We start from the raw sequence: 57346 nt of genomic DNA on the forward strand, positions 1-57346 counted from the left end.
GGAGACAGACATGGATATCTGGAACATTTTCGACACCGAATGGGTGCCGGTCGGCGACTGGGTGGAAATGGCGCTGCAATGGGTCGTGACCCATTTCCGCTTTATCTTTCAGGCGATCAAAGTGCCCTTCGACATCGTGCTCACCGCGCTCGAAGACGGGCTCACCGGCGCGCCTGATCTGCTCATCCTCGCGCTGATCGTGCTCATCTCCTGGCAGGCCGGCGGGCGCAAGCTCGGGCTCATCGCCGCCGCCTGCATGACTGCCATCGGCCTGATGGGCGCGTGGGAGGCCAGCATGACCACGCTCTCCATCGTGCTGACCTGTGTCGTCTTCTGCGCCCTCATCGGCATTCCGCTCGGCATATGGGCGGCCCGCAACGACCGCTTCTGGTTCGTGCTGCAACCGCTGCTCGACCTGATGCAGACGATCCCCTCCTTCGTCTATCTCGTGCCCATCGTGATGCTGTTCTCCATCGGCAATGTCTCGGGCGTCATCGTCACCTTCATCTATGCCCTGCCGCCCGTGGTCCGACTGACCAATCTCGGCATCCGGCAGGTGCGCGAAGACATGGTCGAAGCCGCCCGCGCCTTTGGCGCCACACGGCGGCAAACCCTGATCAAGGTCGAACTGCCCCTCGCCATGCCGACCATCATGGCTGGCGTGAACCAGACCATCATGATGGCCCTCTCCATGGTGGTCGTTTCCTCGATGATCTCTGTCACCGGCCTGGGTCAGATGGTGCTGCGCGGCATTGGCCGCCTCGACATGGGGATCGCCACCGTCGGCGGGCTCGGCATCGTCTTCCTCGCCATCGTCATCGACCGCGTGTCGCAAAGCTTTGGCATCTCCTCGCGCGACCGCGGCCATCTCAGATGGTATCAGACCGGCCCCGCGGGGCTCTTCTACTCTCTCTTCACGAAAGGCGGCAACAAGTGACCGATCGGCCCAATATCCTCTTCTTCCAAGTCGACCAACTGACCGCCTCTGCGCTCCGGGCCTATGGCGACAACATCTGTCACGCGCCCAATATCGACGCTCTGGCGGACAAGGGCGTGGTCTTTGAAAACGCCTATTGCAACTTCCCGCTCTGCGCCCCCTCGCGGTTTTCCATGGCCACCGGTCAGCTCGCTTCGCATGTCGGCGCCTATGACAATGCCGCCGAGTTTTCGGCCGAAATTCCCACCTACGCGCATTTCCTCCGCGCCGCAGGCTATCAAACGGCGCTCTCTGGCAAGATGCATTTCATCGGCCCGGATCAGTTCCACGGCTTTGAAAAACGCCTGACCGCAGACCTCTACCCCGGCGATTTCGCCTGGGTGCCGAACTGGGGCAACGAAGGCAAACGCGACACCAACGATCCCCGCGCAGTGCGTATCGCCGGCATCTGCGAACGCTCGGTTCAGATCGACTATGACGAAGAGGTCACCTTCAAAGCGGTCCAGCATATCTATGACATGGCCCGCAACGACGACGACCGCCCGTTCTTCCTGCAGGTCTCCTACACGCACCCGCATGAACCCTATCTCTGCCGCAAGGAATTCTGGGATCTCTACGAGGACTGCGACATCCCCCTGCCGCGCGTCCCCGCCCTGCCCGAAGAAGAGCACGACCCCCACGCCGTGCGCCTGCTCAAGGATTTCGGCATGCTCGGCATCCAGTTCAGCGACGATGACGTGCGCCGCGCCATCCGCGCCTATTACGGCTCGATCAGCTATATCGACAGCCTCATGGCGCGGGTACTAGATGCGCTCCGCGCCACTGGGGCCGAAGACAAGACGCTCATCGTCTTCACCTCGGACCATGGCGAAATGCTGGGCGAGCGCGGCATGTGGTTCAAGAAACATTTCTACGAAAAATCGCTGCGCGTGCCGCTGATCATCTCGGCGCCCTGGATGTCACCGCAACGGGTGCGCGAACTGACCTCGCTCGTCGATCTCGTGCCGACCTTCAACGCGATTGCCGAGGCCCCCGCCGAGGCCGAGCCGCTCGAAGGCACCGATCTTCTCTCGCTGATCGATCGCGGCAACCCCGCGCCGACACGCGCCGTCTATGCCGAATACCTCGCCGAGGGCACCCCGGTCCCGATCTTCATGATCCGTCGCGGCGCGTATAAATACATCGCCTCTTCCGAAGACGGCGAGATGCTCTTTAACCTCGAGACCGACCCAGAGGAGCGCAGCAACCTTGCCGGCGCGCCCGATCTGGCCGAGACCCTCGCCCGCTTCCGCGACGAGCTTCGCCAAAAATGGAATGAAGAGACCCTGATCCGCGACATCAAGCTAAGCCAGCAACGTCGCATCCTGGTCCGCGCCGCCATGAACCAAGGCACCAAACGCCTCTGGAACCATGATGAGGACGAAAACAGCAAGGTCATCTGGTATCGCGGCGAACAGGGCTACAATGAATGGGCTTTCGACTATATCTAAGCCCTTAACTCCGGCCCCGACGCACCCCTTGGGGCCGGACATCACAGGACAGCGCCCGCGCCCGGGCACGCCCTCACTGCGCCAGAACAGCCGTCACCGAAAAAACATTCGACGGCGGCAGCACCAGATCGAGCCCGAGCTTGCAGCAGACCGCCAGCACGATCATCGCCAGCAGGATGCGCAGCTGCTCGGCCCGCAGCAAGAGACCGATCCGCGCCCCGATCTGCGCCCCGATCACGCCGCCCACGATCAACAAAACGGCGAGGACGCTGTCCACCGATTGGCTGCTATAGGCGTGCATCATCGTCGTATAGGCCGACACGAACAGGATCTGGAACAGCGAGGTCCCGACCACCACCTTGGTCGGCATCCCGAGCACATAGATCATCGCCGGCACCACGGCAAAACCGCCCCCGACCCCCATGATCGCCGACAGCACGCCGACGAAAAACCCGACCAGCAGCGGCGGAATGACCGAAATATAGAGCCCCGAGGCGCGAAACCGCACCCGAAACGGCATCGCATGCACCCAATCCCGCCGCGTCCGCTTGCGCCGTGTCTGCGGCCCCTGCTTTTGCGCCTTGCGCAGCGCGCTGAGACTCTCGATGAACATGAGCGCCCCGATGAGCCCCAGGAAAACCACATAAAACAGGTTCACCAAGAGATCGACCTGCCCCAGAGACCGCAGCAGGTTGAAGATGTAAATCCCCACGGTCGAGCCCAGAAGCCCGCCAATCATCAAGGCCAGCCCCATGGGAATATCCACCGTCCGCCGCCGCAGATGCGCGAGAATGGCGGAAAAAGACGCGGCCACGATCTGATTGGCCGAGGTCGCCACCGCCACCGCCGGCGGGATGCCGATGAAAAACAAAAGCGGCGTGATCAAAAACCCGCCGCCCACACCAAAGATCCCCGACAACAACCCGACCATCAATCCGATCGACAACAAAAGCGGCCCGTTGACGGACACTTCAGCGATCGGAAGATAGATTTGCATGGCACTCGCCTATGTCTGATCGTGATCAACGCGCAAACGCGCGTGCCCGTCTCTTGTCACGAAACGTCCACGCTGACCACCCTTGCGGCCCTGCATGACCACAGGATGGACCGGCACGCGATCACACCCCGTAATACTCCCGATACCAGGCCACAAAGCGCGCCATGCCGTCGCGGATATCGGTCTGGGGGCGGTAGCCGGTGAGCGCTTTCAACAGCTCGGCATCGGCATAGGTGGCATAGACGTCGCCGGTCTGCATCGGCATGTAGTTGCGCACCGCCTTGCGCCCGGCGGCGGCCTCGATGGCCTCGATGAAATCCATCAGCCGCACCTTGTCGGAATTGCCGATATTGACCACACGGTAGGGCGCGGCGGGCGACAGGCTATCGCCTGCGACGCGGGTCTCCTCGCCGCCCGGCACCGCATCGATCAGCCCGCGAATGCCGCGCACCAGATCGGTCACATAGGTGAAATCGCGCCACATATCGCCATTGTTGTAAATGTCGATCGTGCTGCCATCGAGAATGCCCTTGGTGAACTTGTAAGGCGCCATATCGGGCCGCCCCCAGGGGCCATAGACGGTAAAGAACCGGAACATCGTGGTCGGCAGATCATAGAGATGGGCATAGGAATGGCCCATCGCCTCATTGGCCTTCTTGCTCGCGGCATAGATGGTGAGCGGCGTGTCGGCCTTGTGGGTCTCGGCAAAGGGCATCTCTTCATTGGCGCCATAGACCGACGAGGTCGAGGCCATCAGCAGATGATCCACCTTATGCCGCCGCGCCGCCTCCATCACGTTGAACGTGCCGACGACATTGCTCTCGATATAGGCGCGCGGGTTCTCGAGGCTATAGCGCACCCCCGCCTGCGCCGCGAGATGCACGATCACATCGGGGGCAAACTCATCCACCACCGCGTCAAACCGCGCCTGATCTTCGAGCATGCCTTCGCAGGCGCTGAAAGCCTTGTTCTGGTTGAGGATCGCATGCCGCCGCTCCTTGAGCGTCACGTCATAATAATCCGTCATCCCGTCATAGCCCTGAACGACGAACCCCTCGTCGAGCAACAGCTGCGCCAGATGAAACCCGATGAACCCCGCCGTACCGGTGATCAAGACCTTGCGCTGCGCCATGCCATACCTCTCTTACCACAACTGCCGGGGCTGCGGCCCCATACCTCTGACATCCCCCAAGCCCCGCTCTGATGCAAGGGGAGGCCCACGCAAAAGGCCGCAGGATCTCTCCCACGGCCTCTCAATCGCTGCCTGACGGCGCTTATTTCTTCAGGTTGGTCCAGATCTGGTCATAGACCTTCTGGGTTTCCTCGTCACAGACCTCGATGAACGCGCCTTTGCCGGCCTCGGCGGGCGGGTTGCTCTCGGGCTGGGTCGAGAGTTCGGGATCGAGGAACTCCTTGGTGCCCACCACGCCCGAGCTGTAGCGCGCATAGTTGGTCACCGCCGCGATATTCTCGGGCTCGAGCAGGAAGTCCATGAACTTGAGCGCATTGTCGCGGTTCGGCGCATCCTTCAAGAGCACGACATTGTCCATCCAGACCACATAGCCCTCTTTCGGGAAGGCATATTCCACATTGGCCCCTTCCTGACGCGCCTTGGCACCGAACCCGTCATAGATCTGGCCCACCGCCGCATCGCCGGACACCAGCACCTCTTTCGCCGTGTCACTGTTGAACGACGCCCAGTGCTGCTTGGCCTCTTGCAGCATCGCGTTCAGCGCCTTGAGCTGCTCGCGATCCGTCGAACATTGCGGAATGCCCATATGCAGCGACGCCATGGCGATCACTTCGCCCTGACTGTCGAGCATGTTGATCTTGCCCGAGAGCTCCGCCGGCGGGTTGAACAGGATATCGGTGGTGTTGATATCGCCCTTATAGACGTCGCGGTTCACCATGAAGCTGGTGGACCCCCACTGATAGGGGATCGAATGCTGACGACCGGGGTCAAAGCTCGGATCGGCCCATTCTTCCTGAATGTTGCCCTTATTGGCGAGCTCGCCCTCGGCGATGGTGTCGAGCATCCCCTCACCGGCCATGATCTTGACCATGTAATCGCCCGGCACCGCCACGTCATAGGTGCCAATCGCCCCGGCCTTGAGCGACGCCAAAAGCGCCTCGTTGCTGTCGAACGTGTCCATCACCACTTCGATGCCGGTCTCTTCGGTGAACTTCTCCAGAAGCTCGGCCGGCATATATTCGAACCAGTGATAGACGACGACCTTGCCTTCGGCCTGCGCCGCCTGCGCCCCAAGCGCCAGCGCCATGGCCGCCGCCGCGGTGAATTGTGTCAGATGTTTCATGTCTTACTCCCTGTTTTATACGTTGGTTCAGGTCTTCTTGTCGCTCTTGCTGACGAAATAGGAAATCGTGACCATCAGGATCGACAGCGCCAGAAGCATGGTGGAAATCGCCATGATATTCGGCTTGATCCCCTGTTTCACCGATCCGAAAATCGCCGTCGGCAGGGTCTCGATCCCGGCCCCTTTGACGAAATTGGTGATGATGAAATCGTCGAGGCTGATGATGAAGGCCAGAAGATAGCCCGAGATGATCCCCGGCACCATCATCGGCAAAAGGATGCGGGTGAAGGCCTGCCGCTTGGTCGCATAGAGATCGAGCGCCGCCTGCTCATAGCTGTCCTCGATCCCCTGCATCCGCGCCGCGATGGGCATATAGGCAAAGGGGATGCAGAACGCGATATGCGCCAGCAGGATCGAACTATAGCCCCGGGTGAACCCGATCGAGTTGAAAAAGATGAGCGTCGCCACCGCCGTCACGATCTCGGGCACCATGAGCGGCATCGAGATGAGGCCAAAGCTCACCGTGCGCAGCCGGAACCGCCCGCCACGCACCATGGCGGTCGCCGCCAGCGTGGCGATGGTGGTCGACACCGTCGCGGCAATGATGGCGATGGTGAAACTGTTCCACGCCGCAAGCTTGAACTTCTCCGCCTCCGGCCCGGTGAACACATCCGCGTACCAGCGCAGGCTCACCCCTTCCCAATTGGTGATCGAATTGCTGTCGTTGAGCGAATAGATTGTCACCACCAGAAGCGGCGCGTAGAGCACCACGAGGCACAGGATCGTCACCGGCAGGAACCCCGGCACATGTTTGATGTCGAAACGCCGCCCCATCACGCGCCCCCCTTCTCGGCCCGGGCCTGCTGACGGGCAAAGACGATCAGAATGATCAGCACCATGCTGAGCAGGATCATCGACGCCGCCGCCCCAAAGGGCCAGTTGCCCGCATTGCCCTTGAACTGTTCCTCAATGAGCGACCCGATCATGAAATTCTTGGCCCCGCCCAGAAGATCCGGCGCAAGGAAACTGCCCAGCGACGGCACAAAGACAAGGATACAGCCCGCGATCACCCCCGGCTTGACCGCCGGCAACAGGATGCGCCGCAGCGTGACCCATTTGCCCGCATAGAGATCCGACGCCGCCTCGCTCAGCGCGAAATTATAGCGCTCGACGCTGGCATAGATCGGCAGCACCATGAACGGCAGGTAGCTGTAGAAGAGGCCAAGCTGCACCGCGAAATTCGTGTTCACGATATGCAGCGGGCTGTCGATCAGCCCGGTCCAGAGCAGGAAATCATTCAATGGCCCCTGATCGCGCAGCACAAACTTCATCGACACCGTCCGGATGAGCAGGTTCACCCAATAGGGGATGGTGATGAGAAACACCCACATCGGCCGTACCTTCTCGGGCCGCGTGGCGATGAAATAGGCGGTCGGAAAGCCGATCACGAGGCTGAGGATCGTCGCCGCCCCCGCCTGCCAGATCGAGCGCCAGAAGATCGTGATATAGGTCCATTCGATGCTCGGCGGCTCGTCGCCAAACAGGCCCCGATTAAAGAAGAACTGATCATAGGCGTCGAGGCTGAATTCCCAGATCACCCCGCCGCGGAATTCCTTCGTCAGGAAGGAATAGACGAGCATCATCAGAACCGGGATCAGGATGAGAAAGATCAACACCACCCAGGACGGCAGCAGCAGCCAATGCCGCGCCTCGCGATAGGTGTCGGTGCGGGCGCTGCCGCCGCTGGCCGCTCCCCCCGCCATCAATCCGCCAGGAGGCGCGCGGCCCCCTGCTCCATGTTGATATGGGCGATCTGGCCGGGCTCGAACACCCGTTTGTTGCCGCGCTCCGAATTGGAACTGCGCACCGAAATCTGCACGCCGCCATCCAGATCGAGAAGCGTCTGAATATCGGTGCCCACGAACATATTGGCCCGCACCCGACCAGCGAGGCTCTCGGGCCCTTCCGCCCCTTCCGAGAGATAGAGCCGCTCGGGCCGCACCGACATATGCACCTTGGCGCCTTTGCCGACACCCTCGACCGCATCCACGCTGAGCTGATGCCCCCCGCCGAGATGCACCTGCGCCCGGCCCGCCTCCACCGCGTCGACCTCAACCTCGAGAAGGTTGGTCTCGCCGATGAAATCCGCCACGAACATATTGCTTGGCCGCTCGTAGATATCGCGCGCATCGCCCAGTTGCTGCAGCTCGCCCGCCGACATGACCGCGATCCGGTCCGACATGGTGAGCGCCTCTTCCTGGTCATGGGTCACGAAAATAAAGGTGATTCCCGTCTCGCGCTGCAATTCCTTGAGCTCGAACCGCATCGCCTGCCGCAGCTTGAGATCGAGCGCCGACAGCGGCTCATCCAGCAACAGAACCTTGGGGCTCGGGGCCAGCGCCCGCGCCAGCGCCACCCGCTGCTGCTGCCCGCCCGACAATTGCGAGGGCTTGCGGCTGGAAAACTGCGACAGCTGCACCAGTTCGAGCATCTCGCCCGCCCGCTTGCGCGCCGCCGCCTTGCTCTCGCCCTTCATCTCGAGGCCAAAGGCCACATTGTCGAGAATCGTCATCATCGGAAACAGCGCGTAGTTCTGAAACACCGTGTTGATCGGTCGCCGGTTCGGCGGCAGCTTCTCGATCTCGTCGCCAAAGAGGAAAATCTCGCCCTCGGTCACATCCTCGAACCCGGCGATCATCCGCAAAAGCGTGGTCTTGCCACAGCCCGACGGCCCCAGCAGCGTGAAAAACTCGTTGTCGCGGATCGACAGCGAGATCGTTTTGAGCGCGGTGAAATCGCCATAGCGCTTCACGGCATTTCGTATGTCAATCGCGTTGATCCGGTCGTCTGTCACTTGCATCCCTTTCCTGCGGCCCGCCTTCTGGCCACCTCTGCCACGCCCCGGCGCCCTGCCCAAGCAAAGCGCCATCGCACCGGAAAACACTAAGTCCGGTTTCGTCACATGCGAAGAACGCGTTACCTTACTGGTCCTTAGGCAGAGGCTAATCAGTCAGCCCGCTGGCCAAAGCTGAACCTTTGCGAGCGAGGCTGAAGAGCTGTGATGCAAATTTGTGCAGAGGGCCTGAATTTTGGGACAAGCCCGCCCCGGGACCGTGGCCGACTAGGCTTTCGACAGATCGAACGCGACATTGCCCAGCCCGGAAATCTCCGCCCGAACCTGCGTGCTCGCGTCAAACATCTCGATCCCGGTGAGCGTGCCGGTGATCACCATCTGTCCCGGCTGCAACCCGCTGGCATGGTCGCCCACGCCCTCGATCGCCATCTCGAGCGAGGTCAGCGCCGACCCATTGGGCAGCGCCACCTCGCCCTGCACCAATGGCTCCCCATTGGCGACAAGCGACACCTCGACCGAGTGGACATCATCCCCCGCCCAATCCGTCACCTCACTGCCGATCACCAGCCCATACCCGGCCTGCATATCCGCCAGCTTGTGCAGCGGATGGCCCAGCGGCTCGGCAATCCGGGAGGTCACCAGCTCCATCACCACATAGGGCGTGAAATACTCCGCAACCCGGCTCCGCTCATAGCCCGCCAGCTCCCGGTTCAGGCGAAACCCGATCTCCAGCTCGACACCGATAGAGCCTTTGAACGGCACCGCCGCCCCCGCCGCATAGGTATAGACCTCGGGGATCGGCGCGATGATCGGCCGCCCGGGCTCATAGCGCCCGACCTTGAACCCGGACACCGCCCCAAGCTCCTCTTGCACAAGACGCTGCACCTGCAACGCCGCCTCATAGCTGAACGCCTCGGACGCCTGAAACGTCACGGGCAGGCCAGTTTGCCGCGCCGTCATCAAAGACTGCGCCAGCGCTCGGATCTCATCGGGTCGGGTCATATATGGTCCATCAAATTGAGTTCAGCCGCCCCACCGGGCGGCCCCTATGGTCACAACATCAGACAGCGCTGCCCTCACGGGGCCTTGGCGTCCTCCGCCTCTTCATTGTCATCGAGCCATTGCCGCACGGTCTCGAGCTTGTTCTCCAGATGCTTCTTGAGAATAGCCGAGAGCCTCGCCCCATCGCGCCGCTCGAGAAAGGTCATGATCTGCTCATGCTCCTCGGTCGCCTGGGTCCAGCGGTCCATAGTCATATTCGCCACATAGCGCGCCCGCCTGACCCGCGCCGCCAGCGAATTATACTGCGCCGTCAACGTCTTGTTCCGCGCCGCGCTGAGGATCGCCTCATGGATCTGCTGGTTCACCGCGAAATAGCCCTCAAGGTCCCGCTGCTCGAAATACTTGAGCATCTCACGATGCAGCCGCCGCACATTGCCGATCTCCGCATCCGAAATATGCTTGCACGCAAGCTCCCCCGACAGCGCCTCCAAGGCCCCCATCACCGGGAACACATCGTCGATATCCTCCTTGGTGATCTTGCTGACCCAGGCCCCACGGTTGGGCTCGAGATTCACCAGCCCGTCAATCGCCAACACCTTGAGCGCCTCGCGCAGCGGCGTGCGCGACACGCTATAGAGCGCACAGAGCTCCTTTTCCGGCACCCGCGTCCCGGGCAGCAGATCACCGACCACGATCAATTCCCGGATCGCCTCGGTGAGCTCTTCATGCAGCGACCGCCGCCGAAAAACCTCACCCTTGCCATCGCTCAGGGAACTCGTCTGATCTTCCGGGGTCATCGCCACCTCCGCCCACTTGATAATGCGTTCAAAACTCATTTTGCATTCACTATAAACCGGGACTCCCCTTCAATCAAGAACACTATAACCCTGTAAATAAGGGCAATTCTTGTCAGTTGACAGATGGCGACTCAAAATGCATTCATTATTCAAACACGAGATTCTAAGACCTGACGGCCCGAACAGCGGCACCGTCGAAACCGGAGGAGAACACAATGCACAAGGCAGGGCGCCATTTTCTACAGATCCCGGGGCCAAGCCCCGTGCCAGGCCGCGTGCTGCGCGCCATCTCGAAACAGACGATGGACCATCGCGGCCCGGATTTCGCCGAGGTCGGCCTCACGGCCATCGCGGGGATGAAGACCATCTTCAAGACCAAGCAGCGCGTTTTCATCTACCCCTCGTCGGGGACCGGCGCCTGGGAGGCCGCGCTGGTCAACACGCTCGCCGAGGGCGACAAGGTCGTGATGTATGAAACCGGCCATTTCGCCACCCAGTGGAAGAAAATGGCCTCGAAACTTGGCATCGATGCCGAGTTCATCGAAGGCGACTGGCGCAGCGGCGCCGATGCCGACCGGATCGAGACCCGCCTGCGCCAAGACACCGGCCACGAGATCAAGGCCGTCTGCGTCGTCCATAACGAAACCTCCACCGGTTCGGTCTCGCCGATTGCCGAAGTGCGCCGCGCCATCGATGCCGCCGGTCACCCGGCGCTTTTGATGGTCGACACGATCTCGGGCCTCGCCTCGATCGACTTTCAGTTTGACGCTTGGGGCGTCGATGTCGCGGTCTCCGGCTCGCAAAAGGGGCTGATGCTGCCCCCCGGCCTGTCCTTCAACGCCGTCAGCGACAAGGCGTTTGAGTTGTCCAAGACCGGCGGCATGCGCCGCTCCTATTGGGACTGGCAGGACATGGATGCCATCAACGGCTCGGGCTACTTCCCCTACACCCCCGGCACCAACATGCTCTACGGGCTGAACGAAGCCATCGCCATGCTGCACGAGGAAGGGCTCGACAATGTCTTCGCCCGCCACCAGCGCCATGGTGCCGCCACCCGCAGCGCCGTGCGTCACTGGGGGCTCGAAGTGCTCTGCCGCCAACAGGGACAGGAAAGCGGCGTGCTCACCGCCGTGCTCATGCCCGAAGGCCATAGCGCCGACGCCTTCCGCGCCACCACCTTGCAGCATTACGACATTTCGCTCGGCAACGGGCTGTCGAAAGTGGCGGATCGCGTGTTCCGCATCGGTCACTTGGGCGATTTCAACGATCTGACCCTCGCCGGCACCTTGACCGGGGTCGAGCTCGGCCTGCGCAAATCCGGTGTGCCGCATACCGAAGGCGGGGTTGCCGCCGCCATGGCCGTTCTGGAGACGACCCAGTTCGACACGGTCGCGGCCGAATAATTTCGCCCCAAGGGCGAGATCGCATTCCGGCCACTGACATTTGGCCGGGCTTCATCGGCCACCGCAGAGGAGAGCGGTGGTCGCGCATTCAAACAGGGAGGAAGACATGACAATAATGAATTTCAAGGCACTCGGCGGGGCGACCATGGCGCTCGCTCTGTCGATCACCACGGCCATCGCCGGGGATTACCCGGACCGCACCGTTGAGATCATCCACCAATACGGCCCCGGCGGCGGCACCGATCGCTTTATCCGTGCCATCGGCGAACCGATGCAAGAGGCGACCGGCCAAAGCGTCGTGCCGATCTCGATCAAGGGCGGCGGCGGTGTTCCCGCCTATGTGTCCTTCCTGCAGCGCCCGGCCAATGGCTATACCCTGGTCTCGCTGAGCCCCGATGACGTGATCAACCACGCTCTGGGCCGCATCGACCTCTCGTCGGTCTACCCGCTGGTCCGCATCCAATATGACCAAGGCATGCTGCTGACCTCCAAGGACAGCCCGCTCAAATCGCTCGACGACATTCTCGCCGCCGCCAAGGAAAACCCCGGCGGGCTCAAGGTCGGCGTCACCGGCTCGGCAGGGTTCGACGATGCGCTCGTCGGCCAGTTCAACGCAGAGGCCGGGATCGAGCTGGAAACCGTGCCTTTCGGTGCTGCCGAAATGGTCTCCAACACGCTCGGTGGTCACATCGACCTGATGTATGAGGAATACGGTCCCACCTGTGGCCTCATCGAATCCGGTGATCTGGTGCCGCTCGTGCTCTTCTCGGATGAACGCCTGCCGGAACTGCCCGAGGTGCCCACCGCCAAGGAAAACGGCTATGACGTGACCCTTGGCCGCTGGCGCGGCTTTGGCATCCGCCCGGACACCGACCCAGAGATCATCGCCAAGCTGATCGAACTCTTCCAAGCCGCTTATGAAGACCCCGGCTACAAAGAGGTCGAAACCCAGAGCGCGCTGCAATACCGCTCTGAATTCCTCGGCCCGGATGAATTCAAAGCCTTCATGGATAGCGAGACCGAAGCCTTCTCGAAGATCATGAAAGATCTTGGCTACTGAGCACGCGCGATGCGGTCCGCCCATCGGCGGGCCGCAGACCAATCGGGGAGGGAAAAATGATAAGTAAACTATCGGAAATCATTGTATTTCTAGGACTGACACTGGCATCCATCGCGCTCTGGTTCAACGCCGACGCCCTGCCAACGTCGAAACGCTACGCCCAGGTGGATTCGGATCTCTGGCCCAAGATCGTCTTTGGCGCGCTGGCCATCTGCTGCGCCATCCAGATGATCAAGGCCGTGTCCAAGGCGCTCAAGGCGCAGGCCGAAACCGAGGCCACCGGCACGGGCAAGGCCCAAGGCTACTACCTGCGGCTCGGCCTGATCTCGGCGCTGGTTCTGGGCTATTTCTTCGCCCTGAATCAAATCGGCTTTCTCTTTGCCACCGTGATCTTTCTCTGGGCCGCGGCCTGGGTCCTGCCCTACCGCAACCTCCTGGCCAAGCTGCTCTTCGCGCCGCTCTTCACCGTGATGCTCGCCCTCTTCTTCAGCTACGCCCTCTCCCTGCCTCTGCCCCGTGGCGAAGGGATTTTCTACGACCTCAGCCAATCGCTCTTCTGAGCCGCAGCCCCGGAGACCTAAAATGCTAGACGCGTTCGCTTCCGCCGCCGGGTATATGCTCGGCAACCCCATGTGCTTTGTCCTGATTGTCTTCAGTGTCGCCTGGGGCATCATGTTCGGCTCGATCCCCGGCCTCACCGGCATCGTCGGGGTCGCCCTTCTGATCCCCTTCACCTTCGCCTTTGACCCGATCGAGGGCATGCTGCTGCTCGGCGGCGTCTATGTCGGCTCGACCTTCGGCGGCTCGATATCCGCCATCCTCTTCAACACCCCCGGCTCTCCCGAAGCGGCCTGTACCTCGCTCGACGGCTATCCGATGGCGAAACGCGGCGAAGCGGGCAAAGCCCTCGGCATCGCCCTTGCCGCCTCGGCGGTCGGCGGCATCTTCGGCACCTTGGTGCTGATGTTCGCGGCCCCGCCCCTCGCCCGGCTGGCGCTCGAGTTTGGCCCGGCGGAGTACTTCGCCCTCGCCGTGCTCGGCATTACCGCCATCGCCTCCATCGGCGGCGGCTCACTGGTCAAAGGCCTGATCGCCGGGCTGCTCGGCCTCGCCGTCGCCACCGTTGGCCTCGACCCGCTGACCGGGATCGCGCGCTTCAACTTTGGCAACCCGATGCTCCTCACCGGGGTGAGCTTCATCGGCGCCATCATCGGCATCTTCGCCCTCGCTGAAGTGATCCAACGCTTTGCCGACGGCCCGACCGAAGCCAACGCCATGACCGAGGTCTCAACCAAGCTCCCGAGCCTCGCCGAATTCCTCGCGACCAAGGCCACCTTGCTGCGCTCGTCGGTCATCGGCACGATCATCGGCGCCCTGCCCGGCGTTGGCGCCACCACCGCCGCCTTCATCAGCTATTCCGAAGCCTTCCGCTGGTCCAAACACCCCGAGCTCTTCGGCAAAGGCTCGGCCGAAGGCATCGCCGCGCCCGAATCCGGCAACAACTCGGCGGTGGGCGGCTCGATGATCCCGCTGCTCGCCCTCGGCATCCCCGGCTCGGCCACCACCGCCGTGATGATCGGCGGGCTGACGATCCATGGCATCGTGCCCGGCCCGATGCTGATGCAGAACAACTCCGACCTCGTCTATTCGGTGTTCATCGGCATGATGCTCGCCAATATCCTGATGCTGGTCTTCGGCCTGCGCGCCGCCCGCGTCTTTGCCCTCGTGCTGCGCGCGCCCTACCCGCTCGTCGGCCCGGCCATCGTCGTGCTCTGCATGACCGGCGTCTTCGCGCTCAACAACAACGTCTTCGATGTGGTGATCATGCTCACCTTCGGCGCCGTCGGCTTCTTCCTCAAGAGCTTCGGCCTGCCGGTGGCGAGCTTCATCATCGGGCTGGTGCTCGGCCCGATCGCCGAAGTGAGCCTGCGTCAGGGCCTGATCCTCGCGGATTACGACCTGATGACCTTGGTGAGCCGCCCCATCGCCGGCACGCTTCTCGCCCTGTCGGCCCTGTCGCTGGCCTATGGTCTCTGGGGGCAGTTCCGCGCCCGCAACGCCACGCCCAAGCCGGTGACCGAGGCAGAGGCCAAGGCCCAGACCGACCCGGCCTAAGCCCCGGCACCCCCCCCTCTTAGCAAGGCACCCCAAGGGCCCACCCGCCCGGTGCCTTGCCCAGATGATCGAGAAAGACCCATCCGATGAACGCTCCAAATCTGAACCGCACCCCGCCCGCCGCACAGGCCGTCAACCGCGCCCAGGCCTTCGAGGCCGCCCTGACCAAATCCCTCGAAGGCGAGGTCGATTTCGGCCTGTTCACGCGCGGTCGCTACGCGACGGACGCCTCCATCTATCAGATCATCCCGCGGGGCGTCGCCTTCCCCAAAACCGTGGCCGACATCGAGGCGGCGCTGACCATCGCCGCCGACCATGACGTGCCGGTGATCGCCCGGGGCGGCGGCACATCGCAAAACGGCCAGCCCATCGGGCACGGTCTCATCCTCGACATGTCGCGCCATTTCAACGCGGTGCAGGACTACGACCCCGAGGCGCGGCGGATCACTGTACGTCCCGGTATGGTTCTCAACACGATGAACGACCGGCTGCGCCAGGACGGTCTCTTCTTCCCGGTCGAACCCTCGACCGCCTCACGCTGCACCATCGGCGGCATGTGCGGCAACAACTCCTCGGGCGCGCGGTCGCTGCGCTTTGGCAAGACCGCCGACAATGTGCTCGCCATGGAAGGCCTCTTGCATGATGGCGAAGGCTTCCGCCTCGACGCAGCACCCCTCGCCGACCATGCCTCGCCCCGCATGCGCGAGATCATGGGCGGGCTGATCGAGCTCGCCGACAGCCACCGCGATCTCATCGAGGCCAATTTCCCGAAACTGCAACGCCGCGTCGGCGGCTACAATCTCGACGAACTGCTGCCCGCCGCGCCGAACCTCTCGCATCTGCTGGTCGGCTCCGAGGGCACGCTCGCGATCAGCACCTCGGTCTCGCTCCAGCTCTCGCCGCTGCCCGCCCATCGGGTGATGGGGGTCTGCCATTTCCCCGATTTCCGCTCGGCCATGGCCACGACCCAGCATCTGGTGGCGCTCAACCCTGTCGCGGTGGAACTGGTCGACAACAACGTGCTGGTGATGGGGGCCGACATCCCGGCCTTTGTCCGCACCATCGACGACATCACCAAGGGCACGCCCAATTGCCTGCTGCTCTGCGAATTTGCCGGCGACGATCTCGACAGCCTCAAGACCGACCTCAAACGGCTCGATCACTGCATGGCTGATCACGGCTTTCCCGATGCGGTGGTCGAGGTGATCGAACCGCATCGGCAAAAGGCGGTCTGGAGCGTCCGCGAAGCCTGTCTCAACATCATGATGTCGATGAAAGCCGAAGGCAAACCCGTCTCCTTCATCGAAGACTGCGCCGTGCCGCTGGAACATCTCGCCGATTACACCGACGGCGTGACCGAGATTTTCTCGCGTCACAACACCCGTGGCACCTGGTATGCCCATGCCTCGGTCGGCTGTCTGCATGTCCGCCCGATCCTCAACATGAAGACCGAAGAGGGCGTGCGCGTCATGCGCAGCATCGCCGATGAGACCGCCGATCTGGTCAAGCGCTACAAAGGCTCCTTCTCCGGCGAACATGGCGACGGCATCTCGCGCTCGGAATATATCGAGCCTCTTTTCGGCGCTGAGCTGACCCGCGCTTTTGAGGCGGTCAAGGATCGCTTCGATCCCGACAACCGCCTGAACCCCGGCAAGATCGTCCGCCCCCTGCGCATGGATGACCGCGCCCTGATGCGGTTCAAACCCGATTACAAAACCGCCCTGCCCGCCGAACCGGCGCTCGACTGGTCCGACTGGGGCGGCTTTGGCGGCGCGGTCGAGATGTGCAACAACAACGGCACCTGCCGCAAACTGTCGGGCGGCACCATGTGCCCCTCCTACCGCGCCACCCGCGACGAACAGCACCTGACCCGCGGCCGCGCCAACACCCTGCGCCTGGCCATTTCCGGCCAGCTCGGCCCCGACGCCATCACCTCCAAGGAGATGAAGGAAACCCTCGATCTCTGCGTCTCCTGCAAAGGCTGCAAGCGCGACTGCCCCACCGGCGTCGACATGGCCCGGATGAAGATCGAAGTGCTCCACCATTATCACAAGCGCCACGGACTGCCGATGCGCGACCGGCTGATCGCGCATATGCCGCGCTATGCGGCTGTCGCCTCGAAACTGTCGCCGCTCTTGAACCTGCGCGACAAGATCGCCCCGCTTGCCAAGCTCTCCGAGCGCCTCCTCGGCTTCTCGGCGAAACGCACCCTGCCGCAATGGCGCCGCCCCTGGTCGCAGCCCGGCACGCCAGCCACGCCCAGCGATCTGCGCAATGATGGCCGCGATCTCGTGCTCTTTGGCGACACGTTCAACCGCTATTTCGAGCGCGAAAACCTCGAGGCCGCCGAACGCGTCCTGACCGCCGCGGGCTACCGCCTGCACCGGGTCGAGGTCAGCGGCTCGCGCCGCCCAATGTGCTGTGGCCGGACCTATCTCGCCTCCGGTCAGACCGACGCCGCCCGCGCGGAACTGACCCGCACCCTCACCACCCTGCGCCCCTTCATCGAGGCCGGGGCCCGCGTCGTCGGGCTGGAACCCTCCTGCCTCTTCACCTTCCGCGACGAGATGACCGCGCTGCTGCCCGCGTCCCAGACGGATTTCATCAAGGACAAGACCCTGCTCTTCGAGGAGCTGCTGGCTCAGGACATGGACCGGTTCGCCCGCACCCTGCCCCTGCGCGATGCCGCAGGCACGGTGGCCCATGTCCACGGCCATTGCCACCAAAAGGCCTTTGGCGCCATGGGCGCGGTCGAAACGATCCTGCGCCAAGTGCCCGGTCTCGAGGTCCGCATGATCGAAAGCTCCTGCTGCGGCATGTCCGGGGCCTTTGGCTATGCGGCCGAGAACTACGACATCTCGATGAAAATGGCCGAGGCTTCGCTGCTGCCCGCCGTCCGCGACGCCGGCCCCGACGCGCTCATCGTCGCCGATGGCACCAGCTGCCGCCACCAGATCCACGACGGCTCTGGCCGCGAGGCGATCCATGTCGCCCGCCTGCTGGAGGCGTTTCTGACATGAGATTTATCGCATCCCTTTCCACCGCTTCATTTCGGGAGCTTTCGTCATGAGCCTGCAAAATCCGACATTCATCCCTGGCCCCACCAACCTCCCCGAGGTTCTCCGCAAGGCCTGCGACATGCCGACGGTCGACCACCGGTCGCCGCTCTTCGGGGACATCCTGCGCCCCGCCCGCGCCGGCGTCCAACAGGTGCTGAAAAGCCGCGACGCCGAGATCCTCATTTTCCCCTCCACCGGCACCGGCGGCTGGGAAACCGCCCTGACCAACACGCTGGCCCCCGGCGACACGGTGCTCGCCGCCCGCAACGGCATGTTCAGCCAGCGCTGGATCGACATGTGCCAGCGCCATGGGCTCACCGTCGAAATCGTCGAAACCCCCTGGGGCGAAGGCATCCCCGCCGACCGGTTCGAAGAGATCCTGAGTGCCGACAAGGCGCATAAGATCAAGGCCGTGCTCGCCACCCATAACGAGACCGCCACCGGCGTCCGCTCCGACATATCCGCCGTGCGCCGGGCGATGGACGCCGCCGGCCATCCCGCGCTCCTCTTTGTCGACGGCGTGTCCTCCATCGGCTCGATGGATTTCCGGTTCGACGACTGGGGCGTCGACATCGCCGTCTCGGGCTCGCAAAAGGGCTTCATGCTGCCCGCCGGGCTCGCCATCCTCGGGCTGAGCCCCAAGGCCATGGCCGCCGCCGAGACCGCCACCCTGCCCCGCGCCTTCTTCGACATCCGCGACATGAAACGCGCCTATGACAACGCGGCCTACCCCTATACGCCACTGGTCGGGCTGCTCAACGGGCTCAACCTCTCGACCAAGATGCTGCTCGACGAAGGGCTCGACAACGTCTTCGCCCGCCACCGCCGCATTGCCGATGGGGTGCGCGCCGCCGTCGCCGCCTGGGGCCTGCCGCTCTGCGCCGCCACGCCCGACCTCTATTCCGACACGGTGAGCGCGGTGCGCACCCCCGAGGGCGTCGACGCCACCGAGATCGTGCGCCGCGCGGCCGCCGATTACGGCGTGGCCTTCGGCGTCGGCCTCGGCCAATTGTCCGGCAAGGCCTTCCGCATCGGCCATCTGGGCAGCCTGACCGACGTGATGATGCTCTCCGGCCTCGCCACGCTCGAAATGTGCATGGCCGATCTCGGCCTCGGCATCCGGCCCGGCTCCGGGGTCGCCGCCGCGCAGGATGTCTACCGCAAATCCCAAACACCCCAGGCAAGAGAGGCCGCCGAATGACCAAGCACGAGATGATCATCCCGACCTATGACGACATGCTCGCCGCCCATATGCGCATCGCCCCCCATATCCGGCGGACCCCGGTGCGGGTCTCGCAATATCTCAACGAGCTGACCGGCGCGTCGCTCTTCTTCAAATGCGAGAACTTCCAGGAACCCGGCGCCTTCAAGGTGCGCGGCGCTGCCAATGCGGTCTTCGGCCTGACCGACGATCAGGCCAAACAGGGCGTCGCCACCCATTCCTCCGGCAACCATGCCTCCTGTCTGAGCTATGCCGCCATGCTGCGCGGCATCCCCTGCAATGTGGTGATGCCCCGCACCGCGCCCCAGGCCAAAAAGGACACCGTCCGCCGCTACGGCGGCAAGATTACCGAATGCGAGCCCTCGACCTCCTCGCGCGAGGCGACCTTCGCCCGTGTCCAGTCCGAGACCGGCGGCGATTTCGTCCACCCCTATAATGATCCGCGCGTCATCGCCGGTCAGGGCACCTGCGCCAAGGAGCTGATGGAACAGACCGACGGGCTCGACATGGTGGTGGCGCCCATCGGCGGTGGCGGCATGATCTCCGGCACCTGCCTGACGCTCGCCACCCTCGCCCCCGATTGTCAGGTCATCGCCGCCGAACCCGAACAGGCCGACGACGCCTATCGCAGCTTCAAGGCCGGTCACATCATCGCCGATGACGCGCCGAAAACCATCGCCGACGGGCTGCTGGTGCCGCTCAAGGATCTGACATGGCATTTCGTCTCGAACCACGTGTCCGAGATCTACACCGCGTCTGACGCGGACATCATCGACGCGATGAAACTGATCTGGAAACACCTGCGCATCGTGATGGAACCGTCGAGCGCAGTCCCCCTCGCCATCATCCTCAAAAACCCCGAGGCGTTTCGCGGCAAACGCATCGGCCTCATCGTCACCGGCGGCAATGTCGATCTCGATCGCCTGCCCTGGCTGGCCTGACCCCCATCGCATTCACAAGGAGCTATGATATGAAAGATACTATGGATTTCGCCCAATATGACGTGGGCTACGACATCCCCGCGAAACCGGGCATGGACGAGGCCGACATTCAGACGCCCTGCCTCGTGCTCGATCTTGACGCGCTCGAACGCAACATCAAGAAGATGGGCGATTACGCCAAATCCCACGGCATGCGCCACCGCGTGCATGGCAAGATGCACAAATCCGTCGACGTGGCCAAGCTCCAGCACGAGCTCGGCGGCGCGGTCGGCGTCTGCTGCCAAAAGGTCTCCGAGGCCGAGGTCTTTGCCCGTGGCGGCATCAAGGACATTCTCGTCTCGAACCAGGTCCGCGACCCGGCCAAGATCGACCGCCTCGCGCAGCTGCCGAAATTCAGCGCCCGCGTCATCGTCTGCGTCGACGACATCGACAACGTGGCCGAACTCTCGGAGGCCGCGCAGAAACACGGCACCACGCTCGACATCTTCATCGAGATCGACTGCGGCGCGGGCCGCTGCGGCGTGGTCACCACCGAGGCGGTGATCGACATCGCCAAAGCCGTCGACGCCGCCCCCGCCCTGCGCTTTTCCGGCATTCAGGCCTATCAAGGCGCGATGCAGCACATCGACAGCTATGAGGCCCGCAAGGAGAAACTCGACGTAGCCATCGCCATGGTCCAGGACGCCGTCGACGGGCTCAAGGCCGAGGGCCTCAGCTGCGAACTGGTCTCCGGCGGCGGCACCGGCTCTTACTATTTCGAATCGAACTCGGGCGTCTATAACGAGCTGCAATGCGGCTCCTACGCCTTCATGGACGCCGATTATGGCCGCATCCTCGACGCCGATGGCAAGCGCATCGACCAGGGCGAATGGGAAAACGCCTTCTTCCTGCTCACCCAGGTGATGAGCCACGCCAAGGCGGACAAGGCCATCTGCGACGCCGGCCTCAAGGCGCAATCCGTCGATTCCGGCCTGCCGGTGGTCTATGGCCGCGACGATGTCGAATATATCAAATGTTCCGACGAACATGGCGTGATCGCGGACCCCAAGGGCGTGCTCAAGGTCGGCGAGAAGCTGCGCCTCGTGCCCGGCCATTGCGACCCCACCGCCAATGTCCATGACTGGTATGTCGGCGTCCGCAACGGCAAGGTCGAAACCGTCTGGCCGGTCTCGGCCCGCGGCCGCGCCTACTAACCCCTTTTCGAGACGGACGGTCAGGCCCCGATGGGGCCTGAAAGCCGCCCGCATGCCGACCACCGTCCACCCCTGGCATGCGGGCGCACGACATTCCTACAGGAGCTCCCACGTGCTGATCGTACCCGAACGCCAAATCCCCGATCTTTTGACCCGCAGCGCCTCGTTCACCGCGGTGGAAAAGGTCTTTGCCGCCATGGCGGCGGGCCAAGCCTATAATTTTCCGGTCATCCGCGAGGCGATCGGCCACGAAGACGCGCTCTATGGCTTCAAAGGCGGGTTTGACCGCGACGGCCACACTCTCGGCCTCAAGGCGGGCGGCTACTGGCCGCACAATCTCGAGAAACGGGGGCTGATCAATCACCAATCCACCGTCTTCCTCTTCGACCCGGACAGCGGCATGATCTCGGCCATGGTCGGCGGCAATTACATGACCGCCCTGCGCACCGCCGCCGCCTCTGCCGTCTCCATTCAGCATCTGGCGCGCCCGGATGCCAAGGTCATCGGCATGATCGGCGCGGGCCATCAGGCCACCTTTCAGCTGCGCGCCGCCCTCGAACAGCGCCCGTTCGAAAAGGTCATCGGCTGGAACCTCCACCCCGAGATGCTGCCCAATCTCGCCGCCGTGGCCGAAGAGGCGGGCCTGCCCTTCGAGGCGGTCGAACTTGACGGCATGACCGAGGCCGATGTGATCATCACCATCACCTCTTCCTTCGCGCCGAGCCTGCTCGCCCAGCATGTCAGCCCCGGCACCCATATCGCCTGCATGGGCACCGACACCAAGGGCAAGCAAGAGCTCGAGGCGGCGCTGCTCGGCTCCGCCACCGTCTTTGCCGATGAGATCGACCAATCTGTGACCCTTGGCGAGGCCCAGCACGCCATCGCCGAAGGTCTCATCAGCCGCGACGACATCACCGAGATCGGCGCCGTGATCAACGGCACCCATCCGGGCCGCAGCAGCGCCGAAGAGATCACCCTTTTCGACGGCACCGGCGTCGGGCTGCAAGACCTCGCCGTCGCCGCCGCCGTGGTCGATCTGGCCGTCGAGCAAGGCGTCGCGATCGAGGTGGATTTCTAGGGGGCGGCTCCCGGGCCCTCCCCCCGGCCTGCAAAGGTTAACGCGCCCGTCCCAATCCGGCCAAACCGGCCCGCGCGATACTGTCGCTTTACCGACGCAATACCGACGCGTTACCGAAAATCCCGAAATCCATGGTTAACACGCAAACGGCCCCCAATTTGGGGGCCGCCGCTTGGGTGGGTCCTGTCAGGGAATTCAGGTGAACCACCACCGCTCGATGCAGCGCTCGCCATCCATGTCCCAGTTCGAGGCGAACCCTTCGGGAAGGCCAACATTGTCTCTGGTTCCAAAGACATAGGAGGCAAACATCGGCGCGATGAGCCCGCCATCCATGTTCACCAGCTCCTGCATTTCATAATACATCTGCCGGCGTTTTTCCTCGTCGAGCTCGGCCCGCGCCGTGACCAACAGCTCGTCAAACCGCGCATTCGACCAGCGCGTCCCGTTCCACGGCACGCCGCTCTCGTAAGCGGTTGAAAACATGAGATCCTCCACCGGTCGCCCACCCCAATACACGGCGGTAAACGGCTTCACATTCCACACATCCGTCCAATACCCATCATTCGGCTCCCGCACCGGCACGATCTCGATCCCAGCCTTCGCCGCCGAGTTCTGATAGAGCACCGCCGCATCCACCGCCCCGGCAAAGGCCGCATCCGCCGCCGACAGCTCGATCTTGACCTTGTCGAGCCCCGCCTCCTTGAGGTGGAACCGCGCCTTATCGGGATCATATTCGCGCTGCGGCAAGTCCTTGTTAAAAAAGCGTTGTCCCTGCCCGATCGGATGGTCATTGCCGACCACCCCATAGCCAAAGAGGATCTTGTCGACCAACTCCTGCCGGTTGATCGCGTATTTGAGCGCGAGCCGCAGGTTGCGGTCGGTATAGGGGTCCGAGGTGCACATCATCTCAAAGGTGAAATGCTGCGTGCCGGGCACCGAATGCACCTTGATCCCCGGCGCCTGTTTGATCCGCTCGATGGTCTTGAGATCGAGCTTGTCGATCGCATCCAGATCGCCGGTCAGCAACCCGCTCTGCCGGGCATTGGCATCAATGATTGCCAAGAGCTCGGCGGAATCGAAAAACGCCCTGTTTTCAAGGTCCCAATGGTCATCATTGCGCGACAGATCGGCCCGAATACCCGGCTCGAAATTGTCGAGCTTATAGGCCCCGCACCCCACCCCGGTTTTCCAATCGACCTTGCCATCCTCCGACATGCCGACGGGGATGTGATAGTCGCTGAGGGTAAAGGGGAAATCGGCATTGCCGGAGGTCAGCTCAAACACCACCCGCCCCGGCCCATCGGCCCGCACATCCGCAAGCGACGACAGCAAAGGCTTCGCCGCCGAGGTCGAATCCTCGCCCCGGTGATGGTTGATCGAGGCGATCACATCCTCCGGGCTGACGGTCTTGCCATTGTGAAAGGTGAAATCCTTGCGCAGATCAAACACCCAGGTCTTGCCGCCATCCGCCGCTTCCCAGCTTTCGGCCACGCCGGGCACCAGGCTGCCATCAGGCGCGACCTCGGTCATATAGCCGTGGAAACTCTGTAACAGGTTGACCATATAGCCATTTTCGGCGGTGCCCGGGTTCATCGTATCGGTGGTCTGACCATGGCCCTTGCCGATGCGGATCGTGCCGCCCCGCTTGGGCGCGGCCGCCACCACCTGATCGGCGACGCTGCTGGCGGCGGCGGCGCTGATGCCCGTCGCCACCACCGAGCGCATGAATTGCCGTCGGCTCATGCTGCCCGTGGCGAGGCGGGCCTTGAGGCTTTCCAATGGATGTTTCATCGTGCGTAACTCCCTGTTTTATGGTTATTTTACTGTTGCACTGTGAATATCGGGGCGTGACTACCCCGCGGCACGGCGCAGCGATTGCGCCATGCAGTGAATGCCGCCGCCCATCATGGTGAACATCGACATATCCGGATCATAGACCGTGAAGCCGTTGGCGCGCAGCTTGCCGATCAGATCCTTGCTCGCCGCCGGGGCGAGCACGCGATCATTGCCAAAGGACATCACATTACAGCCGAGCGCCATCGTGTCCTTGAACCCCACCGGCACGATCTCGATCTTCTTGGATTTGAGCCATTCGACCACATGATCGGGCGTCGTCTCGAGGCAGACCGCCGCGCATTTCGGCGCGATCATGCAGACCATCAGGTCGATATGGACATAATAGGGGTCGATATAGGCGTAATGGACTTCCCAGCCCTCTTTCTCGACCCAGGCCCCGATCTGCCGCGCCGACACTTCCTCGCAGCGCATGCCGGTATAGCCGATCAGCACCGCGCCCGGCTCGATGATATGGAAATCGCCACCCTCGAAATTGCCGGCGCTGACCATGTCATAGATCGGAATGCCCTTCTCGAGATAAAAGCGCAGCGCCGCCGAATACTCGCCCCGCCGCCGCGGGTTGGCCATCTGGGTGATCACCGCGCCCCAGGGCGTCATAAAGCTCGAATCGCGGGCATAGACCCCGTATTTGAGATGCTCATCGGCAGGCAGCGTATGCACCGTCACCCCGCCATCGGCATAGGCTGACAGCATCTCGTTATATTGCGTCACCGCCGTCGCATGATCCCACGCCCGCTTGTTGAGCGCGGTATCGCGATAGATCGAGCTGAAGGCGGAATTGTCCATGTGGCCAAAGGTGTCCACCGGCCCCAGCAGCACATCCGACAACACCCCATATTCGCTGTCGATCCCCCAATCGCGCAGCGCGGTCGTCCCGCCTTCGGCGGCACGGTTGCGCAAAGGCGTCAGGGCGGTCATGGCATCCTTGGGCATGGGATTTTCCTTCCATCGCAAATGTTCAGTCTTGCGAAACAGGCTACAGGTGAGTTGCGCTTGTGGATAACGAATAAGTATACTGACCTAGATGAATCCATCTCACCAAAACCCGCGGAACCCGAAAAATCCGACATCCCCTCACCCCCGCCAATCCCCGCCGAAACGCCCCGCACAGCCGCAGAAATTTTCACCTGAGATCAGGGCCTTTGCGGCTTTGGGGTCTGGCACCGCTTTCGGCGCTGGCGCATAGTGTCGCCACCATGAGCCGTGCCTGCCTCGAGAAAAAGCTTGAGGTAAATATATTTTAGGCACATAATTTTTAACCATATACCAAATAGGCGATGGCCGATCCCGGAACCATCGCCAGCAACGGGAGACCAAAACGATGAAACGGACGCTTCTCGCATCCCTGATGGCGGCCACCTGCCTCACTGGTGCCGCCTCTGCCGCCGAAGACAAGATCAAGATCGGCCTGATCTACACCCTTTCCGGCCCCGCCGCCGCGCTCGGCGAACAAGGCCGCGACGGCTTTTTGCTGGCCGCAGACCAGATCGGCAAGATCGGCGGTCTGGAAACCGAAATCATCGTCATCGACGATGAGCGCAAACCCGACCTCGCCGCCAGCAAGGCGCGCGAACTGGTCGAACGCGACGAGGTTGATTTCGTCGTCGGCCCGATCTTTTCCAACATCCTGATCGCGATCCACAAACCCGTCACCGAAAGCGGCGCGATCCTGATCAGCTCGAACGCAGGCACCTCGAACTTCGCCGGCAAGGACTGCCACCCGAATTTCTTCGTGACCTCCTATCAGAACGACCAGAACCACGAGGTCATGGGCGCCTATGCCGAGAAACAGGGCTATCAGAACGTCTTTCTCATGGCCCCCAACTATCAGGCCGGCATCGATAGCCTGAACGGCTTCAAACGCTCCTATTCCGGCGGCGTCGCGGGCGAGGTCTATACCGAACTCGGCCAGCTCGACTTTTCCTCGGAACTGAGCCAGATCGCCGCCTTTCAGCCCGACGCGCTCTTTACCTTCATGCCCGGCGGCATGGGCGTGAACCTCGTCAAGCAATACAATCAGGCGGGTCTCGGCTCGATCCCCTTCCTGTCGGCCTTTACCGTGGATGAAACCACCCTGCCCGCGACCCAGGACGCGGCCGTGGGCTTTCTCGGCGGCGCCACCTGGGCCCCCGACATGGACAACGAGGCGAACAAGACCTTCGTTTCCGGCTATGAAGAGAAATACGGCCATGTCCCCGGCACCTACGCCATGCAGGCCTATGACGCGGCGCAGCTGATCGACAGCGCCGTGCGCAAGGTCGAGGGCAATCTCGAGGACAAGGACGCTCTGCGCGCCGCCCTCAAAGAGGCCGATTTCGCCAGCCCGCGCGGCGATTTCACCTTCGGCAACAACAACTACCCGATCCAGGATTTCTATCTGGTCAAGGCGGTCAAACGTGAGGACGGCAAATACGCCACCTCCATGGTCGAGCGTATCTTCGACGACTACCAGGACAATTATGCCGCCGAGTGCGACATGAAGTAACCCTGACCCTGGACCCAAGCCGCGATCGGAACATTCCCCGATGACAAACCTGTTCATCCTGCAACTTATGAACGGCCTTCAATTCGGCGTCTTGCTGTTTCTGATCGCGGCCGGTCTGACCCTGATCTTCGGGATCATGGATTTCGTCAATCTCGCCCATGGTGTGCTCTACATGGTGGGCGGCTATCTTATGGCCACTTTCGTGGCCCTGACCGGCAGCTTCACCATGGGGCTGCTGCTCGCCCTGCCCACCGCGCTGGTGGTGGGTCTGGCGCTCGAATATTTGGTGATCCGAAAACTCTATCACCGCTCGCATCTCGATCAGGTGCTGGCCACTTTCGGCCTTCTCATGATCATCACCGAAGGGGTCAAGATCCTCTGGGGCAGCAGCCCGCTCTCGGTGCCGATCCCACCGCTTCTCGATGGGGCGATCCCACTCATCGGGCAGGTGAAATACCCGATCTACCGTCTCGCCATCATCGCCACCGGTCTGGCGGCGGCGGCCGGTCTCTATCTCATCGTGAACCACACGCGCATCGGCATGCTGCTGCGCGCCGGTGCGACCAACCGCAACATGGTCGCGGCCCTCGGCGTCAATATCTCGCGGCTCTTCCGGCTGGTCTTTGCCTTTGGCGTGATGCTCGCCTGTTTCGCGGGCATGATGGTCGCGCCGATCCTGTCGGTCGACACCGGCATGGGCGAAAGCATCCTGATCCTGACCTTCGTCGTGGTGGTCATCGGCGGTATCGGCTCGATCCGGGGCGCGTTTCTCGGCGCGCTTCTGGTGGCCACGGTGGACACATTGGGCGGCACCTTCGGCCCGATCCTGCTGCGCATGGTGTTTGATCCCGCCACCGCCTCGCAGGTGGGCCGGACCCTCGCCCCGATGCTGGTCTATATCCTGATGGCCATCATCCTCTTTGCCAAACCCGCGGGCCTCTTTGGGCGCAAGCCGGTATGAGTGACATGACCACACCTCCGACGACCCGCCCCGCCCCGCGCCTGCGTGGCCGCACCAAGGCCGCCCTCGTGCTCTTTGTCCTCGCGGCGCTGCTGCCGGTCTTTGCCTGGGCCACCAATGATCCCTATCTCGTGGTGATCGGCACCCGCATCCTCGCCTATGCCATCGCCGCCATGGCGCTCGACCTGATCCTCGGCTACGGCGCGATGGTGAGCTTTGGCCACGCCGCCTATCTTGGCTTTGGCGCCTATGCCGTCGCGGTGCTGAGCCGCCATGGCGTCACCGACATCACCCTGCATCTGCTCGCCGGCATCAGCCTCTCGGCGGTCTTCGCGCTGATCACCGGCTGGATCTCGCTGCGCACCCGCGGCATCTATTTCATCATGATCACCCTGGCCTTTGGTCAGATGGCCTATTTCTTCTTCGTGTCGCTGTCGTCCTATGGCGGCGACGACGGGGTGACGCTCGACGCGCGCTCGACGGTGCTGGGCCAGCCCTGGCTCGAAAACGATCAGGTGCTCTATTACACGGCGCTGGCGCTGTTGATCGGGCTCTTTACCCTCTGCGCCCGCATCGTCACCTCGCGCTTTGGCCGCGTTCTCACCGGCACCCGCGAGAACACCACGCGGATCGAGGCGCTGGGCTTTGCGCCCTTCCGCTATCAGCTCACCGCCTTCGTGATCTCGGCCTGCATGACCTCGGTCGCGGGCGTCATGCTCGCCAATCAGGCCGAATTCATCTCGCCCGCCTTCATGTCCTGGCATGTCTCGGGCGAGCTGATCGTGATGGTGGTTCTCGGCGGCATCGGCAATCTCACCGGGGCCATCGGCGGCGCCTTCCTCGCGCTCATGCTCGAAGAGCTGCTCAACATCTTCACCGAACATTGGAAGCTCTTCTTCGGGGTGATCCTCGTGCTGGTGGTGCTCTATTCACCCGACGGCATTTCCGGGCTCTTGCGCAAACTCAAGCTGGGGGGCGAGAAATGAGCGGTCTCTCGGTACGCAATCTCAACAAATCCTATGGCGCGCTGCGCGTCACCCATGATCTGTCGCTCGAGATCCACCCCGGCGAGCTGCACGCGATCATCGGCCCCAATGGCGCGGGCAAGACGACGCTGATCACCCAGCTCTCCGGTCAGTCCCCCTCGGACAGTGGCGAAATCCTCTTCGACGGGCGCGACATCATGCGGCTCTCGATGCCGGAACGGGTGCATCTCGGCCTCGCCCGCTCGTTCCAGATCACCTCGATCCTGCCGAAATTCACCGTGCTGGAAAACGTCGCCCTCGCGGTGCAGGCCAAGGACGGGTCGAGCTTTCGCTTCTTCCGCGCCGTGGCCCACGAGGCCCGGCTCAACGCCCGCGCGATGGAGTTCCTCGCCCAGGTCGGCCTCGATCAGAGCGCCGATCTGCCCGCCAGCGCCCTTTCCCATGGCGATCACCGGCGGCTCGAACTGGCCATGGCGCTGGCCAGCGAGCCGAAACTCCTGCTGCTCGACGAGCCGCTCGCCGGCACCGGCGGTCAGGATGCCGAGGCGCTGGTCGATCTGCTCGCCGCGCAAAAGGGCCGCATCACCATCGTGCTCATCGAACATGACATGGGCGCGGTGTTTTCGCTCGCCGACCGGATTTCGGTGCTGGTCTATGGCGAAATCATCGCCACCGGCACGCCCGAAGAAATCCGCAACAACGCCGCCGTGCGCGCCGCCTATCTCGGCGACGAAGAGGCCGAGGAAATCCCATGCTGAGCGTTGAAAACCTCCGCGCCGCCTATGGCGAAAGCCAGGTGCTCTTTGGCGTGAGCCTCGAAGTGAACGAAGGCGAGGTGGTGACGCTTCTGGGCCGCAATGGCATGGGCAAGACGACCACCGTCAACACCGTCTTCGGCCTGCTCAAGCCGCGCGACGGCCGCGTCTCGGTCGATGGCATCGACCTCACCGGGGCCGAACCGCATCGCGTCGCCGAGGCCGGGCTCGGCCTCGTCCCCGAAGGCCGCCAGATCTTCCCGACGCTCACCGTCACCGAAAACCTCATCGCCACCGCCCGCGCCCGCGGCCCCGGCCCGGCGAAATGGACGCTCGAGCGCATCTTCGACCTCTTCCCGCGCCTCAAGGAACGCCGCCGCAACATGGGCAATCAGCTCTCGGGCGGCGAACAGCAGATGCTCGCCATCGGCCGTGCCCTGATGACCAACCCGAAACTCGTGGTGCTCGACGAGGCGACCGAAGGCCTCGCGCCGCTGATCCGCCAGGACATCTGGTCCTGCCTCGCGCGGCTCAAGGACGAAGGCGAGGCGATCCTCGTGATCGACAAGAATGTCGATGCGCTGACCCGGCTCGCCGACCGCCATGTGGTGCTCGAGAGGGGCAATGTGGTCTGGACCGGCAGCACGCCCGATTTCCTCGCCACCCCGGAGATCAAGGAACGATTTCTTCAGGTTTGAACCGATAACAGAGAGGTAATTGAGATGGACATGACTGCCGGCGTGACCCGCGCCAATGAGGGTCTTGAGAACATCAGCTGGAACATTCTCGGCCAGACCTACGTGCCGAAACAGCATTCCGAGGGCTCGCTTTCGTGGCACGCGACCCTGCCCAAGGGCACCTTTGTGCCGCCGCATATCCACCCGACACAGGATGAGTTCATCTATGTGCTCGAAGGCCGGTTCGATCTCATCCTCGACGGGGCCAACACCCATGCCGAACCCGGCGATCTGGTGCGCATGCCCAAGGGCATCCCGCATGGCATCTTCAACAAGACCGACAGCACCATCAAATGCCTGTTCTGGGTCTCGCCGAGCCAGCGGCTCTTTGATCTCTTCTGGGCACTGCACAATCTCGGGCCCGAGCCGAACCCGGCCGAGGTCGTCGCCATCTCGGCCCAGCACGAGGTCGACTTCCTGCCGCCCGAGGATGTGTAACCGATGAAGGTTATCATCGCAGGGGCCGGGATCGGCGGGCTGACAACGGCCCTGATGCTGCACGCCCGCGGCATCAAGGCCGAGATCTACGAGGCCGCCCGCGAGGTGCGCGAAGTGGGGGTCGGCATCAACGTGCTGCCCCATGCCATCCGCGAGCTCGACGCGCTGGGCCTGCTGCCCGCGCTCGACGCGGTCGGGCTGCGCACCCGCAAGCTTTCCTACCTCACCCGTGACGGGAGCGAAGTCTGGTCGGAACTGCGCGGTCTGCACGCAGGCCATGACGTGCCGCAATTCTCGATCCATCGCGGCCGGCTGCAGAAACTGATCTATGATGCGGTGATCGACCGGCTCGGCCCGGACGCGATCCGCACCGGCTGCCGCCTCGCCGGCATGGTGCAGGACGAGGCGGGCGTCACCGCCCATTTCTCCGACAATCACGACGGCGGCGCGGGCACCACGGTGCGCGGCGATGTGCTCATCTGCTGCGACGGCATCCATTCGGCGGGCCGCCGCATGTTCTACCCCAAGGAACCGGGACCGAGCTGGCAGGGCGTCATGATGTGGCGCGGTGCCGTCGATTGGGACGTCTGGGACGACGGTGAGAGCATGGCGATCAGCGGCGGCCTCGGCGGCAAGCTGGTGCTCTACCCGATTGCGCCGCCCAAGGATGGCAAACAGCTGATGAACTGGGTGGTGAACATCCGGGTGCAAGATCCCGAACTGTCACCGCCCCCCGCCAGCAACTGGTCGCGTCAGGTGCCGCTCTCGCTGGTCCTGCCCTATGCCCGGCGCTTTACCGTGCCCGGCTGCGATATCGAGGCGCTGGTGCGCGCAACGCCGAGCATCTTTGAATATCCCATGGCCGACCGCGATCCGCTGCCACGCTGGACCTTTGGCCGGGTCACGCTCTTGGGCGATGCGGCGCATCCGATGTACCCGGTGGGCTCCAATGGCGCGAGCCAGGCCATTCTCGATGCCCGCTGCCTCGCCGATGCGCTGGCCCGCGCCGAACATCCGCGCGCGGCGCTCTGGAGCTACGAACAGGACCGGCTGCCGAAAACCGCAGAGGTGGTGCGCAACAACCGCTCCGGCGGGCCCGAGGGCGTCATCGACGCGGTCGAACGGCTCGCCCCGGCGGGGTTCAAGAATATCGATGATGTGCTGAGCTATGAGGACCGCGAGGCCATCGTCGGCGGCTATGCCAAGCTGGCGGGCTTTGGCAAGGTCACCCGCGTCGAAAAGACCGGCTGAACGACGGGCGCGGGCGGCTCACACCGCCCGCAGCACCAGCGACACGCCTTGGCCCACGCCGACGCACATGCTGGCCAGGCCCAATCTCCCATGCCCCGCCGCCAGATCGCGCGCCAGAGAGCCCACAAGCCGCGCCCCCGACATCCCCAAAGGATGGCCAAGCGCAATCGCCCCGCCATTGCGGTTGATATGCTCCGCCCGCCAGTCGAGCCCGAGCTGATCCAGCACCGCAATCGCCTGCGCCGCAAAGGCCTCGTTGAGCTCGATGAGATCGAACGCCTGCGCCGTGATCCCGAGCCGCGCACAGAGCCTCTCGGTCGCGGGCACCGGGCCGAGCCCCATCACCCGAGGCGCAAGCCCCGCGCTCGCCCCGCCCTCGATCCGCGCCAGCGGCGTGAGCCCATGCCGCTTGACCGCCGCCTCCGAGGCAAGGATCAGCGCCGCCGCCCCGTCATTGACGCCCGAGGCATTGCCCGCCGTGACCGTCCCGCCCTTGCGAAACGGGGTCGGCAGCGACGCCAGCTTCTCGAGGCTCGTCTCGCGCGGATGCTCGTCGCGATCCACCTCCACCGCCGCGCCCTTGCGCTGTGCGAGGCTCACCGGCGCGATCTCCTGGGCGAACCGCCCCGAGGCCTGCGCCGCCAAGGCCCGCTCCTGGCTTGCCAGCGCAAACGCGTCCTGATCGGCGCGCGACACGCCACAGGCCTCGGCCACGTTCTCGGCCGTCTCCGGCATGCTGTCGATCCCGTATTGCGCCTCGATCGCCGGGTTCACAAAGCGCCAGCCAATCGTCGTGTCGTAAATCTCGGCCCGCCGCGAATAGGCGGCCTCCGCCTTCGGCATCACCAAGGGCGCGCGGCTCATGCTCTCGACACCGCCCGCGACGATGACATCGGCCTCGCCCGCCCGAATGGCCCGCGCGCCGGTCATCACCGCATCCATCCCCGACCCGCAGAGCCGGTTGAGCGTCAGCGCCGGCACGCTCTCGGGCAGCCCCGACAAGAGCACCGCCATCCGCGCCACATTGCGATTGTCCTCGCCCGCCTGATTGGCACAGCCAAGGATCACCTCATCCACCGCCGCCCAGTCAAACTGCCCCTGCCGCGCCATCAGCGCCCGGATCGGATGCGCCGCCAGATCGTCGGTCCGCAGCCCCGCCAGCGCCCCGCCGTAGCGGCCAATCGGCGTCCGGATATAGTCGCAGACAAAGACCTCAGCCATGCCCTAGCCCCGCGCGATCTCGGCCGTGGCCTCGATCTCCAGCAACGCCTCATCCTCGACAAGCCCCGCCACGATAAGCATCGACATCGCCGGGAAATGCCGCCCCAGCACCTTGCGGTAAACCTCGCCCACCTCGCGCTGCCGGGCGAGATATTCCGCCTTGTCGATCACGAACCAGGTGAGCCGGGTGATATCGCTCACCTGCCCGCCCGCGGCCTCGACCACATCGACGATATTGCGCAGGGCCTGCTCCATCTGCCCGATGAAATCATGGCTCTCGAACACCTGATCCGCGGTCCAGCCGATCTGCCCGCCGACATAGAGCGTGCCGTTTTGCGACAGCACGCCATTGGCATAGCCCTTGGCCGGTTTCCAGCCCTCGGGCTGGACAATCTCATGGGTCATCTTGCTCTCCAATATAGGGTAGAAATCTCTCGCGCAGCGGCCCATCCCATGGCGCGGGCCGCCCCTCAGCATCGACATGGACAAGGGTCGACCGCGCCGTGAACCGCGCCTCCTCGCCCGCCCGCGCCCGCAGCTCGAAACTGGCGCTCGTCCGGCCGAGCCGCATCACCCCGAGGCTGATGTCGAGCATATCGCCATGCCGCGACGGCGCGTGAAATTGGGCCTCGGTCTGCACCGTCGGCACCCCGGCGGTGACCAAGAGCCGCTCGAACGGCAGGCCAAGACATTCGGCGAAAAAGCTCTCGACCACATCGTTCATCATCTCGAAATAGCGCGGATAGAAAACGATCCCCGCCGGGTCGCAATGTTTGAACATCACCTTCTGGGTATAGTGGAAGAGACGCGCGCTCATGACGTGCCCGCCGCCGCCTCGGCCTGCTGCTTGAGGATGAACCGCTGGATCTTGCCGGTGGCGGTCTTGGGCAGGCTGTCGCAGAACTTGACGCTGCGTGGGTATTTGAAGGGCGCAATGCTCGCCTTCACATGGTCCTGCAGCGCCTTGATGGTCTCGTCGCTCGCCGTCGCCGGATCGCAGAGCACCACATGCGCCTCGACGATATGGCCCCGCGCCACATCCGGCGCGCCGATCACTGCGCATTCCGACACCAAAGGATGCGCCAAAAGCGCCGCCTCGACCTCGGGCCCCGCGATGTTATAGCCCGCCGAGACGATCATATCATCATTGCGCGCCGCGAAATGAAGCCGGCCGTCCGCGTCCATCCAGAACGTGTCGCCGGTGATGTTCCAGCCGCCCTGCACATACTCCGCCTGCCGCGCATCGGCGAGATACCGACACCCCGTCGGCCCCCGCACCGCCAGCCGCCCGACCTCGCCGCGCGGCAGCTCCTGCCCCTCGGCATCAATCACCCGCGCCTCATAGCCCCGCACCGGCAGCCCGGTACAGGCCGGCGTGTGATCCTCGAAATGGTTCGACACAAAGATATGCAGCATCTCGGTCGCGCCGATCCCGTCGAGCAGCGGCTTGCCCGTCTTGCGCATCCAATCCTCATAGACCGGCGCCGGAAGCGTCTCGCCCGCCGACACCGCCGCGCGCAGCGACGACAGGTCCGCCCCCTCCTCCATCGCCGCCAACATGGCGCGATAGGCGGTGGGCGCGGTGAAACAGACCGTCGCCTTATACTTCTGGATGATCTCGATCATATTCGGCGGCGACGCGGTCTCGAGCAGCGTCGCCGTCGCCCCAAAGCGCAGCGGAAACACCGCCAACCCGCCCAGCCCAAAGGTAAAGGCCAAAGGCGGCGAGCCGACGAACACATCCTCCTCCGTCACGCCCAGAACCTCCGCCGCATAGCCATCGGCAATGATCATCAGGTCGCGGTGAAAATGCATCGTGGCCTTGGGCGTGCCCGTCGTCCCCGAGGTAAAGCCCAACAGCGCCACATCATCCTGCGCCGTCTCGACCGCGTCGAACCGCACCGGCTTCTCCAGCGCCATCCGGTCGAGCTCGGCCTCGTGGTTCGACGTGCCATCGAACCCGATCACATGTTTGAGAAACCGGCTCTCGGCGGCACAGGCCTCCATCTCCTCCATCAGCCGCGTGTCGCAGAGCGCGTGACTGATCTCGGCCTTGTCGACGATCTTGGCCAATTCCCCGGCCCGCAGCATCGGCATCGTGTTGACCACCACCGCCCCCGCCTTGGTCGCGGCGAGCCAACAGGCCACCATCGCCGGATTATTGGCCGACCGGATCAGCACCCGGTTGCCCGGCACAACGCCCAGATCCTCGACCAGCACATGCGCCAGACGGTTGGTCCAGTCGGTGAGCTCCTTATAGGTCCGCCGCCGCCCGTTCCCGATCAGCGCGGTGTGATCGCCAAACCCCTTGGCCACCATCGCATCGGTCAATTCCACCCCGGCATTGAGCCGCTCGGGATAGTCAAACCCCTCGAGCAGCAGATCGGGCCAGCTCTCTTCGGGCGGCAGGTTATCGCGGGCGAACGTGTCGAGATGCGCGCTTGCCATCATCATGCCGATCCCTCCCGCCCTATGCTGCCGGGACAGACCCGGCCAAATAGATTCCGTCTCATCGAGACCTCTCCTGTTGCTACGTCTCCCCGCCGCCGCGCCGCGCCTTCTGGCGTCTCATCGCGAGAACGGGCCGTTTACCCTGCGCCTACCGCGCGTCGAGCGCCTGCCGCGCGATGATCACCCGCTGCACATCCGACGCCCCCTCGTAGATGCGCAGCGCCCGGATCTCGCGATAGAGCCGCTCCACCACCGCGCCCGACCGCACCCCGTCGCCGCCATGCAGCTGCACCGCACGGTCGATGACCTTCTGCGCCTGTTCGGTGGAAAAGAGCTTGGCCATCGCCGCCTCGCGGGTGACCCGCGCCGCGCCGCTATCCTTGGCCCAGGCCGCCCGATAGACGAGCAGCGCGCTGGCATCGATATCGAGCGCCATATCGGCAATATGCCCCTGCACCATCTGCAACTCGGCCAAGGGCGCGCCCTGCACATGGCGTCGGCTCACCCGATCAAGGCTCTCGTCAAGCGCCCGGCGCGCAAAGCCCAGCGCCGCCGCCGCCACCGTCGACCGGAACACATCGAGCACCGACATGGCGATCTTGAACCCCTCGCCGGGCTTGCCGATCATGGCACTCGCCGGAATGCGGCACTCGGTGAAACGCAAGGTTGCCAGAGGATGCGGCGCGATGGTCTCGAGCCGCTCACTCACCTCGAACCCCAGCAACCCCGCAGGCACCACAAAGGCCGAAAGCCCCTTCGCCCCCGGCATATCCTCACTGCGCGCAAACAGCGTGTATACCGACGCGATACCGCCATTGGAAATCCAGGTCTTTTCGCCGTTGAGAATGTAGTCATCGCCATCGCGCGTCGCCGTCATGGTCGAGTTCGCCACATCCGATCCCGAGGCCGGCTCGGTCAGCGCAAAGGCCGAAATCGCCTCGCCCCGGCGCACCAGAGGCAGCCATTCCTCGCGCTGCGCCCGGGTCCCGAAGAGCGACAGCGCCCCGGTGCCAAGCCCCTGCATCGCAAAGGAAAAATCCGCCAGCCCATCATGCCGCGCCAGCGTCTCGCGGATCAGGCAGAGCCGCCGCACATCGAGCCGCCCGTCGGGCTCTGCCGGGTCCACGGCGGCATGGTTCAACCACCCCGCCTCGCCCAGCGCCGCCACCAGCGCCCGACAGGCCGCATCAGTGTCGCCATGGTCGATCCCGCCCAGCTCGGACGCCGCCCAATCGTCGAGCTTTCGCGCCATTTCAGCATGTTCAGGCTCGAAAAACGGCCAGGAGAGAAAGCTCTGATCCGCCATCAATCGCCCTCGAACACCGGGGTTTCCTTGGCCACAAAGGCCCGGTACGCCCGCTCGAAATCCGCCGTCTGCATACAGATCGCCTGCGCCTGCGCCTCGGCCTCGATCGCCTGTTCAATCGACATCGACCATTCCTGCGCCAGCATGGTCTTGGTCATCATATGCCCGAAATTCGGCCCCCGGCCGATCCGTTCGGCCAACTCCCGCGCCGCCCCGTCAAGGGCATCCGCCGCCACGACCCGGTTGTAAAACCCCCAGGCCGCGCCTTCCTCGGCGCTCATCGACCGCCCGGTATAGAGCAGCTCTGCCGCCCGCCCCTGCCCGATGATCCGGGGCAGGATGGCACAGGCCCCCATGTCACAGCCGGCAAGCCCGACACGGGTAAAGAGAAAGGCGCATTTCGCCTCCGGCGTGGCAATCCGCAGGTCCGAGGCCATGGCGATGATCGCCCCGGCGCCGACACAGATCCCGTCGATGGCCGCGATGATCGGCTTGCCGCAATTGACCATCGCCTTGACCAGATCGCCGGTCATCCGGGTAAAGGCCAGCAGCTCCTTCATGCTCATCTTGGTGAGCGGCCCGATGATGTCATGCACATCGCCGCCCGAGCTGAAATTGCCCCCGTTCGAGGCAAAGACCACCGCCGTCACGTCATCGGCATAGCTCAGGTCGCGGAACCAGTCGCGCAGCTCGGCATAGCTGTCAAAGGTCAGCGGGTTCTTGCGCTCGGGCCGGTCCAGCGACACGGTCGCAATCCCATCTTCGATCTCGCAACGGAAATGGCGGACATCACTGCGCATGGCCTAGCTCTCCCGCTCGCCGAGACTGGCGACAAGCCCATCGAGACGCGCGGCAATATCGGCGCATTCATTGGGGCTGAACCCGGCCAGCATCTCGTCGATCCACGCCTCATGCGCCGCCGCCTGCGCCGCGAACTCTTCCTGCCCGCGCTTGGTCAGCCGCACCATCGAGGCCCGCCGATCTCCCGGCACCGGCACCCGCACCACCGCGCCATCCTGCGCCAGCCGGTCGACGATGCCCGTGACATTGCCGTTCGATACCCGCAGCACGCCCGAAAGCTGGCTCATCTTGAGCCCCTCTTCATAGCGCGACAGCGCCGCCATCACGTCAAAGCGCGGCAGCGTCGAGGCAAATTCCTGCCGCAGCTTTTCGCGCAGCTCGCTTTCAATGATCCGGCTGGTTTTCAAAAACCGCAGCCAGAGCCGCAGCCGCGCCTTCGACGCGGCCTCTTCAGAACGCTGTTCAGGTTGAATACTCATATTTCCCCTCCAGAAAGGCTTAACGCATGACCATTGACCGACCGCGCCGCCTCTGAACACAGCCAAAGCGCCGTGCCCGCGACCTCGTCGGTTTGCACAAATCTCTTTTGCGGATTGCCCCGTTGCAGCGATTTCGCCGCCTCCTCGGGGCTCATCCCGGTTTTCTCCACGATGGTCTCGATCGACCGCTCGAGCATCGGCGTCTCGACAAAGCTGGGGCAGATCGCATTGACCGTAATCCCCAGCGGCGCAAGCTCCATCGCCAGCGCCCGGGTGAGGCCGACAACCCCGTGTTTCGCCGCCACATAGCCCGCCACATAGGGATAGCCCTTGAGCCCCGCGGTCGAGGCCACGGCAATCATCCGGCCCCAGCCCGCCGATTTCATATCCGGCAGCGCCGCCTGCCAGGTGTTGAACACGCCGGTGATATTGACCGCCAGCATCGCCTCCAGGCTCTCGGCGCGCATCCGGGCAAAGGGCTCGCTCTCGGCCGCGCCCGCATTGGCCACCGCCACCGTCACCGGCCCGCGCTTGGCCCGCGCCGCCGCAAAGGCCGCCTGCACCGCCGCCGCATCGGTCACGTCGCAAATCTCATAGGGCAGGCCCTGCGCCTTGAGAGGCGCCTCGCGCCGCCCCAGGATGGTGACCTCGGCGCCCGCCTCGGCAAAGGCCCGCGCCGTTTCGGCCCCGACGCCTGTGCCGCCGCCCGTCACCACCACATGCCGCGCCGCGCCGCTCATACCTTGCCCACCATCTCTGCCTGCCGATCCGCCAGCCGCCACGCCTGATCGCGCCCCGCCGCATAGGGCTCGGGCCAGCTCTCCTGCCGATCGCCAAGATCGCTCGCCGCGCGCAGCGTCCAATAGGGATCCGCCAGATGCGGCCGCGCCAGACAGACAAGATCCGCCCGCCCCGCCATCAGGATCGAATTGACGTGATCCGCCTCATAGATATTGCCCACCGCCATGGTCGCGATCCCCGTCTCATTGCGGATACGGTCCGAGAACGGCGTCTGGAACATCCGGCCATAGACAGGCTCGGCCTCCGGCGTGGTCTGCCCGGCCGAGACGTCAATGATATCCGCCCCCGCCGCATGAAAGCGCCGCGCAATCTCGACGGCGTCATCGGGCGTCACCCCGGCCTCTCCGACCCAGTCATTGGCCGAGATCCGCACCGACATCGGCTTGTCCTCAGGCCAAGCCGCCCGCATCGCCGCAAACACCTCGAGCGGATAGCGCATCCGGTTCTCGAGACTGCCGCCATACTTGTCCGTCCGCACATTCGACACCGGCGAGATGAAGGACGAGATGAGATAGCCATGCGCCGCGTGCAGCTCGATCATGTCGAACCCGGCCCGCGCCGCCATCTCGGTGCTCGCGACAAAGGCATCCCGCACCGCATCCATATCCTCGCGGGTCATCTCGCGCGGCGTCGCATTGCCCGCCGACCACGGCAGGGCCGAAGCCGAGAGAATACCCCAATTCCCGGTCTCGAGAGGCTGATCCATCCCCTCCCAGCCGACCCGCGTCGATCCCTTGCGCCCCGAATGACCGATCTGGCAACAGATCTTGGCCTCCGTCTCGGCATGGACAAACCCGGTGAGCCGCGCCCAGGCCGCCTCATGCTCCGGCGCATAGAGCCCGGGACAGCCCGGCGTGATCCGCCCCTCCGGGCTCACACAGGTCATCTCGGTATAGACGAGCCCCGCACCGCCCTTGGCCCGCTCGCCATAATGCACGAGATGCCAATCTGTGGGACAGCCATCGACCGCCTTGTACTGCGCCATGGGCGACACCACGATCCGATTGCGCAGCGCCATGTCGCGCAGGCGATACGGCGCAAACATCGGCGCCCGCACCGGTGCGTCCTTCGGCACCCCGGCCGCCTCCTGAAACCACCGCTCGGCACTTTGCAGCCACGCCGGATCCCGCTCGCGCAGGTTTTCATGGCTGATCCGCTGCGACCGCGTCAGCAGCGAATAGTTGAGCTGCACGGGATCGAGATGCAGATAGCGCTCCACATCCTCGAACCATTCCACCGAATTGCGCGCCGCCGATTGCAGCCGCAACACTTCGAGCCGCCGCTCATCCTCATACCGCGCAAAACCCGCCTTGAGGCTCCCTTCCCGCGCGATATACTCCGACAGGGCAATCGCGCTTTCCAGCGCCAGCTTGGTCCCCGACCCGATCGAGAAATGCGCCGTCGCCGCCGCATCCCCCAAGAGCACCACATTCTCATGGCTCCACGCCTCACAGAGCACCCGGGGAAACCGCAGCCAGGCCGAGCCGCGAATATGGTTGGCATTGGTCATCAGAGCATGACCGCCAAGATGCTCGGCAAAGATCTCCTGACAGATCTCGATGCTCTCCTGCTGGCTCTTCTCGCCAAACCCATAGGCATCGAATGTCGCCTGACTGCATTCCACGATGAAGGTCGCCGTCTCGGCATCGAACTGATAGGCATGCGCCCAGAGCCAGCCCTTGTCGGTCTCTTCAAAGATAAAGGTAAAGGCATCGTCAAACTTCTGATGCGTGCCCATCCAGACAAACTGACAGAGGCGCTGATCCACATCCGGCTTGAACGCCTCGGCAAATTCCATCCGCGTCTTGGAGTTGAGCCCATCCGCCGCCACCACGACATCATACTCGGCCTTGTATTCCGACGCCGCGCCGACCTCGGTCTCGAACCGCATATCAACGCCAAGCTCGCGCGCCCGCTCCTGCAGGATCAACAACAGCCGCTTGCGCCCGATCCCGCAGAACCCATGCCCGGTCGACAGCATCTTCTGCCCCCGGTGATGCACCGCGATATCGTCCCAATAGGCGAAATGATCGCGGATCACGGCGGCGCTTTTGGCGTCATTTTCCGCAAGGTTATCAAGCGTCTCATCCGACAGGACCACGCCCCAGCCAAAGGTGTCATCGGCCCGGTTGCGTTCAAACAGGGTGATCTCGGCCTCGGGCTGACGCAGCTTCATCGAGATCGCAAAGTAGAGCCCCGCAGGACCGCCGCCCAATACCGCTATTCGCATCTGTCCAAGCCTCCCCGTTCGGCCCCCGGTCTCACCGGGCTTGCCGACCAGCTTAGGCCGCGCGGGTCGTTATTTCAAGCTAATATTATTTAGGCTTGAAATATATTCCCCCCGGCCCTAGCCTGATCCCATAGAGACCCGCCCAAATTGGCACATAAACGGAAGGCTCCCAAATGGCCGTCACCCTCACGCATCTGGATGACATCGCGATTGCCACGGTCGACAACCCGCCGGTCAACGCGGTCAATCACGCCGTCCGCGAGGGGCTTCTCGCGGCGCTGGCCGAGACCGAGGCCAATCCCGCCATCCGCGCCACCATCCTGCTCTGCGCCGGGCGCAGCTTTATCGCCGGGGCCGACATCCGCGAATTTGGCCAGCCGCCGAAACCGCCGCATCTGCCCGATGTGATCGACCGTATGGAGGGCGCGACCAAACCCTGGCTCGCCGCGATCCATGGCACGGCTCTGGGCGGCGGGCTCGAGATTGCGCTCGGCTGTGACTACCGCATCGCCGCCCCAAGCGCCCGGCTCGGCCTGCCCGAGGTGACGCTCGGCCTCATCCCCGGCGCGGGCGGCACCGTCCGCCTGCCGCGTCTCATCGCCGCCGAAGAGGCGCTCGAGATGATCTCGGGCGGCAAACCGGTGCCTGCGACCAAAGCGCTCGACATCGGGCTCATCGACGCGCTGGCCGAGGGCGATCTGCAGGACGCGGCGCTCGAGTTTCTGCGCGCCCGGCTCGATGCCCCCCTGCCCACGCCGCTGCGCCACCGCCAGCCCCACGCCCCGCGCGATGCCGCCGACTGGGACAAGCGCCGCCAGCGTCTGCACGCCCGCGCCCGCGGTCAGGCCGCGCCCTTGGCCGCGCTTGAGGCCATCGAAACCGCGCTCAAAGAGCCGGCCGATCTCGCCCTCGCCCGCGAACGCGACAGCTTTCTGCGTCTCAAATCCCACCCCGAGAGCGCCGCGCTGCGCCATGTCTTCTTTGCCGAACGCGCCGCCGGTCAGATGCCTCGGCTCAAAGACGTCGCCCCCGGCCCGCTCACCCAGATCGGCGTGATCGGCGGCGGCACCATGGGCGCAGGCATCGCCACCGCCTGCCTTCTGGCCGATCTCCCCGTCACCCTGATCGAACGCGACGAGGCCGCCTGCGAGGCAGGCCGCGCCCGCGTCACCGACAGCCTCGACGGCGCCCGCGCCCGGGGCCTCATCGACGCCGACCGCCATGCCGCGCTCCTGTCACAGCTTGCCACCGACACCGATTACGCCGCCCTCGCCGGTGCCGATCTGGTGATCGAGGCGGTCTTCGAGGACATGGATGTGAAACATGCGGTCTTTGCCGCGCTCGACGCCCACACGCGCCCCGACTGCATCCTCGCCTCCAACACCTCCTATCTCGACATCAACGAAATCGCCCACGCCACCGCCCAGCCGGACCGCGTCATCGGGCTGCATTTCTTCTCGCCCGCCCATGTGATGAAACTGCTGGAACTGATCGTCACCGACCGCGCCTCCGACCGAGCGCTGGCCACCGGATTTGCGCTGGGAAAACACCTCCGAAAGCTCACCGTTCCGGCGGGAATTTGCGACGGATTCATCGGCAATCGCATACTGTCGTCTTACCGACGCGATACCGACGCAATACTGCAAGACGGCGCAACGCCCTCGCAGATCGATCAGGCGATGCGCGATTTCGGCTTTCCCATGGGGATTTTCGAGATGCAGGACCTCGCCGGGCTCGACATTTCCTGGGCCATGCGCAAACGCCGCGCCGCCACCCGCGACCCCAGCGAACGCTATGTCGACATCGCCGACACGCTCTGCGAAGCGGGCCGGTTCGGCCGCAAAACCGGCCGCGGCTGGTATCTCTACGAGGATGGCAAGACCCCCATCCCCGACCCCGAAGTCGAAGAGATCACCCGCCAAAGCGCCGCCGCCGCAGGCATCACCCGGCGCAGCTTTAGCGATGACGAAATCATCTCCCGCATCCTCGCCAGCATGCAGCGCGAGGGCGAGGAAATTCTCAATGAAAACATCGCGGAACGCGCATCCGATATCGACGTTGTGATGATCAACGGCTACGGTTTCCCCCGCTGGCGCGGCGGCCCGATGTATATGGCCGGCCATCGCAACAGCTGACCCGCGCAACGAGAAGGAACGCCCCATGACCACGCAACCGACCCCCAGCCGCGACTGGGACGACGCCTTCAACAACATGGGACATGTGGCAGGCTCTGAAAAGCTCCCCGGCCAATGGCAGGCCGAGGCCACCGCCTATCGCGACGCCACCCAAGGCTGGACCTGCGACATCGCCTATGGCGACGCGCCCCGCGAACGGCTCGACCTGCTGCGCCCCGAGGGTGCGGCCCGTGGCCTCGCCATTTTCATCCACGGCGGCTTCTGGATGCGCCTCGACAAATCCTACTGGAGCCACCTCGCCGAAGGCGCCCGCGCCAACGGCTGGGCCGTCGCCATCCCGAGCTACACCCTCGCCCCCGAGGCCCGCATCTCGGAGATGACCCGCCAAATGGCCCGCGCCGTGGCCCGTGCCGCTGCCGAGATCGACGGCCCGATCCGCCTTGCCGGGCACTCGGCGGGCGGCCATCTCGTCACCCGGCTCATCTGCGGCGACAGCACCCTGCCCAGCGAGATTCTGAGCCGCATCACCGGCGTCACTTCGATCAGCGGCCTGCATGACCTGCGCCCGCTCATGCACACCGCAATGAATGACACGCTACATCTCGACCCGATCGAGGCCGCCGCCGAAAGCGCCGCCCTCCAGACCCCGCACCCCGGCCAGCACCTGACCTGCTGGGTCGGCGGCGGCGAACGCCCCGAGTTTATCCGGCAGTCACAGCTTTTGACGCTGATGTGGGACGGGCTCGACACCGACTGCCGCCTCGAGATCGACGGCGACCACAATCACTTCACCGTGCTCGAAGACCTGCGCCGCCCCGACAGCCCGATCACCCGGGCCTGGCTCAGCACCTGAAGGACCCGCTTCCAAGGGCGGCCCCTAACCCTTTGGTCCAATTCATCCGAATCGAGTGATGTGCTATAAAGTCCCGGATTTTCTTTCCATGGGGAGGGGAGAAAAATGGGACTGCGAATTGATTTAAAACGGTTTTTTTTCATACTTACATTGACCGCGATGCCGGTGCCGGGCGCCGCGCAATCCTTCGACGCACGGGACATGATCGGCCTCGGCGTCGAGATCCTGAACCAACAAAGGCGCCAGCAGCAGCAACAACAGCGGCAACCACAGCGCCAGCCCCAGACACAGCAATATCAGCAACCACAGACGACGCAGAAAACACCGCCAAAGCCCGACCCGGCCAAGGCCGCCCGTCGCGCCGAGGTGCTCGAGATGCAGGCGCATCTCAATCGGCTGGGCTATGACGCGGGGCCTGTGGATGGCATCCCCGGCGCCCGCACCCGCGCCGCCCTCAGCGCCTTTGAGCGCGATCACGGCCTCCCCTCCGATGGTCAGCTCGACGCTGCCGCCCTCGCCGTTCTGCGCAAAAGCACCGCGCCACGGCAAGAGACTTACACAGGTCAAACCTACACTGGTCAAACCTACACTGGCCAATCCGGCACCACTCAGCACACCACGCAATACGGCACCGAGCAATACACTCCGGGCCACTCAGAGACGGCCCAGGCTCCGCTCACCCTCACTCTCGGCAGCAACGGCGCCATCGACCCGCAAAGCGGCCTGCGCCTGCCCTCTCCCGCGCGCTTTGGAGAGGCTGTGCTCACCGGCTGGCCTGTCCAACGCGGGCCGCTGTCCCAGCAGACCGTCAAACTCAACCGAAGAGACGTCTCTGCCGCCGCGCTTGATCTCGCAGCCTTTGTGGATCTGCACGTGCTCAAGAGCTTTCCGGACATCATGAGCGACGAAAAGATCGCCACCGAGTATGCCCATCGCTTTCTCGGGGGCGACATGCAGGCGCGGTATCTTGGGGACTGCGGTGCGGGCTGCTATCGGCAAACGCCCTATTCGGCCTGGCTCGGCGCGACGGAATTTGAACGTCAGGCCACCTATCAACGGTTCGTGCAGGAGATCGTGCCGCAGCTCATCTCGCACGCGTCAGAGTTTCCGATCCCGACCATCGAGATCATTCAGGTCAAGCTCGGCCAGTATGACCATGCGACACAGAGCTTTCCGCTGGAGGCCGCCGGACCACGCACCGGGTATTTCGGTTTTGTGAACGCCATCGCCGCCAAATCCGGCCAGATCACCGGCCCCGATCTAAAGAAACTGCCGATGGATCCGGGCACAGCCGCAGATTTCGCCGCGCATTTCGGCCCCGGGCAACGCCTGGTCTATATCGCCTATGACACCACCGTCGGCCCCGCCCGGATCTGGCCCTACGGGGTCCACAACTATGAGCTCCCCATAGAGGTCACCGGCCTGCGCGTGTCACTCGACCCTGAATTGCAAGATGTGGTCTATGCGATCAACCCGACCGACGCGCCCGAGACCGATGTCGCGGTCCGCGACGGGGTGGTCTGGGCACAAGGCCGCGTCGCGCTTCCCGCCACCCGGTTCGAGATCGCATCGCCCGCCCCACTCAAAAACAACCTGTGGACCGCGCTCAAACCGCGGATCGACTCATTGGTCGATGTCTCGACCTTGCCCGATCACGTGATTCTCGACCGCTTGCCCGGGCTCAACCTGTCGCAGGCCGAGCTTCATCAGCTCGCCGTCACCGCTCTGGGCCGCGAGCCCTCTCCGGCAGAGTTCAACGACCTGCTGCGCGACGGTGGCCGAAGCAGCCATTTCAACGACCCGTTCGTCAAATTCCGTCTGGTCGGCGGTATCAAATCCCACCTCAGTGCCGCGCGCCCCAAGGACGAGAGTTTCGACAGTACCATCCCGCTCCGCGTCTATTGCGAAACCAATCTGCAAACCTACGATTTCGCCAAGGCGGCCTTCCCGCTCAAGCCGAATTGCGCGCGGCATTTCATGGAGATCGGCCACGAGTTGTCGCAGCTCGGGATCGCAAGCGCGGGCGGGCTGAACTTTGACGGGGCGACGATTTTCCCCTCGGCCCTGCCCATGCCCATGCAAGAGGCGGAACCTTTCTCAAGGGCCGTGGTGAAAACATTGCTCTCCTTTGAAACCGATCTGTCTCTCTCGGTGCGCCAGACCGAGGCCGGCCCGGTCCTCACTCTGGAAACGACGCCGCCGCGCAATCTGCAGTTCCACCCGCAGGCCGACCTTGCCGCCGCGGCCCAGCCCTTCGGCCCCGCGGCCGCCGGCCCTGACAGCGGGACAGGTACAGACGCCAGCCTCCGGCAATGGAACGCCAACAAGGCCGATGACATGGCGGCACTGGCGGACCTGCCGACCGAGGTTCGCGCCCTGCCGCTGGACGCGAGCCAGCTTGGCTCAGACGGGGTCTTGGGCAAATTGCATGTCACCCTCTTCAACCAGAGAGAGATGGGCGCGCTCACCCCGCTGGCGCAACGCTCGCAGCTCATGCAGCGCCGGAACGCAGACCTCGCAGCACCGCTGGGTGTCCCCCCCGATCACCTCATCTCGGTGGCCGAGAACAGCCAGCAACGCTACCCTGTCTTCGCCCTTTTGCCCGCGCCCGCCGACAGCTACCGCGTGACCCTTCCCGCAGACGGCTATGGCCGGTCACAGCTCGACCTGATCACCGAGCTCGAAGTCACCAAAGCCGTCAAACTGCGGCTGGCCAGCGATCGCGAAGCCATCCTGCTTCTGGCCCGCCCGACCATGGCCATGGCGACCGAAATCCGCAACGGGCCTGTCATCGAACGGTTTGAATTTGCCGCTCCTGACGGCGGCATCGCCACGGTCTCGCGGCTTGAGACCCCGCCGCGCTACATTCTGATGCGCAATCTTGCCGCCCGCTTTGGCATCGACCCGGCGCCCATTCTCGAGGCCAGCCTGGCGCATCCCAACGAGCTCTCGATCTATGACAAACGCGCCCGCTACGAAGATCTTCTGGCCAAGCTCGCAGAGATCCCCATCGACACCAGCCTGCCCCGCTATTGGCTGGTCGGCACGGCGCGGCTTGGCAATTACGATTTCGACAAACACGGCTATCCCATCTCCTCGGTCGCCCTCGGCCTGCCCGAATTGCAACGCCCGCTGGAGCTAGAGCCCAAGGCCATCAGCACAAGGCTCGACCAGAACGCGCTGTCCTTTCTGCCCTACGCGCGCGAGGACGCCCAACAGCTCGACGCGCGCCTCCAAGGCCAACGCACCCTGCCGATTCGGGCCTTTGTGATCCCCCTTCAGGTCACCGATAGATACAACAGCTCTCTCATGGTGAGCGCCCGCCTCGGGCACGCCGAACTGCTCGATCCGGACAGCAATCCACTGCTGCTGCAACCCGAAAAAGTTCTGTTCACCCTTGGCAACAAAGAGGACGACCCAAGCCCCAAAGGCCCCGGGCAGAGCCCCGAAGAGGTGCTCGCCAATCTGCGGGCGCAGATGCCAGAGGGCGCCAACGCGATCTTCCTGCGGCACAAGGGCGTCACCAAGGTGAGCGAAGTGTTCATTGGACCGGGCGCGCATCCGTTTCACCAAAGGGCGACGCGCGATCTGGCCATCGACTGGCCGCAGCCCCAAGACGAATATCAGGCCCATCTCTTGGTCGACGGGCTGCGTCAAAACCCCGAAGCCGTGTTGATCCTCGCCGCCACGAACCTGCTTCCCTCCCAGGCTCAGGGCACCGGCAACACCAGCGAAATCGGCAGGCTTCTGATCGCACTCGCCAATGATATCGACTTGGAAATCAGCGCCTTCCCCCCCGCCCGCGATCTGGGCGAGGTCGCGGCCAAGACCTCCTATGACACTTTGGTGGCCGGCAACCCGCCGGTGGTCCTGCTCCGGCGTCGCGGCGAAACCGGCCCCGCGACCCATCTCTTCCACCCGCGTGATCTCTCCGTCGCCATCGGCAGCGGCCAGATGTCCTATGCGATCACCACCGCCGCAGAGCTCAAGTTCGAGATCATCCCCGAGCTGCCGTTTCAATCGCAGCGGCAAACTCTGGCCGAGGCGGTGCAGAACTTTGTCGACACCCCCGGCACCGCGCTGCTGCTCTCGCCCGACATGCTGCGCAATGTCTTTCCGAAACTGGCTGATTTGGATCTCTCTGGCCGCGCTTATCCTGTCGAAGACGTCTATGTCGGCATTCCCCGCGACCATACGAAAACCGCCAGCGACTTTGCCCTCCTCGGCGTGTCCGGCAGTATGAGCGCCGAGGCCGCGACCACCGCGCTCACCCAAGAGTTCGGTCAAATTCAGAAGAGCTCGGACGACAGCCTTACCGCCGGAGGCGCCGATTGTCTTGCCGCTCTGGGGCCCGCGCCCGGCGGCACCGATCATGCGGGCATGCGCTGCATGCGGGTGACGCTCGCAGACGGTGAGGTCAGCCGCGCCACCCTATGGCAGGTCATCGAAGGCGACGTGACGGCGGCGGTGATAGATGCGCTCAAACAGCGGTTCGGCTGGTCGCCCTTCGTCACCGAAACCCGAAGCCTCGAAGGCGGCCTCTCGCGGCAAACCATCGGCTGGGGCCAGCCCATCGCCTTTAGCCGCGACGGGCTCGATCGCACCGATGCCAAGCTGCCGCCAGCCGCCGTAGAGGCAACGCTGTGGACGTCAGAGCGCTATACGACGGTCCATGTCTCGCTGATCCGTGAGCTTCCGCAAATCGCCGAGGCCGCAGCGCAGGCCCCCGAGATCAAATTCTGATCTCGGAGGCCCGAGCCACGGCCCCGGTCATCGCCAAGCCTCGTTGCCAAAGGCCCGTGCCTTAGTGGTGGTTCATCGCGATCTTGCCGACCATGCCGCCTTCGCGATGGCCCGGCACATTGCAGGCAAAGCCCATCTCGGCGGTCTCCGAGAAGGTCCAGATCACCTCCGCCGTCTCGCCCGGCTCGAGCAGCACGCTGTTGGGATCGTCATGCATCATGCCATGTTCCATCATCTTGGCATGGTTGAGCCGCTTCATCGTCATCATGCCCTTCTGGAACATGGTGCGCATCTCGTCCTTGTGGGCATCCCACATCTCATCCGTGCCGAGATTGAACTCATGGACGAGCTTGCCGACGTTCTTGACCACGAATTTGATGGTCTCGCCCTCTTTGACGTCAATGGATTTGGGGCTGTATTTCATCTCATCCATCTCGACCTCGATCACCCGGTCGACATTCTCGGCCTTGCCCGGCTCGCCAATCCCATTGGCCGCACCATGGCCCGCGCCGGCAAAGGCCTGCCCGCTCAGAAGTGCCAGCGTCGCGCCGATCCCGAAAAGAGTTCCGATCTTCATGTCTGTTCCTTTCATCTTGCCTGTACCTGAAACCTGATTTTGGCCCCTCCGTAAAAGAAGGACCGTCACGGCGGCAGGATCAACCGCGCCCGCCTCGGCGAACAGGCCCATTATTGTAACGGATTGTAAGCTTGCCTTAGCCGCCCGGTTGCGGCAGTTTCACCACGAGCCAGCTCAAGGCTCCTATGTGATCGGACCGAATGAAGCGTATCGTGTCAACATTGCGGAATTTTGTGCTGTTGCTGGCCCTGCTGGCGGCCACGGCCCTGCCGCATATGACGATGGCGCATCAGGGAGGTTCGGCCGACATGACCCATGCCGCGATGGCCCAAGACGCCCAAGACGTCATGGAAGCCGCCGCCATCCCTTGCAGCAGTGCCCATGATCACGCCGATACAGCCCGCTGCAGCCTTGCCGCGGCCCATTGTATCACCCTGCTGCCCGCCGGACCCATGGGCCCCACGACACATCGCATTGGGCGCAACGCCAGCTTTGTGATCCCGCTCATGGCCCGCAACGGCACCGCCCCCCAGATCGTCACACCGCCGCCGCGCCTCTGATCTCCTGCGCGACGCCTTTGGTCGTAAATTCTGACCCCTCGGTCTGATCCAAGACCTGCCGCGTCGCCCCCCTTTTCCAATGACAGATCACGTCCCGCAGACCCTTTGCGGCACGTTTCGATACCTCATGAAAGGCATGGAGATGATTTCCATATCCCGTTTCAAGCCGGCGCTTCTGGCCGCCGCACTCACCCTCTCGGGCAGCCTCGGCGCGCTCGCGGGCACCTATGACATCACCGTGGACAAGATCCGCATCAACACCGGCGAATTCACCAAGACCGGCGTCGGCTATAACAAGAGCCAGACGCCCACGATCCTGCGCTTCAAGGAAGGCGAAACCGTCACCCTCCGGGTCAAGAACAACCTGCGCGAAAGCACCTCGATCCACTGGCACGGGCTCATCCTGCCCTTCCGTCAGGACGGCGTTCCCGGCATCAGCTTCAACGGCATCAAACCGGGCGAAACCTTCACCTACCGTTTCCCGATCGTGCAATCCGGCACCTATTGGTTCCACAGCCACACCGGCTTTCAGGAACCCGACGGGGCCTTTGGCGCCATCGTGATCGAACCGAAAGGCGGCGAGCCGATCAAATCCCAGCGTGATTACGTCGTGCAGCTCACTGACAAACACCCGCACAATGGCAACCGCATCTTCCGCAATCTCAAGATGTCCGCCGATTACTACAACCGCTCGCAGCGCACCTTTCAGGACCTCGTCCGCGACAGCCGCGCCAACGGGCTCAAATCCACCTTGCAGGAACGCGGCATGTGGGGCCGGATGCGCATGATGCCCACCGACATCGAGGATGTGCAGGGCTTCGTGCCGCTGATCAACGGACAGAGCACCCGGCAGAACTGGTCGGGCCTCTTCAAACCCGGCGAAAAGGTCCGTCTGCGGATCATCAACTCTTCCGCCATGTCCTATTTCGACTTCCGCATCCCGGGGCTCAAGATGCTAGTGGTGCAGGCCGACGGCAACCCGGTCAAACCGGTGGCCGTGGACGAGCTGCGCGTCGCGGTGGCCGAAACCTATGACGTGATCGTGCAGCCGCGCGGCAACAAACCCTATAGCATCGTCGCCGAATCCATGGGCCGCACCGCCCTCGTGCGCGGCACGCTGACGCCCAAGCTCGGCCTCGCAGGCCCGGTGCCGCGCCTGCGCCGCAAACCGCTGCTGACCATGGCCGACATGGGCGGCATGATGGGCGGCATGCATGGTGACATGAATATGAGCGGCATGGGCCATGTCTCGTCGCAAGGCACCATGGACCACAGCCAGCATCAAATGCCAATGGAGGAAGAGATGGATCACAGCCAGCATCAGATGGCTGCCGAACCAGCTGAACCCGCCGCGCCCGCGATGGATCATTCCAAAATGGACCACTCCAAGATGGACCATTCCAAAATGACCGAAACGCCCCCCGCCGCCAAGGAAATGGACCATTCCAAAATGGGCCACGGCACCATGCAGAAGGACACCAAATCGGCGGGCACCATGGACCACGCGGCCATGGGCCACGGCACCAAAGCCAAGGGCACGATGGATCACGCCGCCATGGGCCACGGCACCAAGGCCAAAGGCACGATGGATCATGGCAACATGAACATGGCTGGCATGGACCACAGCAAAATGGACATGGGCGGCATGGGTCACATGATGCAGCCCGCCGAACCCGGCGAGTTCTACGCCCCCGGCAGCGGTCTCAAACCGGTGGCCTATAACGGCGGCAAATTCCTCTCCTACAAGGACCTCCGCGCCAGCCGTCCGCTCTACCGCGATCGCGCCCCGACCCGCACGATCGAACTGCGGCTGACCGGCAACATGGAACGCTACATCTGGTCGATCAACGACAAGAAGCTCAAGGATTCCGAGCCGATCCGCCTCAAGCTCGGCGAACGGGTGCGGTTCAAATTCGTCAATGAAACGATGATGTCGCACCCGATGCACCTGCATGGGATGTGGACCATCCTCGACACGGGCAAAGGCAAATGGGACCCGATCAAACACACCGTCAGCATCGCCCCCGGCACCACGGTCTATACCGAAACCGAGGTCGACGCGGCCGGTCAATGGGCCTTCCATTGTCACCTCTCCTACCACGCCGAAGCGGGCATGTTCCGCAAGGTCATCGTCCAATGACCCCCCGGATGACCGGCACAGCACGTGAAAGGATATCTCACATGAAAAAACTTATCGCACCGCTTCTGGCCCTGCCGCTTCTGGCGGCCCCGGCCCTCGCAGAACCGCTCCTCTGGGGCTTTCAGGCGGAACAGTTCGAATATCGCGAACGCGACGGCGAGGACGGGTTCGCCTGGGATTTCGACCTCTTCGTCGGCCGCGACGAGGGCAAATTCGTCTGGCGCTCCGAAGGCGAAATGGGGCTGAGCTCGGCCGACTACGAGGGGCTCGACAACCAGCTTCTCTATCAATTCCCGATCTCGCCCTTCTTCGACGGGGTGGCCGGCGTTCACGCCAGCACCCCCAACGGCGAACCCGACCGCTACAACGCGGTGCTGGGCGCGCGCGGCTTGGCCCCGCAATGGTTCGAAATCGACGCCGGGCTCTACCTCTCCGATCAACCCTATATGCAGGTCGAAGTGGAATATGAGGGGCTCTTGACCAACCGGCTCATCCTCGTGCCGAGCCTCGAGGTCACCATGCCGCTCAAGGATGACGCGGCCCGCAACCAAGGCGCGGGCGGCGCCACGGTCGAGATCGGCGCACGGCTGAGCTATGATCTGATCGACCGCGCCGTCGCCCCCTATGTGGGCTTCAGCTATGAGAAAAGCTTTGGCGACACCGGCGACATGCTGCGCGCCGCGGGCGAGGAAACGGACGAGTTTTCCCTCGTCTTCGGCACCCGCCTGATGTTCTGATCTCTCGCGCGAAATGGGCTCCCCGGCGGCACGCCGTCGGGGGGCCTACCCCTTGGCCACCTCCGGCAGCACCAGCACCGCGCAGAGCCCGCCGCCCGGCCGGTTTTCAAGATAGACATCGCCGCCATGCGCCCGCAGGATGGTCCGCGCGATCGACAGGCCAAGCCCCGTCCCCCCCGTCTCGCGCGACCGCGATCCCTCCAGCCGATAGAACGGGTCAAACACCCGCTCCAGCTCGGCCTCAGGCAGGCCCGGCCCCTCATCCTCGATGAGAATGCGATGCTCCCGCGCCGTCCCACAAAGCGTCACCCGTGGCACCCCGCCCGCATAGCGCTGGGCGTTCTCGATCACGTTGCGCAAGGCCCGGCGCATCGCCCGGGGCCGCAGGCTGATCCGGTAATCTTCGCCGGGGCCGATCTCGAACCCGCCGAGCATGTCCTGCCGCAGCTGCGCGAGAAAATCCCGCCCGGACACGTCTTCTCGCGGCTCCGCCTCGCTCATCCCCCGCGCATAGGCGAGCGTGGTTTCGACCATCGCCTGCATCTCTTCGACCGAAGAGATCATGCCCGCGCGCAAATCCTCTTCCTCGACCATCTCCGCCTGCACCCGCAGCGCCGTCAGCGGCGAGCGCAAATCATGCCCGAGCGCCGCCAGAACCCGCGTGCGATCCTCGATATGGCGGCTGATCCGCGTCTTCATGTCGTTGAACCGCGCCGTGAGATGGCGCAGCTCGCGCGGTCCCTTCAGGGGCAGATCAGGCTCGGCCTCGCCCCGCCCAAACCGCTCGCTCGCCGCCGCCACCTCGCGCAAGGGGCCGGTGAGACGGCTGAGCAGGAACCAAAACAGCGCCACCAGCAACAGCGCCGCGCTGATCCCGAAACTGAGCGTCGAGACCACCGGCCATTGCAGCGGCGGCCGGTTGAACCGCGTATCCACGTTGAGCCATTGCCCATCCGCCAGCGCCAGCGACAGCGTCAGCTCAAGCCGGGTGAGCCCGCCCTCGCGCGGCTCCTCCCCGGCGCTGGCCAGCGGCAGCAAATCCCCATGCGCCTCGTGCAGCTCGATGCGGATTTCCCGCGCATCCCCCTGCCCAAGGATATGCCGCATCCGCGCCTCGACGCCGCCCTCATCGCCGTGGTCAAGATGATCCACCGCCGGCGTCGCATCGATGGCAAAGCGCACCAAAGGCGAATCCGCCGCCCGCAGGATCGCGCCCCGCAACGCCTCTGGCGCCTCGTCCAGCAGATGCGCCACATTGGCCGCCCGCCCCGCCGCCTCGGCCCCAAGCGCCGCCCGCACCGCAAGGCTCCGCTCATCGACAAAGAGCCACAGGCTCACCGCCTGCGCCAGCGTCAGCGCGCCCAGCGTCAGCAGAACGATCTGCCCGCGCAGACTGTCGAACACCCGCCCCGTCACGGCAGCGGCTCCACATCCGCCGCGAGACAATAGCCGCCGCCGCGCACCGTGGTGATGAGCTGCGGCCGCATCGGGTCACGCTCGACCTTGCGCCGCAAGCGGCTGATCTGATTGTCGATGGTCCGGTCAAACAGCCCCGGCGTCCGCCCCGAGGTGAGGTCAAGCAGCTGCTCGCGGCTGAGCACCAGACGCGGCCTCTCGAGCAGCACGGTCAAGAGCTTGAACTCCGCCGTGGTCAGCGCCTCGCTCTCCTCGCGCCCATCCCAGAGCTTGCGCCGATCGGTGTCGAGCACCAGATGCCCGAACCGCAGCCGCCGCCCGCCAAAGGTCCCCCCATGCACCTCCTCGCGCGCCGTGCGGCGCAAGATCGCCTTGATCCGCGCCAGCAATTCACGCGGGTTGAACGGCTTGGCCAGGTAATCATCCGCCCCCAGCTCGAGGCCCACGATCCGGTCCATCTCTTCGCTGAGCGCGGTCAAGAGGATCACCGGCACCACGCCCTCCGCCGTCAGCCTGCGACAGACCGACAGCCCATCCTCGCCCGGCATCATCACATCGAGCACCACCAGATCGAACCGCCCCTTGGCAAGCTCGCGGTCCATCGCCGCCGCGCCCTCGGCCCGCGTCGCCCGCATCCCGTTCTTCTCGAGATAGCGCGCCACGGCGTTGCGAATGTCAGCACTGTCATCAACGACAAGGATATGTGGGATCTTGGTCATAGCGGGCAAACTATCCGATTTCGTAACGGGATGTATCAACTCTGAGAAGGAAATATGTAACCGATCTTCGCAGCGATAGCGCCCCGCGACAAAGCGATACAAACCCAGCCCCGCCGCCGATTGCCGTGCCGCGCGGCACCGACATATTGGACCTATCAGCAACACGAGCAGAAGGAGACCAACATGAAACGCAACCTGACAACAGGCCTGACCCTGATCGCCGCCCTCACCGCCGGCAGCGCGGCCCTGGCCAACACCGGCTATATCACCGGCCATCACATGAAACCCGACGCCAATGGCGCGGGCCATGCCACGGTGATGTCCGGCAACGGCTTTGCCACGCTCGACCTGAACCAAGACGGCAGTATAAGCCCGACCGAGTTCGACCAGCACCACGCCGCCATGTCGCAAGACCGGCCCCTGCCGCGCAGCAGCTCCGAACCGGGCCGCTTTCTCCCTGAGGCCGGCAACGATCGCTAAACGCGACCTACAGGCAAACACGCGGGCGGCTCTTCGCAGGGCCGCCCGTTTTGCCGTCCAGTATTCCTGACTTACTCGCTCTGCCGCCCGCCATGCAGCTCGCCCGCGGTGAGCACTGGCGAGGCATCGATATCCTGCGCATCGAGCATATCCGCCACCCGCTCGAGCGACGCCACAAGCTGCGCCTGCTCCCAATCGGCCAATTGCCCAAAGGCCCGGACATAGCGCTGCTGCAACGGATCGGGCGCATCGCGCAGCCGCCCGTGCCCCTGCGCGGTCACCACCACATTGGTCTGCCGCCGGTCGGTCTCGGAGGGCAGCCGCCGCACCAACCCCTGCGCCACCAGCTTGTCCACCAGCGCGGTTACGGTGGCCTGGCTGACCCCCATCTGCCCCGCCAGCGCCTTGGGCGTCACGCTGTCGGCCTTGTCGACGATCTGCAACACCCGCAGCTGCGCCGGGGTAAGCCCCACGCCCCGCGCCAGATCGCGCGCATAGAGCTCGGTCGCGCGCAAAATGCGCCGCAAGGCGATGAGGCTCTCGTCAAGCCGGTCTCTGGGTCTCGTATCCATAGACCATAAATGCACGAAAACCCCCTCTCCATCAACAATCCATTAACTTTGCCTAACTAAGTTTCCGTAAAGAGAAGGCAAGCGAAACCCTTAGAAATCCCCCTAAAACCACCCGCATTCCGGGCGATTTCTCCGCAAAACATGACAGTTCTACGAATTCTTTGCTTCGACTGTTGAAATATATGGGGGACTCATCTACTTAGCTTATCAAAAAATAAGAGAGGTACGACCGATGCCGAACGACACTGAAAGCAAGACCGACAGCAAGGCCCGAACGCCTGCGCCCCGCCTGCGCAAACCTGATGCGACGGACGGGGCCGATATCTGGGCACTGATCCAGGACTGCAAACCGCTCGATGAGAACTCGATGTATTGCAACCTGGTGCAGGCCGACCACTTTCGCGACACCTGCGTGCTGGCCGAAGTCGATGGCGACATCCTCGGCTGGGTCTCCGGCCATATGATCCCCGACCAAGACGCGCTCTTTGTCTGGCAGGTCGCCGTCAGCCCCCGCGCCCGCGGCATGGGCCTTGGCCGCAAGATGCTGTTCGAACTGCTCGAACGTGACGCCTGCGACGGCGCGACCGCTCTTAAGACCACCATCACCCGCGACAACGCGGCCTCCTGGGCCCTGTTTCGCAGCTTTGCCCGACAGCTCGGCGGCACGCTGAGCGATGCGCCTCATTTCGAACGCGAGGCGCATTTCGACGGGCATCACGACACCGAACATATGGTGACGATCACGCTGCCGCGCAGCCAATTGGCCCGCGCCGCCTGATCACCCCCCCACATCTCAGATTGAAAGGACGTCTCATGCCTAAGGACATGACCGACAACACGACTATTTTTGAACGCCGCGAGAGCGAAGCCCGCTCCTACTGCCGTGGCATGCCCGCCACCTTCGCCAGCGCCAGCGGCTCGCATCTGACCGATGCCGAGGGCAACAGCTGGATCGACTTTCTGGCAGGCTGCTCGTCTCTCAACTACGGCCATAACGACCCGGATATGAAATCGGCCCTGATCGACCATATCGCGGGCGACGGCATCGCCCATGGTCTCGACCTGCACACCAACACCAAGGCCGGGTTTCTCGAAGCGTTCGAGCGTCACATTCTCGAACCGCGCGACATGGACCACCGGGTGATGTTCACCGGCCCCACCGGCGCCAATGCCGTCGAAGCGGCGATGAAAA

General features: G+C 64.0%; 52 protein-coding genes (2 of these 52 running past the window's edge). 28 read left to right on the forward strand and 24 right to left on the reverse strand.

The genetic code is table 11. The features are described 5' to 3' along the window. The 3 genes in view from WA237_RS01940 to betC are tightly spaced (at most 9 nt apart) and all read left to right on the forward strand, a layout consistent with a single transcriptional unit that may run on beyond the window. Window position 1, forward strand: partial view of a quaternary amine ABC transporter ATP-binding protein gene (locus tag WA237_RS01940; RefSeq protein WP_336096471.1) — a 1-nt sliver only. Its footprint begins 1019 nt before the window's first position; just 1 of its 1020 coding nucleotides falls inside the window; its start codon lies off the left edge, out of view; only part of the stop codon is in view: it crosses the left edge, with 1 base visible at window position 1. 9 nt (window positions 2–10) lie between these two features. Continuing rightward, window positions 11–937: an ABC transporter permease subunit gene (locus WA237_RS01945; protein WP_336096472.1), complete on the forward strand. Its 927-nt coding sequence runs from the start codon at window positions 11–13 to the stop codon at window positions 935–937. Then, the gene (betC, locus tag WA237_RS01950) at window positions 934–2427 is read left to right on the forward strand and encodes a choline-sulfatase (protein ID WP_336096473.1); all 1494 of its coding nucleotides are present in this window, start codon (window positions 934–936) and stop codon (window positions 2425–2427) included. Before WA237_RS01945 ends, betC begins: the two co-directional genes overlap by 4 nt. A gap of 73 nt (window positions 2428–2500) precedes the next feature. Here betC and WA237_RS01955 read toward each other — a convergent pair whose 3' ends face one another. The 8 genes from WA237_RS01955 to WA237_RS01990 all read right to left on the reverse strand — a co-directional run bounded on the left by WA237_RS01955 (window position 2501) and on the right by WA237_RS01990 (window position 10392). Beyond that, the gene (locus WA237_RS01955; protein ID WP_009812814.1) at window positions 2501–3424 is read right to left on the reverse strand and encodes a sulfite exporter TauE/SafE family protein; all 924 of its coding nucleotides are present in this window, start codon (window positions 3422–3424) and stop codon (window positions 2501–2503) included. Between the two features lie 121 nt (window positions 3425–3545). Then, entirely contained in the window at window positions 3546–4556 is a 1011-nt protein-coding gene (locus tag WA237_RS01960; protein WP_336096474.1) for a GDP-mannose 4,6-dehydratase, read from the reverse strand. A 142-nt stretch (window positions 4557–4698) separates the two neighbouring features. Next, window positions 4699–5739: an extracellular solute-binding protein gene (locus WA237_RS01965; RefSeq protein WP_336096475.1), complete on the reverse strand. Its 1041-nt coding sequence runs from the start codon at window positions 5737–5739 to the stop codon at window positions 4699–4701. A gap of 27 nt (window positions 5740–5766) precedes the next feature. Continuing rightward, on the reverse strand, window positions 5767–6573 hold the full coding sequence (locus WA237_RS01970) for an ABC transporter permease (RefSeq protein ID WP_336096476.1): 807 nt from the start codon (window positions 6571–6573) through the stop codon (window positions 5767–5769). Further along, on the reverse strand, window positions 6573–7502 hold the full coding sequence (locus WA237_RS01975) for an ABC transporter permease (protein WP_009812818.1): 930 nt from the start codon (window positions 7500–7502) through the stop codon (window positions 6573–6575). The genes WA237_RS01970 and WA237_RS01975 overlap by 1 nt, the downstream gene beginning before the upstream one ends. After that, entirely contained in the window at window positions 7502–8599 is a 1098-nt protein-coding gene (locus WA237_RS01980) for an ABC transporter ATP-binding protein (RefSeq protein WP_336096477.1), read from the reverse strand. The genes WA237_RS01975 and WA237_RS01980 overlap by 1 nt, the downstream gene beginning before the upstream one ends. Before the next feature lie 261 nt (window positions 8600–8860). Then, window positions 8861–9595: a fumarylacetoacetate hydrolase family protein gene (locus WA237_RS01985; RefSeq protein ID WP_336096478.1), complete on the reverse strand. Its 735-nt coding sequence runs from the start codon at window positions 9593–9595 to the stop codon at window positions 8861–8863. Between the two features lie 74 nt (window positions 9596–9669). Beyond that, on the reverse strand, window positions 9670–10392 hold the full coding sequence (locus WA237_RS01990; RefSeq protein WP_336096479.1) for a GntR family transcriptional regulator: 723 nt from the start codon (window positions 10390–10392) through the stop codon (window positions 9670–9672). A gap of 215 nt (window positions 10393–10607) precedes the next feature. On the opposite strand from WA237_RS01990, the gene WA237_RS01995 reads away from it, so the two are divergent. From WA237_RS01995 to bhcD, 9 genes are all read left to right on the forward strand, one after another. Further along, entirely contained in the window at window positions 10608–11795 is a 1188-nt protein-coding gene (locus WA237_RS01995) for a pyridoxal-phosphate-dependent aminotransferase family protein (protein ID WP_336096480.1), read from the forward strand. Window positions 11796–11901: 106 nt separating this feature from the next. Then, window positions 11902–12855, forward strand: a complete 954-nt coding sequence (locus tag WA237_RS02000) for a Bug family tripartite tricarboxylate transporter substrate binding protein (protein WP_336096481.1) — start codon at window positions 11902–11904, stop codon at window positions 12853–12855. A 56-nt stretch (window positions 12856–12911) separates the two neighbouring features. After that, window positions 12912–13415, forward strand: a complete 504-nt coding sequence (locus WA237_RS02005; RefSeq protein WP_336096482.1) for a tripartite tricarboxylate transporter TctB family protein — start codon at window positions 12912–12914, stop codon at window positions 13413–13415. Window positions 13416–13437: 22 nt separating this feature from the next. Beyond that, window positions 13438–14970, forward strand: coding sequence for a tripartite tricarboxylate transporter permease (locus WA237_RS02010; RefSeq protein ID WP_246557539.1), 1533 nt, complete (start codon window positions 13438–13440; stop codon window positions 14968–14970). 86 nt (window positions 14971–15056) lie between these two features. Next, on the forward strand, window positions 15057–17990 hold the full coding sequence (locus tag WA237_RS02015) for an FAD-binding and (Fe-S)-binding domain-containing protein (protein ID WP_336096483.1): 2934 nt from the start codon (window positions 15057–15059) through the stop codon (window positions 17988–17990). 46 nt (window positions 17991–18036) lie between these two features. After that, entirely contained in the window at window positions 18037–19230 is a 1194-nt protein-coding gene (bhcA, locus tag WA237_RS02020) for an L-aspartate--glyoxylate aminotransferase BhcA (RefSeq protein ID WP_336096484.1), read from the forward strand. Continuing rightward, entirely contained in the window at window positions 19227–20192 is a 966-nt protein-coding gene (bhcB, locus tag WA237_RS02025; protein ID WP_336096485.1) for a beta-hydroxyaspartate dehydratase BhcB, read from the forward strand. The genes bhcA and bhcB overlap by 4 nt, the downstream gene beginning before the upstream one ends. Window positions 20193–20221: 29 nt before the next feature. After that, a complete protein-coding gene (bhcC, locus tag WA237_RS02030; protein ID WP_336096486.1) occupies window positions 20222–21385 on the forward strand; it encodes a 3-hydroxy-D-aspartate aldolase BhcC in 1164 nt (387 codons plus the stop codon). Between the two features lie 112 nt (window positions 21386–21497). Further along, entirely contained in the window at window positions 21498–22463 is a 966-nt protein-coding gene (gene bhcD, locus WA237_RS02035; RefSeq protein WP_336096487.1) for an iminosuccinate reductase BhcD, read from the forward strand. A 195-nt stretch (window positions 22464–22658) separates the two neighbouring features. On the opposite strand, the gene WA237_RS02040 is transcribed toward bhcD, so the two are convergent. Together WA237_RS02040 and WA237_RS02045 are read right to left on the reverse strand one after the other, a co-directional pair. Then, window positions 22659–24254, reverse strand: coding sequence for an ABC transporter substrate-binding protein (locus WA237_RS02040; protein WP_336096488.1), 1596 nt, complete (start codon window positions 24252–24254; stop codon window positions 22659–22661). 60 nt (window positions 24255–24314) lie between these two features. After that, window positions 24315–25253 carry a dimethylarginine dimethylaminohydrolase family protein gene (locus WA237_RS02045; RefSeq protein ID WP_336096489.1) on the reverse strand — a complete coding sequence of 313 codons (939 nt, stop codon included), beginning with the start codon at window positions 25251–25253 and terminating at the stop codon, window positions 24315–24317. Between the two features lie 388 nt (window positions 25254–25641). Here WA237_RS02045 and WA237_RS02050 point away from each other — a divergent pair, with 388 nt between their 5' ends. From WA237_RS02050 to WA237_RS02080, 7 genes are read left to right on the forward strand one after another with little or no spacing between them, the layout of a single operon-like run. Beyond that, window positions 25642–26805: an ABC transporter substrate-binding protein gene (locus WA237_RS02050; RefSeq protein WP_009812833.1), complete on the forward strand. Its 1164-nt coding sequence runs from the start codon at window positions 25642–25644 to the stop codon at window positions 26803–26805. A 40-nt stretch (window positions 26806–26845) separates the two neighbouring features. Beyond that, entirely contained in the window at window positions 26846–27766 is a 921-nt protein-coding gene (locus tag WA237_RS02055; protein ID WP_040617837.1) for a branched-chain amino acid ABC transporter permease, read from the forward strand. A gap of 5 nt (window positions 27767–27771) precedes the next feature. Continuing rightward, entirely contained in the window at window positions 27772–28752 is a 981-nt protein-coding gene (locus WA237_RS02060) for a branched-chain amino acid ABC transporter permease (RefSeq protein WP_156783441.1), read from the forward strand. Next, window positions 28749–29510 (forward strand): ABC transporter ATP-binding protein, encoded by a 762-nt coding sequence (locus tag WA237_RS02065; RefSeq protein WP_336096490.1) that lies wholly within the window; start codon window positions 28749–28751, stop codon window positions 29508–29510. Before WA237_RS02060 ends, WA237_RS02065 begins: the two co-directional genes overlap by 4 nt. Beyond that, window positions 29504–30205 (forward strand): ABC transporter ATP-binding protein, encoded by a 702-nt coding sequence (locus tag WA237_RS02070; RefSeq protein ID WP_336096491.1) that lies wholly within the window; start codon window positions 29504–29506, stop codon window positions 30203–30205. The genes WA237_RS02065 and WA237_RS02070 overlap by 7 nt, the downstream gene beginning before the upstream one ends. A gap of 24 nt (window positions 30206–30229) precedes the next feature. Continuing rightward, the gene (locus tag WA237_RS02075) at window positions 30230–30682 is read left to right on the forward strand and encodes a cupin domain-containing protein (RefSeq protein WP_009812838.1); all 453 of its coding nucleotides are present in this window, start codon (window positions 30230–30232) and stop codon (window positions 30680–30682) included. A 3-nt stretch (window positions 30683–30685) separates the two neighbouring features. Then, window positions 30686–31933, forward strand: coding sequence for a flavin-dependent oxidoreductase (locus WA237_RS02080; RefSeq protein ID WP_336096492.1), 1248 nt, complete (start codon window positions 30686–30688; stop codon window positions 31931–31933). Window positions 31934–31951: 18 nt separating this feature from the next. Here the strand turns inward: WA237_RS02080 and pcaF are convergent, their stop codons facing one another. The 9 genes from pcaF to WA237_RS02125 all read right to left on the reverse strand — a co-directional run bounded on the left by pcaF (window position 31952) and on the right by WA237_RS02125 (window position 41222). Next, on the reverse strand, window positions 31952–33154 hold the full coding sequence (pcaF, locus tag WA237_RS02085) for a 3-oxoadipyl-CoA thiolase (protein ID WP_336096493.1): 1203 nt from the start codon (window positions 33152–33154) through the stop codon (window positions 31952–31954). 3 nt (window positions 33155–33157) lie between these two features. Further along, entirely contained in the window at window positions 33158–33559 is a 402-nt protein-coding gene (locus WA237_RS02090; protein ID WP_336096494.1) for a RidA family protein, read from the reverse strand. Then, on the reverse strand, window positions 33549–33971 hold the full coding sequence (locus WA237_RS02095) for an acyl-CoA thioesterase (RefSeq protein ID WP_336096495.1): 423 nt from the start codon (window positions 33969–33971) through the stop codon (window positions 33549–33551). Before WA237_RS02095 ends, WA237_RS02090 begins: the two co-directional genes overlap by 11 nt. Further along, window positions 33968–35608: an AMP-binding protein gene (locus WA237_RS02100; RefSeq protein WP_336096496.1), complete on the reverse strand. Its 1641-nt coding sequence runs from the start codon at window positions 35606–35608 to the stop codon at window positions 33968–33970. Before WA237_RS02100 ends, WA237_RS02095 begins: the two co-directional genes overlap by 4 nt. 145 nt (window positions 35609–35753) lie before the next feature. Next, window positions 35754–36911 (reverse strand): acyl-CoA dehydrogenase family protein, encoded by a 1158-nt coding sequence (locus WA237_RS02105; protein WP_336096497.1) that lies wholly within the window; start codon window positions 36909–36911, stop codon window positions 35754–35756. After that, window positions 36911–37711, reverse strand: a complete 801-nt coding sequence (locus WA237_RS02110) for an enoyl-CoA hydratase family protein (RefSeq protein ID WP_336096498.1) — start codon at window positions 37709–37711, stop codon at window positions 36911–36913. Before WA237_RS02110 ends, WA237_RS02105 begins: the two co-directional genes overlap by 1 nt. A gap of 3 nt (window positions 37712–37714) precedes the next feature. Continuing rightward, window positions 37715–38191, reverse strand: coding sequence for a MarR family winged helix-turn-helix transcriptional regulator (locus tag WA237_RS02115; protein WP_336096499.1), 477 nt, complete (start codon window positions 38189–38191; stop codon window positions 37715–37717). Then, window positions 38188–38931, reverse strand: a complete 744-nt coding sequence (locus WA237_RS02120; protein ID WP_009812847.1) for an SDR family NAD(P)-dependent oxidoreductase — start codon at window positions 38929–38931, stop codon at window positions 38188–38190. The genes WA237_RS02115 and WA237_RS02120 overlap by 4 nt, the downstream gene beginning before the upstream one ends. Beyond that, a complete protein-coding gene (locus WA237_RS02125) occupies window positions 38928–41222 on the reverse strand; it encodes a bifunctional salicylyl-CoA 5-hydroxylase/oxidoreductase (RefSeq protein ID WP_336096500.1) in 2295 nt (764 codons plus the stop codon). Before WA237_RS02125 ends, WA237_RS02120 begins: the two co-directional genes overlap by 4 nt. A 173-nt stretch (window positions 41223–41395) precedes the next feature. On the opposite strand from WA237_RS02125, the gene WA237_RS02130 reads away from it, so the two are divergent. Together WA237_RS02130 and WA237_RS02135 are read left to right on the forward strand one after the other, a co-directional pair. Continuing rightward, window positions 41396–43357 (forward strand): 3-hydroxyacyl-CoA dehydrogenase NAD-binding domain-containing protein, encoded by a 1962-nt coding sequence (locus WA237_RS02130; protein WP_336096501.1) that lies wholly within the window; start codon window positions 41396–41398, stop codon window positions 43355–43357. Between the two features lie 25 nt (window positions 43358–43382). Beyond that, a complete protein-coding gene (locus tag WA237_RS02135) occupies window positions 43383–44210 on the forward strand; it encodes an alpha/beta hydrolase (RefSeq protein WP_336096502.1) in 828 nt (275 codons plus the stop codon). 123 nt (window positions 44211–44333) lie between these two features. On the opposite strand, the gene WA237_RS02140 is transcribed toward WA237_RS02135, so the two are convergent. Further along, window positions 44334–44597 (reverse strand): hypothetical protein, encoded by a 264-nt coding sequence (locus tag WA237_RS02140; RefSeq protein WP_336096503.1) that lies wholly within the window; start codon window positions 44595–44597, stop codon window positions 44334–44336. On the opposite strand from WA237_RS02140, the gene WA237_RS02145 reads away from it, so the two are divergent. After that, window positions 44586–48953, forward strand: coding sequence for a peptidoglycan-binding domain-containing protein (locus WA237_RS02145; RefSeq protein ID WP_336096504.1), 4368 nt, complete (start codon window positions 44586–44588; stop codon window positions 48951–48953). The two genes, WA237_RS02140 and WA237_RS02145, sit on opposite strands and share 12 nt — an antisense overlap. A 61-nt stretch (window positions 48954–49014) precedes the next feature. On the opposite strand, the gene WA237_RS02150 is transcribed toward WA237_RS02145, so the two are convergent. Beyond that, entirely contained in the window at window positions 49015–49530 is a 516-nt protein-coding gene (locus WA237_RS02150; protein WP_216015861.1) for a cupredoxin domain-containing protein, read from the reverse strand. A 200-nt stretch (window positions 49531–49730) separates the two neighbouring features. Here WA237_RS02150 and WA237_RS02155 point away from each other — a divergent pair, with 200 nt between their 5' ends. The 3 genes from WA237_RS02155 (at window position 49731) to WA237_RS02165 (ending at window position 52967) form a co-directional block, all read left to right on the forward strand. Continuing rightward, entirely contained in the window at window positions 49731–50090 is a 360-nt protein-coding gene (locus tag WA237_RS02155; protein WP_336096505.1) for a hypothetical protein, read from the forward strand. A gap of 142 nt (window positions 50091–50232) precedes the next feature. Next, a complete protein-coding gene (locus tag WA237_RS02160) occupies window positions 50233–52230 on the forward strand; it encodes a copper resistance system multicopper oxidase (protein ID WP_336096506.1) in 1998 nt (665 codons plus the stop codon). Between the two features lie 41 nt (window positions 52231–52271). Then, window positions 52272–52967, forward strand: coding sequence for a copper resistance protein B (locus tag WA237_RS02165; protein WP_336096507.1), 696 nt, complete (start codon window positions 52272–52274; stop codon window positions 52965–52967). Between the two features lie 45 nt (window positions 52968–53012). Here the strand turns inward: WA237_RS02165 and WA237_RS02170 are convergent, their stop codons facing one another. Together WA237_RS02170 and WA237_RS02175 are read right to left on the reverse strand one after the other, a co-directional pair. Continuing rightward, window positions 53013–54383, reverse strand: a complete 1371-nt coding sequence (locus tag WA237_RS02170; protein ID WP_336096508.1) for an ATP-binding protein — start codon at window positions 54381–54383, stop codon at window positions 53013–53015. Then, a complete protein-coding gene (locus tag WA237_RS02175; RefSeq protein WP_336096509.1) occupies window positions 54380–55102 on the reverse strand; it encodes a response regulator in 723 nt (240 codons plus the stop codon). Before WA237_RS02175 ends, WA237_RS02170 begins: the two co-directional genes overlap by 4 nt. 183 nt (window positions 55103–55285) lie before the next feature. Between WA237_RS02175 and WA237_RS02180 the strand changes: the two genes are divergently transcribed. Next, the gene (locus tag WA237_RS02180; RefSeq protein ID WP_336096510.1) at window positions 55286–55582 is read left to right on the forward strand and encodes a hypothetical protein; all 297 of its coding nucleotides are present in this window, start codon (window positions 55286–55288) and stop codon (window positions 55580–55582) included. Window positions 55583–55653: 71 nt separating this feature from the next. On the opposite strand, the gene WA237_RS02185 is transcribed toward WA237_RS02180, so the two are convergent. Next, window positions 55654–56154, reverse strand: a complete 501-nt coding sequence (locus WA237_RS02185; protein WP_009812860.1) for a MarR family winged helix-turn-helix transcriptional regulator — start codon at window positions 56152–56154, stop codon at window positions 55654–55656. A gap of 232 nt (window positions 56155–56386) precedes the next feature. Here WA237_RS02185 and ectA point away from each other — a divergent pair, with 232 nt between their 5' ends. Beyond that, complete coding sequence (ectA, locus tag WA237_RS02190; protein ID WP_009812861.1) at window positions 56387–56932, forward strand: diaminobutyrate acetyltransferase; 546 nt, start codon at window positions 56387–56389, stop codon at window positions 56930–56932. A 35-nt stretch (window positions 56933–56967) separates the two neighbouring features. Beyond that, on the forward strand, window positions 56968–57346 hold the 5' portion of the coding sequence (ectB, locus tag WA237_RS02195; RefSeq protein WP_040617841.1) for a diaminobutyrate--2-oxoglutarate transaminase. 914 nt of this gene lie beyond the right edge of the window; the window shows 379 of its 1293 coding nt (coding positions 1–379); the start codon lies at window positions 56968–56970; its stop codon lies beyond the right edge, outside the window.

Origin of the sequence: Roseovarius sp. CH_XMU1461 (genome assembly GCF_037027165.1) — a bacterium.
GTDB lineage: Bacteria > Pseudomonadota > Alphaproteobacteria > Rhodobacterales > Rhodobacteraceae > Roseovarius > Roseovarius nubinhibens.

Excerpts from the sequence above, each read along its gene's own strand:
- WA237_RS01945 (WP_336096472.1), top strand. The coding sequence starts at position 11 with ATGGATATCTGGAACATTTTCGACACCGAATGGGTGCCGGTCGGCGAC.
- WA237_RS01955 (WP_009812814.1), bottom strand. The coding sequence starts at position 3,424 with ATGCAAATCTATCTTCCGATCGCTGAAGTGTCCGTCAACGGGCCGCTT.
- WA237_RS01960 (WP_336096474.1), bottom strand. The coding sequence starts at position 4,556 with ATGGCGCAGCGCAAGGTCTTGATCACCGGTACGGCGGGGTTCATCGGG.
- WA237_RS01965 (WP_336096475.1), bottom strand. The coding sequence starts at position 5,739 with ATGAAACATCTGACACAATTCACCGCGGCGGCGGCCATGGCGCTGGCG.
- WA237_RS01970 (WP_336096476.1), bottom strand. The coding sequence starts at position 6,573 with ATGGGGCGGCGTTTCGACATCAAACATGTGCCGGGGTTCCTGCCGGTG.
- WA237_RS01975 (WP_009812818.1), bottom strand. The coding sequence starts at position 7,502 with ATGGCGGGGGGAGCGGCCAGCGGCGGCAGCGCCCGCACCGACACCTAT.
- WA237_RS01980 (WP_336096477.1), bottom strand. The coding sequence starts at position 8,599 with ATGCAAGTGACAGACGACCGGATCAACGCGATTGACATACGAAATGCC.
- WA237_RS01985 (WP_336096478.1), bottom strand. The coding sequence starts at position 9,595 with ATGACCCGACCCGATGAGATCCGAGCGCTGGCGCAGTCTTTGATGACG.
- WA237_RS01990 (WP_336096479.1), bottom strand. The coding sequence starts at position 10,392 with ATGACCCCGGAAGATCAGACGAGTTCCCTGAGCGATGGCAAGGGTGAG.
- WA237_RS01995 (WP_336096480.1), top strand. The coding sequence starts at position 10,608 with ATGCACAAGGCAGGGCGCCATTTTCTACAGATCCCGGGGCCAAGCCCC.
- WA237_RS02000 (WP_336096481.1), top strand. The coding sequence starts at position 11,902 with ATGACAATAATGAATTTCAAGGCACTCGGCGGGGCGACCATGGCGCTC.
- WA237_RS02005 (WP_336096482.1), top strand. The coding sequence starts at position 12,912 with ATGATAAGTAAACTATCGGAAATCATTGTATTTCTAGGACTGACACTG.
- WA237_RS02010 (WP_246557539.1), top strand. The coding sequence starts at position 13,438 with ATGCTAGACGCGTTCGCTTCCGCCGCCGGGTATATGCTCGGCAACCCC.
- WA237_RS02015 (WP_336096483.1), top strand. The coding sequence starts at position 15,057 with ATGAACGCTCCAAATCTGAACCGCACCCCGCCCGCCGCACAGGCCGTC.
- bhcA (WP_336096484.1), top strand. The coding sequence starts at position 18,037 with ATGAGCCTGCAAAATCCGACATTCATCCCTGGCCCCACCAACCTCCCC.
- bhcB (WP_336096485.1), top strand. The coding sequence starts at position 19,227 with ATGACCAAGCACGAGATGATCATCCCGACCTATGACGACATGCTCGCC.
- bhcC (WP_336096486.1), top strand. The coding sequence starts at position 20,222 with ATGAAAGATACTATGGATTTCGCCCAATATGACGTGGGCTACGACATC.
- WA237_RS02040 (WP_336096488.1), bottom strand. The coding sequence starts at position 24,254 with ATGAAACATCCATTGGAAAGCCTCAAGGCCCGCCTCGCCACGGGCAGC.
- WA237_RS02045 (WP_336096489.1), bottom strand. The coding sequence starts at position 25,253 with ATGCCCAAGGATGCCATGACCGCCCTGACGCCTTTGCGCAACCGTGCC.
- WA237_RS02050 (WP_009812833.1), top strand. The coding sequence starts at position 25,642 with ATGAAACGGACGCTTCTCGCATCCCTGATGGCGGCCACCTGCCTCACT.
- WA237_RS02055 (WP_040617837.1), top strand. The coding sequence starts at position 26,846 with ATGACAAACCTGTTCATCCTGCAACTTATGAACGGCCTTCAATTCGGC.
- WA237_RS02060 (WP_156783441.1), top strand. The coding sequence starts at position 27,772 with ATGACCACACCTCCGACGACCCGCCCCGCCCCGCGCCTGCGTGGCCGC.
- WA237_RS02065 (WP_336096490.1), top strand. The coding sequence starts at position 28,749 with ATGAGCGGTCTCTCGGTACGCAATCTCAACAAATCCTATGGCGCGCTG.
- WA237_RS02070 (WP_336096491.1), top strand. The coding sequence starts at position 29,504 with ATGCTGAGCGTTGAAAACCTCCGCGCCGCCTATGGCGAAAGCCAGGTG.
- WA237_RS02075 (WP_009812838.1), top strand. The coding sequence starts at position 30,230 with ATGGACATGACTGCCGGCGTGACCCGCGCCAATGAGGGTCTTGAGAAC.
- WA237_RS02080 (WP_336096492.1), top strand. The coding sequence starts at position 30,686 with ATGAAGGTTATCATCGCAGGGGCCGGGATCGGCGGGCTGACAACGGCC.
- pcaF (WP_336096493.1), bottom strand. The coding sequence starts at position 33,154 with ATGGCTGAGGTCTTTGTCTGCGACTATATCCGGACGCCGATTGGCCGC.
- WA237_RS02090 (WP_336096494.1), bottom strand. The coding sequence starts at position 33,559 with ATGACCCATGAGATTGTCCAGCCCGAGGGCTGGAAACCGGCCAAGGGC.
- WA237_RS02095 (WP_336096495.1), bottom strand. The coding sequence starts at position 33,971 with ATGAGCGCGCGTCTCTTCCACTATACCCAGAAGGTGATGTTCAAACAT.
- WA237_RS02100 (WP_336096496.1), bottom strand. The coding sequence starts at position 35,608 with ATGATGATGGCAAGCGCGCATCTCGACACGTTCGCCCGCGATAACCTG.
- WA237_RS02105 (WP_336096497.1), bottom strand. The coding sequence starts at position 36,911 with ATGGCGGATCAGAGCTTTCTCTCCTGGCCGTTTTTCGAGCCTGAACAT.
- WA237_RS02110 (WP_336096498.1), bottom strand. The coding sequence starts at position 37,711 with ATGCGCAGTGATGTCCGCCATTTCCGTTGCGAGATCGAAGATGGGATT.
- WA237_RS02115 (WP_336096499.1), bottom strand. The coding sequence starts at position 38,191 with ATGAGTATTCAACCTGAACAGCGTTCTGAAGAGGCCGCGTCGAAGGCG.
- WA237_RS02120 (WP_009812847.1), bottom strand. The coding sequence starts at position 38,931 with ATGAGCGGCGCGGCGCGGCATGTGGTGGTGACGGGCGGCGGCACAGGC.
- WA237_RS02125 (WP_336096500.1), bottom strand. The coding sequence starts at position 41,222 with ATGCGAATAGCGGTATTGGGCGGCGGTCCTGCGGGGCTCTACTTTGCG.
- WA237_RS02130 (WP_336096501.1), top strand. The coding sequence starts at position 41,396 with ATGGCCGTCACCCTCACGCATCTGGATGACATCGCGATTGCCACGGTC.
- WA237_RS02135 (WP_336096502.1), top strand. The coding sequence starts at position 43,383 with ATGACCACGCAACCGACCCCCAGCCGCGACTGGGACGACGCCTTCAAC.
- WA237_RS02145 (WP_336096504.1), top strand. The coding sequence starts at position 44,586 with ATGCAGGCGCATCTCAATCGGCTGGGCTATGACGCGGGGCCTGTGGAT.
- WA237_RS02140 (WP_336096503.1), bottom strand. The coding sequence starts at position 44,597 with ATGCGCCTGCATCTCGAGCACCTCGGCGCGACGGGCGGCCTTGGCCGG.
- WA237_RS02150 (WP_216015861.1), bottom strand. The coding sequence starts at position 49,530 with ATGAAGATCGGAACTCTTTTCGGGATCGGCGCGACGCTGGCACTTCTG.
- WA237_RS02155 (WP_336096505.1), top strand. The coding sequence starts at position 49,731 with ATGAAGCGTATCGTGTCAACATTGCGGAATTTTGTGCTGTTGCTGGCC.
- WA237_RS02160 (WP_336096506.1), top strand. The coding sequence starts at position 50,233 with ATGATTTCCATATCCCGTTTCAAGCCGGCGCTTCTGGCCGCCGCACTC.
- WA237_RS02165 (WP_336096507.1), top strand. The coding sequence starts at position 52,272 with ATGAAAAAACTTATCGCACCGCTTCTGGCCCTGCCGCTTCTGGCGGCC.
- WA237_RS02175 (WP_336096509.1), bottom strand. The coding sequence starts at position 55,102 with ATGACCAAGATCCCACATATCCTTGTCGTTGATGACAGTGCTGACATT.
- WA237_RS02180 (WP_336096510.1), top strand. The coding sequence starts at position 55,286 with ATGAAACGCAACCTGACAACAGGCCTGACCCTGATCGCCGCCCTCACC.
- WA237_RS02185 (WP_009812860.1), bottom strand. The coding sequence starts at position 56,154 with ATGGATACGAGACCCAGAGACCGGCTTGACGAGAGCCTCATCGCCTTG.
- ectA (WP_009812861.1), top strand. The coding sequence starts at position 56,387 with ATGCCGAACGACACTGAAAGCAAGACCGACAGCAAGGCCCGAACGCCT.